The sequence below is a fragment of the Streptomyces sp. NPDC006140 genome, assembly GCF_040628815.1.
GTDB lineage: Bacteria > Actinomycetota > Actinomycetes > Streptomycetales > Streptomycetaceae > Streptomyces.
This window is the reverse complement of record NZ_JBEXTS010000013.1, coordinates 1-57,671: the sequence shown is the minus strand read 5'-3', so window position 1 is coordinate 57,671 and position 57,671 is coordinate 1. Positions and strand designations below refer to the sequence as shown.

Here is a 57,671-nt window from a genome sequence, read left to right as displayed (position 1 = left end):
GCACCCTTGCGCGCCTGGAAACGGCGGCTGGTTTCCGGTCCCCCCGAAGTACGGATGCGGTCGGCTCCGCATTCATCGGTCCCGCATGCACCCGTACTACACCGAAGACGACGACGCCCTCAGACGTCACGTGGTTCCCGGTGATGTGCATGGCGCACAGACTACGCACCGCCAAAACCACCTGAGCCCCAAAGTTCACCTCAAATCAGGCAACTCGCGTCTGATGAATCGGTGATGTGACCCCGTTCACCGCACCCCCTCTTGTCGCATGCGGAAGGCCGTTCTATCGTCGTGATGTATCGAGTCGATACATCAGCTCGACACATCGGCCCGAGACATCGAGCGGATACATGCGCACCGCGGCAGAGAGGAGGCGACGATGAGCCGGCGTTCCGGGATCCTCGAGTTCGCCGTACTCGGCCTGCTCCGCGAATCTCCGATGCACGGCTATGAGCTGCGCAAACGACTCAACACATCGCTGGGCGTCTTCCGTGCGTTCAGCTACGGGACGCTCTACCCCTGCCTCAAGACGCTGGTCGCCAACGGCTGGTTGATCGAGGAACAGGGGAGCGACGCCGAGGCCGTCCCCCTCACCGGCCGCCGCGCCAAGATCGTCTACCGGTTGACGGCGGAAGGTAAGGAGCACTTCGAGCAGCTGCTCTCGCAGACCGGGCCCGACGCGTACGAGGACGAGCACTTCGCCGCCCGTTTCGCTTTCTTCGGGCAAACCTCACGCGACGTACGCATGCGGGTGCTGGAGGGCCGCCGCAGCCGGCTGGAGGAGCGCCTGGAGAAGATGCGCGCCTCCCTGGCCCGGACCCGGGAGCGCCTCGACGACTACACGCTTGAGCTCCAGCGCCACGGGATGGAGTCCGTGGAGCGCGAGGTGCGCTGGCTGAACGAGCTCATCGAGAGCGAGCGGGCGGGGCGGGACCTCAAGGGTCCCGCTTCGGGGGAGCCCGACTCGCGTGACACCACATCTGGAGCGTCGGGCGGCCTGCCCCGGCCGGGGGACGACCCCCGTCCGGATACGCCCGACGACACCGCCACGTGAGAGCCCGCCCAGGGCCTCACTCGTACACACAGGGAGCAACCGGAATGGGTTCGGTTCGCGTAGCCATCGTCGGCGTGGGCAACTGCGCCGCATCGCTGGTGCAGGGAGTCGAGTACTACAAGGACGCCGACCCGGCGTCCAAGGTGCCGGGCCTGATGCACGTCCAGTTCGGCGACTACCACGTCCGCGACGTCGAGTTCGTCGCCGCGTTCGACGTGGACGCCAAGAAGGTCGGTCTCGACCTCGCGGACGCCATCGGCGCCTCCGAGAACAACACCATCAAGATCTGCGACGTACCCCGCACCGGCGTGACGGTCCAGCGCGGCCACACCCTCGACGGCCTCGGCAAGTACTACCGCGAGACCATCGAGGAGTCCGCCGAGGAGCCCGTCGACGTCGTCCAGGTCCTCAAGGACCAGCAGGTCGACGTCCTCGTCTGCTACCTGCCCGTCGGTTCCGAGGACGCGGCGAAGTTCTACGCCCAGTGCGCCATCGACGCCAAGGTCGCCTTCGTCAACGCCCTTCCGGTCTTCATCGCCGGCACCAAGGAGTGGGCGGACAAGTTCACCGAGGCGGGCGTCCCGATCGTCGGCGACGACATCAAGTCGCAGGTCGGCGCCACCATCACGCACCGCGTCATGGCGAAGCTGTTCGAGGACCGGGGCGTCGTCCTGGACCGCACGATGCAGTTGAACGTCGGCGGCAACATGGACTTCAAGAACATGCTCGAGCGCGACCGCCTCGAGTCGAAGAAGATCTCCAAGACGCAGGCCGTCACCTCCCAGATCCGCGACCGCGAACTGGGCGAGGGCAACGTCCACATCGGCCCGTCCGACTACGTCGCCTGGCTGGACGACCGCAAGTGGGCCTACGTCCGCCTGGAGGGCCGCGCCTTCGGTGACGTCCCGCTGAACCTGGAGTACAAGCTCGAGGTCTGGGACTCCCCGAACTCCGCCGGCGTCATCATCGACGCCCTGCGCGCCGCGAAGATCGCCAAGGACCGCGGCATCGGCGGCCCCGTGCTCTCCGCGTCGAGCTACTTCATGAAGTCCCCGCCCGTGCAGTACTTCGACGACGAGGCCCGCGAGAACGTCGAGAAGTTCATCAAGGGTGAGGTCGAGCGCTGACGCGCCGCAACTGATCGCTCCTGCCAGGGCTGTGAGGGTCCCCGGGTCGTGAGACCCGGGGACCCTCCCCGTATGTGAGGCTGTGCCCCATGGCCGTCGTCCGTGACCTGCGCGTCCTCTTGCGCTTCCAGGGCTTCCGGCGCCTGCTCGCCGTGCGCCTGCTCTCCCAGGGTGCCGACGGCGTCTACCAGGTCGCGCTCGCCGCGTACGTCGTCTTCTCCCCGGAGAAACAGACCTCGGCGGCCGCGGTCGCCTCGGCGATGGCGGTGCTGCTGCTCCCGTACTCGCTCGTCGGTCCCTTCGCCGGTGTCCTGCTGGACCGCTGGCGACGCCGGCAGGTCCTGCTGTACGGCAGCCTGTTGCGCGCCGTGCTCGCCTCGGCGACGGCCGTGCTGATGCTCAGTCCGGTGCCCGACTGGCTCTTCTACGTCTCCGCCCTGTGCGTCACCGCCGTCAACCGCTTCGTCCTCTCGGGCCTGTCCGCCGCCCTGCCGCGTGTGGTCGACGCCGAGCGCCTGGTCCTCGCCAACTCCCTCTCCCCGACCGCCGGAACGCTGGCGGCGACCGCGGGCGGCGGCCTCGCCTTCGTCGTCCGCCTGGCGGTGGCGGACTCCGACGCCGCCGTGGTGCTCCTGGCGGCCGGGCTGTACCTGGGCGCGGCCCTGGCCTCGCTCAGCATGGCGCGGGAACTCCTCGGCCCCGACCGGAGCGTGGCCCGCGTGCGCATCGGGACGGCGATCACGGGCACCGTCCGCGACTTGGTGGCGGGGGTCCGTCACCTGGCCGCGCCGCCGCGCCGGGAGGCCGCCTGGGCGCTCGCGGCGATGTCGCTGATGCGGTTCTGCTACGGCGCCCTGCTGGTCATGCTCCTGATGCTCTGCCGGTACGCGCTCACCTCGTCCACGGACGAGGGACTCGCGCTGCTCGGCCTGGCGTTGGGCGTCTCGGGCGCGGGCTTCTTCGCCGCCGCCGTGGTGACGCCCTGGACCGCGGGGCGGCTGGGCCCCGGACGCTGGATCGTGGTGTGCGCGGGCGCCGCCGCACTGCTGGAGCCGGCTCTCGGCCTGCCGTTCGCCACCGCCCCGCTGCTGGCCGCGGCCTTCGTCCTGGGCCTGACGACCCAGGGGGCGAAGATCGCCACGGACACCATCGTCCAGTCGTCCGTCGACGACGGCTTCCGTGGCCGGATCTTCTCGGTTTACGACGTCCTCTTCAACGTCTTCTTCGTCGGAGCAGCCGCCGTTGCCGCGCTGATGCTGCCGCCGGACGGCCGTTCCGTGCCCCTGGTGATCACGATCGCCGTTATCTACGCGACAGTAGCAGTGAGTATGGGCCGATTTGGCCGCCAGTAAGTGTCACATCAATGACACAGAGCCACATCTGACTACTGCGTTGTCAGTGGGGACCGCTACCTTACGTGGGTCTTATCTCGCGACATGTTCGCGCCACTCTTCCATGTTCTAGGGGGACCCCCAAGTGACTACTCCGCCGCCCCAGGGCAACCCGTTCGCACAGGGCCAGCCCGCGGGTCAGCCCCAGGCCCCGTACCCGCCGCAGGGCGGCTACCCCCAGCAGCCCGGCCAGCCCGGCTTCCCGCCCCAGGGCGCGGCTCCCTACGCCCCGGTCCCGCCGCAGCCGTCCGGCCGCAAGCTCAGCTTCAAGACCATCAAGAACATCGTGATCGTCATCGCCGTGGCGAGCGTGGCCATCGGCGGTTACATAGCCAGCCGCGACGACGCCAACACGGCAGCGGTCGGTGACTGCATGCACCGCGGCAGCACCAACGACGACAACCCGGACCTCGAGGTCGTCGACTGCGGTGACGCGAAGGCCCAGTACGAGGTGCTCGCCAAGGTCGAGGGCAAGTTCCTCACCGACGCCATGGCGTCCAGCAAGTGCGAGACCGAGGCGAAGGACTTCCAGTACGTGTACACCCAGAGCGGTGACGGCAAGGACTTCCTGCTCTGCCTGAAGGACCACAAGAAGTAGGGCAGACGCAGACAGGGGCGGTGTTTCACGTGAAACACCGCCCCTGTGCTGTCTCCACGGGGGTCATGTTTCACGTGAAACATGACCCCCGTTTCACAGCCTCAGCCCTCCTGGCCGGCCCACCACTCCTTGAGAGCCGCCACCGCTGCGTCATGCTCCATCGGCCCGTGCTCCAGCCGCAGCTCCAGCATGTGCTTGTAGGCGCGGCCGATGACCGGGCCGGGACCGACGCCCAGGATCTCCATGATCTGGTTGCCGTCGAGGTCCGGGCGGATGGAATCCAGCTCCTCCTGCTCCTGGAGTTTGGCGATCCGCTCCTCCAGGCCGTCGTACGCCCGCGACAGGGCCGCCGCCTTGCGCTTGTTGCGCGTGGTGCAGTCCGAGCGGGTCAGCTTGTGCAGGCGGTCGAGAAGCGGGCCGGCGTCACGGACGTAACGGCGGACCGCCGAGTCCGTCCACTCGCCGGTGCCGTAGCCGTGGAAGCGAAGGTGGAGTTCAACCAGCCGTGAGACGTCCTTCACCAGCTCGTTGGAGTACTTCAACGCCGTCATGCGCTTCTTGGTCATCTTCGCCCCGACCACCTCGTGGTGGTGGAACGAGACGCGGCCGTCCTTCTCGAAGCGTCGCGTACGCGGCTTGCCGATGTCGTGCAGCAGGGCGGCCAGCCGCAGCGTCAGGTCGGGGCCGTCGTCCTCTAGCTCCATCGCCTGCTCCAGGACGATCAGCGTGTGGTCGTAGACGTCCTTGTGCCGGTGGTGCTCGTCACGCTCCAGGCGCAGGGCCGGCAGCTCGGGCAGCACGTGGTCGGCGAGGCCGGTCTCCACGAGCAGCGACAGACCCTTGCGCGGGTGGCGGGACAAGATCAGCTTGTTCAGCTCGTCCCGCACCCGCTCGGCCGAGACGATCTCGATCCGCCCGGCCATCTCCTTCATCGCCGTGACGACCTCGGGGGCGACCTCGAAGTCGAGCTGAGCCGCGAAACGCGCGGCCCGCATCATCCGGAGCGGGTCGTCCGAGAAGGACTCTTCCGGCGTGCCCGGCGTGCGCAGCACACGCGAGGCGAGGTCCTCGAGCCCGCCGTGCGGGTCGACGAACTTCTTCTCCGGCAGCGCGACGGCCATCGCGTTCACCGTGAAGTCACGGCGGACGAGGTCCTCCTCGATGGAGTCGCCGTAGGACACCTCGGGCTTGCGCGAGGTGCGGTCGTACGCCTCCGACCGGTAGGTGGTCACCTCGATCTGGTAGCCGCCCTTGTGGGCGCCGACCGTGCCGAAGGCGATCCCGACCTCCCAGACGGCGTCCGCCCACGGGCGGACGATCTTGAGCACGTCCTGGGGGCGGGCGTCGGTCGTGAAGTCCAGGTCATTGCCGAGCCGGCCCAGCAGCGCGTCCCGGACCGAGCCGCCGACCAGGGCAAGTGAGAACCCGGCCTCCTGGAAGCGGCGGGCGAGGTCGTCGGCGACAGGAGCGACCCGCAGCAGTTCACTCACCGCGCGGTGCTGCACCTGGCTCAGGGCACTGGACTTTTCTTCGTTGGCGTTCGGCACAACAGAAGAGGGTACGTGGCCCGGGCGACCGCGAGCTCCCCCATTACCGGTGCGGACACGTCCCTCAATACGTGCACAAGGCCTGCCCATGAGAGGGAAAGAAGCACTCACCGCCATAGGCCGCATACCGGACAGCTCGCCATCGGCTCGCGATCTTGTCGAGCGGACCGCGGCACTTCCCCTCAGCGCGCATCGTTACCATGCGTGGACGCACATTCCGACGACCACTGACGACGACGAGGGACGGGCGAGCGCGTGGCCGAGGCGGCAGACTTCCAGGGGACCAGTGCCTCACCTGCCCGCCGGTGGCTGCGGCGCACCGGAGCACTGCTCGCCGGTGCGCCCCTGCTGGCCGGACTCCTCCAGTTGCCCGCCGCCACCCCCGCGGCCGCGGCCGGCCCGGAGTCCCCGCAGGCTGCCTCCGGCGCGGGCTCGGTGTCCGTCGCGGTCGACTCGCTCAGTCCCAGCGCCCCCACCGAGGGGGACACGGTGACCGTGTCGGGCACGGTGACCAACAACGGCAGGCAGGCCGTCACCGACGCCCACGTCGACCTGCGGGTGGGGCCCTCGCTCGACACCCGCTCGGCCATCGACACCCTCGCCAAGAAGAGCGACGACGTCCAGGGCCCCGCCGGCGAGGAGATCGGCGGCAAGTACGCCGAGAAGTTCCCCAAGCTCACCCCCGGCGTGGCGGAGCCCTTCACCATCTCCGTGCCGGTCGACGAGCTGGACCTCGGCCAGGACGGCGTCTACCAGCTGGCCGTCGCGCTCTCCGGGGAGACCGCGGCACAGCCCTGGGACCAGGTTCTCGGCATTCAGCGCACGTTCCTGCCGTGGCAGCCGGAGGAGGCCGGCACGAAGACGAAGACCACGTTCCTGTGGCCGCTCGTCTCCAGCGCCCACATGGCCGCCGAGACGGGGTCGAACGAGCAGCAGACGCCGGTCTTCCGCGACGACGAACTCGCCGAGGAGATCGCGCCGGGCGGCCGCCTCGAACAGATGGTGTCGCTGGGCAAGGGCCTCGACGTCACGTGGGTGGTCGATCCGGACCTGCTGGCCTCCGTCGACGCGATGACGAAGAGCTACCAGATCCGCGGCGCGGACGGCACCACCACCCCCGGCAGGAGCCAGGAGATCGCCAAGAGCTGGCTCGCCGAGCTCCAGCAGGCGGTCGCGGGCAAGGACGTCGTCGCCCTGCCGTTCGGCGACCCGGACCTGGCCTCCCTCGCCCACGACGGCACGAAGGTCACCGGCTCCCTGAGCCACCTCAAGGAGGCCACCGACGTCGTCGACGACACGGTCGACACGATCCTCCACGTGAAACCGTCCACGGACTTCGCATGGCCCGTCGACGGCGCCGTCGACCCGTCGATCGTGAAGGTGGCCACCTCCGCGGGCGCCGACAAGGTGATCGCCCGCAGCGACAGCCTCCAGGACAACCTGTCGTACACGCCCTCCGCGGCCCGGCCCATCGGCGGCGGCACCACGGCGGTCGTCGCGGACTCCAGGATGTCCACGGCGTTCCAGGGCAACCTGACGAAGGCCTCCGCCTCCACGCTCGCCGTGCAGCGTTTCCTCGCCCAGAGCCTCACGCTCGGCCTGCAGACCGGCAAGCAGCGCAGCGTCGTCGTCGCCCCGCAGCGCATGCCGTCCGTCAGCCAGGCCCAGGCCATGGCCGAGGCCCTGGCGGCCCTCGAAGGCGGAAACTGGTCGGAGTCGCAGGACCTCTCCGCCGCCGCCAAGGCCAAGCCGGACCCCTCCGCCAACACGAAGGTGCCGCCGGCCTCCGCGTATCCCCGTTCGTTGCGCGCCCAGGAGCTCGGGCAGGTCGCGTTCCAGCAGATCGCGACCACGCAGGGCAAGCTCGACAAGTTCAAGGTGATCCTGACCCGCCAGTCCCGGGTCGTGACCCCCTTCGGGCGGGCCATGAACCGCGAGATGTCCACGTCGTGGCGCGGCAAGGACGCCGCGGCGCTGGCGTACCGCGACGGCATCGAGTCGTACCTCGACGGGCTCATCGACAGCGTCAAGCTGATCGAGAAGTCGGAGACCAAGCTCTCCGGCCGCAGCGCCACGATCCCGGTGACCGTCCAGAACAACCTCGTCCAGGGCGTCGAGCACCTGGAGCTGCGGCTCACGTCGCAGAACCCGACCCGCCTCAAGATCGGCGGTGACGCCTACGAGGAACAGCGCGTCACCGTCAACGGCGGCCACAGTCAGTCGGTGAAGTTCACCACGTCCGCCAACGCCAACGGCCGGGCGAAGGTCACCGCGCAGTTGTACACGGAGGACGGGCGGCCGTACGGTGACGCCGTCACCTTCGATGTGAAGGTCACCGAGGTCACGCCCACCGTCATGCTGGTCATCGGCGGCGGCGTCCTGCTCCTGGTCCTCGCGGGCTTCCGGATGTACACCCAGCGCAAGCGCGCGGCCGCACGCGAGGCCGCCGAGGACGACACCGCCGGGACGGACGACGGCGCCGGCAGCCCGCAGGACCCCGTCGGCGCCAGGCAGAACCCGGAGGCCCCCGGCGACCGTCTCGAGGAGGAGTCCGAGACCGGCTCCCGGGCAGACGCCCCCGAGCAGCCGAGTGACCCGGCCCCGGACACCGCAGCGGAAAACGCCGACCCGTCCGGCACGGGTGAGAGAGTGGACCGTTGATATGTCGTGGCCGGTGGGCCCGGGACGATGAGGTGGGGTAACCATGAACGCGCCGTACGACGGTGACCACGGCCGTGCCGTGGGCGACTCGGGCTACCCCGAGTCGGGCGGGCCCGAGGGCGCGCCGCCCCAGCACGGCCAGGTGCCGCCGCAGCCGCCCGCGGACATGTACCTCCAGGACGCCTACGCCCAGGACCCCTACCGGGCGCAGGACCTCGCCGCCCAGGACCCGGTCGCCGAGGCGCTCTACGACCGCGCGGCGCACCCGCCGCCCCCTCCGGGCACGTACCCGCCGCATCAGTTGTACGCCCAGCCACCGCAGTCGCCGTACGCCCCCGACCCGCGGGTGTGGGCCCAGACCCCCGCGCCGGAGCCGGAGGGCCCGACCCGGCACCTGCCGTACGGCGACGACCCCCGCACCACCCAGTTCGTGGGTGTGGACGACCTCGTCTCCCAGGCGGGCGAGCCGCGCCAGGAACCGGACGCTTTCGCGCACCTCTTCAGGGACCAGCAGCAGGGCAGCGGTCACCCCTCGTACGAGTCGCCGGCGGTCCCCGGACCCTCCCCGGCCCCGATGGCACAGGGCCAGTACGCGACGCCCGACCAGGCCGCGGCGACGCCGCCCCCCGTGGACGAGACGTCCGCCCAGGAGCCGGCCGCCTCACCCGCTCCCAAGAAGGCCGGCCGCGCCGCGGGCCTGCTGAAGTCCAGCGCGGTGATGGCGGCGGGCACGCTGGTCTCCCGGCTCACCGGCTTCATCCGCTCCGCGCTGATCGTGTCGGCCATCGGCGTCGGTTTCCTCGGTGACACCTTCCAGGTCGCCTACCAGCTGCCGACGATGATCTACATCCTCACGGTCGGCGGCGGACTCAACTCCGTCTTCGTGCCCCAGTTGGTGCGCGCCATGAAGGACGACGAGGACGGCGGCGAGGCGTACGCCAACCGGCTGCTGACGCTTGTCATGGTGACGCTCGGCGCACTCACCGCGCTGGGGATCTTCGGCGCACCGCTCCTGATCCGCGTCATGTCCCCTTCGATCGCCAGCGACCCCGCGGCGAACCAGGTGGCCATCACCTTCACCCAGTACTTCCTGCCCACGATCTTCTTCATGGGCGTCCACGTGGTGATGGGCCAGATCCTCAACGCCCGCGGGAAGTTCGGCGCGATGATGTGGACCCCGGTGCTGAACAACATCGTCATCATCGCGACGCTCGGCATGTTCATCTACGTCTACGGAACCGCCGCCGACTCCGGGATGAAGGTCACCACCATCCCGCCGGAGGGCCAGCGTCTCCTCGGCGTCGGTGTGCTTCTCGGCCTCGTGGTCCAGGCGCTGGCGATGATCCCCTACCTGCGCGAGACCGGCTTCCGGCTGCGGCTGCGCTTCGACTGGAAGGGCCAGGGGCTCGGCAAGGCCGTCACGCTCGCCAAGTGGACGGTCCTGTTCGTCCTCGCCAACCAAGCGGGCGCCATGGTCGTCATCTGGTTGTCCACCGCGGCGGGCAAGGCCTCGCCCGTCGACGGCACCGGCATCTCCGCCTACTCCAACGCACAGCTGATCTGGGGCCTGCCGCAGGCCATCATCACGGTCTCCCTCATGGCGGCCCTGCTCCCGCGTCTGGCGCGCTCGGCGGCCGAGGGCGACGGCGGCGCCGTCCGCGACGACATCTCCCAGGGCCTGCGCACCACCGCGGTCGCGATCGTGCCGATCGCGTTCGGTTTCCTCTCGCTCGGCATCCCCATGTGCACGCTGATGTTCGGCTCCTCCGGCATCAGCGAGGCCACCAACATGGGCTACATGCTGATGGCGTTCGGTCTCGGCCTGATCCCGTACTCCGTGCAGTACGTGGTGCTGCGCGCCTTCTACGCCTACGAGGACACCCGAACGCCCTTCTACAACACGGTCATCGTCGCCGCGGTCAACGCCGGCGCCTCGGCGGTCTGCTACTTCGTCATCCCGTCCCGCTGGGCCGTGGTCGGTATGGCGGCCTCGTACGGACTGGCCTACGCGATCGGCGTCGGTGTCGCCTGGCGGCGGCTGCGCAAGCGGCTGGGCGGGGACCTCGACGGCGCCCGGGTCCTGCGGACTTACGCCCGGCTGTGCATCGCGTCGGTCCCGGCCGCCCTGCTCAGCGGCGCGGCCGTCTACGGCATCGGACATACGCTCGGCCAGGGCGTCGCGGGCTCGCTCGCCGGGGTCTTCGCCGGCGGTGCCGTTCTCCTCGGGATCTTCTTCGTCGCCGCCCGCCGCATGCGCATCGAGGAACTCAACTCGCTGGTCGGCATGGTCCGCGGTCGCCTGGGACGCTGAGACGGGGGGTAGGCGCACAACCATCGTCAGCCACCGCGTGTCGTGCATAGCGGCGGACTGTGGGCACAATTGGTTTCGGCGTCGGACGGCGCGCATCGGATACCGGCCGGCGCGCAATGGATGGGGAGGCAGGAACGACGGTGGCGGAACGGAGTACGGCTGCCGTCGACGTGGCAGACAACAGCGACGAGACGTCGCTGACCGCACAGGCGGACCAGTCCACGGCCGACGGTGTGGCCAAGAACCGGGAGCGGGACACGGACAGCGACGAGGTACAGGAGAGCACCCGGACCGACGGTTCCGGAAAGACCTCGCCGCCCGAACTGCACAGTGGTCACAAACTCGCCAGACGCTACCGCCTCGAGGAGTGCGTCACCCGTCTGGACGGTTTCAGCAGCTGGCGGGCCGTGGACGAGAAGCTCCGCCGCGCCGTCGGCGTGCACATCCTGCCCGCGGACCATGCGCGGGCCCGCTCCGTGCTGGCCGCCGCCCGCTCCTCCGCTCTCCTGGGCGACCCCCGCTTCGTCCAGGTCCTGGACGCCGTGGAGGAGAACGACCTCGTCTACGTCGTCCACGAGTGGCTTCCCGACGCGACGGAACTGACCACGCTCCTCGCCTCCGGGCCCCTGGAGCCGTACGACGCCTACCAGATGGTCAGCCAGATCTCCGCCGCCATGGCCGCCGCCCACCGTGAGGGCCTCGCCCATCTGCGGCTGAACCCCAACGCCGTCCTGCGCACCTCGACCGGCCAGTGGCGCATCCGCGGCCTCGCCGTGAACGCCGCCCTGCGCGGCATCTCGTCCGACACCCCGCAGCGCACCGACACGGAGGCCATCGGCGCCCTGCTGTACGCAGCGCTCACCCAGCGCTGGCCGTACGAGAGCGACGCCTACGGGCTGTCGGGCCTGCCGAAGGACATCGGCCTCATCGCGCCCGACCAGGTGCGCGCCGGTGTGCACCGCGGTCTGTCCGAGCTCTCCATGCGCGCGCTCGTCAACGACGGAGCCACCGCCTCCCGCCACGAGTCGCCGTGCACCACTCCGGAGGAGCTGGTGAAGGCGATCGGCGAGATGCCCCGCATCCGCCCGCCGGAGCCGGCGTTCACCGCCCCGCCCGAGTACCAGCGCACGACGTACCAGCAGGGCACGTACGGCCGCCAGTCGGCGCGCCCCGGCGCCACCCAGCCGGTCCCGGCCCCGCCGCCCCCGCTGCAGAGCCGTACCGGCAAGGCCCTGAAGTGGGCCGTGTCCGCTCTGCTGATCGCCGCGCTGGGCCTCGGCAGCTGGCAGCTGGCCGACGCGCTCATGGACCAGGGCGGGAAGACGGACGACCCCGACAAGACGCAGAACACCGAGGACAACGACAAGAACAACAAGTCCGAGGCCCCGAAGCCCCTCGCCATCAAGGACGCCGAGGAGTACGTCGCCAAGGGCGACGCCCAGCACCCCGCCGACGTGGCCAAGACCTACGACGGCAACACGTCCACGGGCTGGCGCACCAGCAGCTACCTGGACGGCCCCAAGATGGTGATAAAGCCGGGCGTCGGCATCGTCTACGACCTCGGCTCCGAGAAGGAAGTGTCGGCCGCGAACCTCTCCCTGCGGTACGGCGGCAACCACACCACGGTCGAGCTGTACGCGACCGACTCCCTCGGTTCGTCCACCCCCCTGAGCTCCATGAAGAAGCTCGGCACGGCGACGACGAGCAGCACCTCCGCGAAGGTGACCGTCGGCAAACCGGTGAAGAGCCGGTACGTCCTGGTCTGGCTGACGGCGCTGCCGTACTCCGGTGACGACCCCGCCAACTACAGCAGGCCGGGCTACAAGCAGGCCATCACCGAAGTGAAGTTCACGGGCTGAGCTCCGACAGGGAAGGGGGTTCGATGGCGGACCGCGCCGAGCACAGCGGTGCAAGTGATCAGGACCTCCTCGCCCGGCATGTCGAGGGCGACCCCGACGCCTTCGGTGAGATCGTGCGGCGGCACCGCGACCGGCTCTGGGCCGTCGCCCTGCGGACGCTCGGGGACCGCGAGGAGGCCGCTGACGCGGTGCAGGACGCCCTCGTCTCCGCCTACCGGGCCGCCCACACCTTCCGGGGCCAGTCGGCCGTCACAACCTGGCTGCACCGGATCACGGTGAACGCCTGCCTGGACCGCGCCCGCAAGGTGGCCTCCCGCAAGACGTCTCCGGTCGACGACACCGAGCGCCTGGAGCAGCTGCTGGAACCGCACGAATCGGCCTCGGCCCCCGCCGAGCGCAACGATCTCCACCGGCAGCTCATCGAAGCCCTGGGCACCCTGCCGGCGGACCAGCGCGCGGCGCTCGTCCTGGTGGACATGCAGGGCTATCCGGTCGCGGAGGCGGCCCGCATCCTCGATGTGCCGACCGGCACGGTGAAGAGCCGGTGCGCACGCGGCAGAGCCAGACTCCTGCCGCTGCTCACTCATCTCCGGCCGGATGGCACCGGCGGGGAGAAGAAGCCGGGCGGGGAACGGAACCGGACGCAGGGGCCGACCGTCCCACCCGCAGCGGGACCACAGCGAGCGGAACCACCCGAGACAGGACCGAGCGACCCAGCTGCAGTGAAGGGCGGAGGTGGACGAGCGTGACGTCGACAACAGACATGGCCGGGCACCCGGACGTCGCGGAGATCTCCGACCTCTCCGAGGGCCTCCTCCCACCGTCCCGGACCAGCGACGTACGCCGACACCTGGACGAATGCGAGCTCTGCGCGGACGTCTACGCCTCCCTGGAGGAGATCCGCGGGCTGCTCGGCACGCTGCCGGGCCCGCCGCGCATGCCCGCCGATGTCGCGGGCCGTATCGATGCCGCTCTCGCCGCCGAGGCCCTGCTGAACGCCACGGAGCCGGATTCCGCGGAGAGCGGTGTCCCGGTGAGCGCTTCACGTCAGGCGTCCGAGGACGACAGCGGTGCCCATGTTTCACGTGAAACATCGACGCCCGCCGATCGCCCCGCTGACCGGCCCGCCGGTCGTCCGCGCTCTTCCACCACCGGCCCGGGCCGCAAGGACCGTACGCGGAACGGTCGCCGCAGGATCGCCGTACTGGGGACCGTGTTCACAGTCGCCGCCCTGGGACTGGGCTCCGTCCTGCTGTCGTCGCTCGGCGACAACAAGCCGCCCCACGACAGGGCGGGCGGCCCGCAGACCACCCCTGCGGACACCTTCTCCGAGGGGAAGCTGCAGAAGCAGGTCACCGATCTTCTGGCCGAGAGCAAGACCGAGGGCGGCGGGTCCCGTACCCCCCTGGGCGCCGCGACGGCTCCCGGCACCAACCGCCCCAAGGCTGCCACGGAGGTCGTGGTGCCCGGCTGCGTCCGCGACGGCATCCAGCGGGACGACGCCGCCCTCGCCGTCGAGAACGGCAGGTATCAGGGGAAGAAGGCCATGCTCGTGCTGCTCCGCGATGCCGATGACGCCAACCGGGTCACGGCCTACATCGTCGACGCGACCTGTGTGGATCCCCAGGCGTCCACCACCCGCGGCAAGGTCCTCCTGGAGCGCTCCTACCCGTCCACCTGAGTGAGGGCTTCCTTTCCGGCGTCCTCTCCGCTTCGTCTTCTCCCTGTGTGGCCTCCGGCACGGATCCGCATCTCCGTGTGCCCGGACACAGTGGGAATGCGCGCCCCTTAGGATCCGTTGGGTGGGGTGAGAGTTCCGAGAGAAGCTCCCACCGGTCGAACGACGCAGAGCAGAGACGAGGAAACAAGCCGTGAGCGACGTCCGTAACGTGATCATCATCGGCTCCGGGCCCGCCGGCTACACGGCGGCGCTCTACACCGCGCGCGCGTCGCTGAAGCCATTGGTGTTCGAGGGCGCCGTCACCGCCGGTGGCGCGCTCATGAACACCACCGAGGTGGAGAACTTCCCCGGCTTCCAGGACGGCATCATGGGCCCCGAGCTCATGGACAACATGCGCGCCCAGTCGGAGCGCTTCGGAGCCGAGCTCGTCCCGGACGACGTGGTGGCCGTCGACCTGACCGGTGAGATCAAGACCGTCACGGACACGGCCGGCACCGTCCACCGGGCCAAGGCCGTCATCGTCGCCACCGGCTCGCAGCACCGCAAGCTCGGTCTGCCGAACGAGGACGCGCTGTCCGGCCGGGGCGTGTCCTGGTGCGCCACGTGTGACGGGTTCTTCTTCAAGGACCAGGACATCGCCGTCATCGGTGGCGGCGACACCGCGATGGAGGAGGCCACCTTCCTTTCGCGGTTCGCGAAGTCCGTGACCGTCGTCCACCGCCGCGACACCCTGCGCGCCTCGAAGGCCATGCAGGAGCGTGCCTTCGCCGACCCGAAGATCTCGTTCGTGTGGGACAGCGAGGTCGCCGAGATCCAGGGCGACCCGAAGCTCTCGGGCCTGAAGCTGCGCAACATCAAGACCGGCGAGCTTTCGGACCTGGCGGTGACCGGTCTGTTCATCGCCATCGGCCACGACCCCCGCACCGAGCTCTTCAAGGGTCAGCTCGACCTGGACGAAGAGGGCTACCTGAAGGTGGACGCGCCCTCGACGCGTACCAACCTGACCGGTGTCTTCGGTGCCGGCGACGTGGTGGACCACACCTACCGTCAGGCGATCACCGCGGCCGGGACCGGCTGCTCCGCCGCTCTCGACGCCGAGCGCTACCTCGCCGCCCTCGCGGACGAGGAGCAGCCCGAGCCCGAGAAGACCGCTGTCTGACCTCTCCCTACCCGCCCCACGCACCAACCAGTTAAGGAGCCCGCCGTGGCCGGCACCCTGAAGAATGTGACCGACGACTCCTTCGAGCAGGACGTCCTCAAGAGCGACAAGCCCGTCCTCGTGGACTTCTGGGCCGCCTGGTGCGGTCCCTGCCGCCAGATCGCGCCGTCCCTCGAGGCGATCGCCTCCGAGTACGGCGACAAGATCGAGGTCGTCAAGCTGAACATCGACGAGAACCCGGGTACGGCCGCCAAGTACGGCGTCATGTCCATCCCGACCCTGAACGTCTACCAGGGCGGCGAGGTCGCCAAGACCATCGTGGGCGCGAAGCCGAAGGCCGCGATCGTTCGCGACCTCGAGGAGTTCATCGCCGAGTAAGGCGGCTGAGCCGTCGCACCGGCGGTGCATGTTTCACGTGAAACACGAATGGGCCAACCCCGGAAGGGTTGGCCCATTCGTTTGACTGCGTCCTGCTACAGCGGTCGGAGCGCCGGCTCCTTCTGCACGGCTCCCAGGAGCCGGTCCAGCGCCATCTCGACGTCCTCCTTCCAGGAAAGCGTCGATCTCAGTTCCAGTCTCAGCCGGGGATGGGTCGGGTGCTGTCGGACCGTCTTGAAGCCCACCGCCAGGAGATGGTCGGCGGGCAGCACACAGGCCGGTTCCTTCCAGCGCGCGTCTCCGAACGCCTCGATCGCTTTGAAGCCCCGCCGCAGCAGATCCTTCGCGACCGTCTGGACCATCACGCGGCCCAGCCCCTGCCCCTGGTAGCCCGGCACGATGAACGCGGTCATCAGCTGGACCGCGTCAGGGGAGACGGGACTCGTGGGAAACGCCGTGGAGCGGGGCACATAGGCGGGAGGGGCGTACAGCACGAAGCCCACCGGCACCTCGTCGACATAGACCACCCGACCGCAGGACCCCCAGTCCAACAGGACCGCCGAGATCCAGGCCTCCTTCTCCAGCGCCGGCGTGCCCGCCTTTACCGCGGCCTCACCGCTGACGGGGTCGAGCTCCCAGAAGACACACGTACGACAGCGCTTGGGAAGGTCCTGAAGGTTGTCCAGCGTGAGCGGTACGAGCCGACGCCCCATGAAGGCTGTTCCTCGCTTCCTTCGCCCGCCGCATCGCGGGCGGCTGTCAGAGCGCTCCGTTCCCTGAGGAGACTGCCGATGAATCCACCGACGGCTCCCAGCCCCAGACCGGCACTCACCAGTCCGGTGCGGCTCATCGTTCGCATGGCCCCTGCCTCCGTCTCAGAGGTGCTCCGGGTGGTCGCGCCCTACCCGAACGCATCGTATCCACGATGCGATTCCATCGATACCGCCAGAAAGGAAAGAGCGGGCCACGTTCCGGTACACACCGGACACGGCCCGCCCTGTCGGATGCACAGTCGAGGCTCCAGCCGGAGGCTCAGGACTCGCTCTCCTCCGAGTCGCCCTCCAGGAGGCTCTTCTGCAGGACCGGGCCCTCGCCCGGCGCGAGGGATCCGAGGATCCGCTCAAGGTCCTCCATGGAGGCGAACTCGACGGTGATCTTTCCCTTCTTCTGCCCCAGGTCGACCTTCACCCGCGTCTCGAACCGGTCCGAGAGCCGGGTGGCGAGTTCGGACAGCGCCGGAGAGACCCGGGCACCGGCCCGAGGGCCCTTGGGCCGCTGAGCCTTCTGCGGCCGCGACCCCATCAGGGTCACGATCTCCTCCACCGCCCGCACCGAGAGCCCCTCGGCCACAATGCGGTGGGCCAGCCTGTCCTGCTCCTCCGAGTCCTCCACGGACAGCAGCGCCCGCGCATGACCGGCGGAGAGCACTCCGGCGGCGACCCGGCGCTGCACGGCCGGCGAGAGCTTCAGCAGACGCAGTGTGTTGGAGACCTGCGGGCGGGAACGGCCGATGCGGTCCGCCAGCTGGTCGTGCGTGCAGTTGAAGTCCCTGAGCAACTGGTCGTAGGCGGCTGCCTCTTCCAGGGGGTTCAGCTGCGCGCGGTGCAGGTTCTCCAGGAGAGCGTCCAGGAGGAGCTTCTCGTCCTCCGTGGCCCGCACGATCGCCGGGATCGCCTCCAGCCCCGCCTCACGGCAGGCACGCCAGCGGCGCTCGCCCATGATGAGTTCGTAGCGGCCGGAACCCACCTGCCGTACGACGACCGGCTGGAGGAGCCCCACTTCCTTGATGGAGGTGATGAGTTCGGCGAGCGCGTCCTCGTCGAAGACCTCACGCGGCTGCCGCGGGTTCGGCTTGATGGAGTCGAGGGGGATCTCGGCGAAGTGCGCACCGATGGGCGCCGCAGGCGCGGCGGGAGCACTGGGCTGCGCCGGCTCCTCTGTTTCACGTGAAACAGCTGGCAGAGTCGTCACCTTCGCTGCGGCGACCCCACGGTCGTTCGGCAGCACGGGCACAGCCGCGGGGGATGTAGCAGCGTTCCCCGCCGCCGCCTGGGCCACCGACTTCTCCGTCGGTGCAGCAGGGATCAGTGCGCCGAGACCACGGCCCAGCCCCCTCCGTCGCTCGCTCACTGGATGCCCTCCACCATGCTCGGGTCGTTCTGCTGTACGCCGATGTGGGCGTGCGTCGCGTCGTAGCTGACGCCCACGCCCTTCAGCGCGATCTCTCGTGCCGCCTCAAGATAGGAGAGGGCACCACTCGAACCAGGATCGTAAGTCAGTACCGTCTGCCCATAGCTCGGCGCCTCCGAGATACGGACGGATCGGGGGATGCTCGTGCGCAGCACCTCGTCGCCGAAGTGGGTGCGGACCTCTTCCGCGACCTGGGACGCGAGCCGCGTCCGGCCGTCGTACATGGTGAGCAGGATGGTCGACACGTGCAGCCCGGGGTTGAGGTGCCCGCGCACCAAGTCGACGTTGCGCAGCAGCTGTCCCAGCCCCTCCAGCGCGTAGTACTCGCACTGGATCGGGATCAGGACCTCCTGGCCCGCCACCAGCGCGTTGACCGTCAGGAGACCGAGTGAGGGCGGGCAGTCGATGAGGATGTAGTCCAGCGGCTGCTCGTACGCCTGGATGGCGCGCTGCAGCCTGCTCTCCCGTGCCACCAGGGACACCAGCTCGATCTCCGCACCGGCGAGATCGATCGTGGCGGGGGCGCAGAAGAGGCCCTCGACATCGGGGACCGGCTGGACGACCTCGGAGAGCGGCTTGCTCTCCACCAATACGTCGTAGATGGACGGGACTTCGGCGTGATGGTCGATGCCCAGCGCGGTGGACGCATTGCCCTGCGGATCGAGGTCGACCACCAGAACCCGGCTGCCGTGCAGCGCCAGTGACGCGGCGAGGTTGACGGTCGTCGTCGTCTTCCCCACGCCACCCTTCTGATTGGCGACCACCATGATTCGGGTCTGCTCGGGCCGTGGCAGGCCCTCGCCGGCGCGGCCTAGAGCCTCTACCGCCAGTTGGGCAGCACGACCGATGGGAGTGTCGTCCATCGGAGGCGGTGTTTCACGTGAAACATCCGCCCCCATCGACTCGGTACGGGGACCGGGGACCGGATCGGTCATCGGTCCCGCGATGTTGGCGTCGGACCGCAAGGATTCACTCTCCTCGACTTCAGGCTCGCGATGAACAGAGCCTCCCATGTCTTCGGGGTCGTGAACCAGTGAGGCCTGGCGTTCTGTGGAGAAATCCACCTCTGTGGACAACTCAGGTCCCTCATCGAGTGAACCGAGAGGCTTACGGTCGCGGGGTTCGGCCGCAGCGCGGCCACGACTGATGATGCCGTGCAGCAGTGAGCGACGTTTCACGTGAAACACGATGCACAGCAGCCGTGGCCGGATTGCCGCGACACTCCGGCATGCATAGGTTTGGCAGCTTGTGTGGAGTAAGTCTCGTCCGCAGGACGGATCAGCGTCGCCGACGTGTGCGACTCGTACGAGCCGCCTTGGCCCGCTTCGCAGCGAAGCGCACACCGCCCGGGCTCTCCCCGACCTCCACCCGCACGACCGTGGACATCGGGTCCACCACGCCCTCGCCCACATGCAGGATGGAGGTCTCCACGGCCCCCAGCTTGCTGAGAGCCGCCGACGCGCTCTTCAGCTCCTCCTCGGCCGCGTCACCCTTGAGCGCGAGCATCTCTCCGTACGGCCGCAGCAGCGGGATGCCCCAGGTCGCGAGACGGTCGAGCGGCGCGACGGCTCGCGCGGTCACGACGTGGACGGGCTGGATCTTCCCCATGACCTCCTCGGCCCGGCCGCGGACCACGGTCACATGGTCGAGGCCGAGCAGCTCCACGACCTCGGTGAGGAAGTTGGTGCGCCGCAGCAGCGGCTCCAGCAGCGTGATCTTCAGGTCCTCCCGGACCAGCGCCAGCGGAATGCCGGGCAGGCCGGCACCCGAGCCGACATCACACACCGTCACGCCCTGCGGCACGACCTCCGAGAGCACCGCGCAGTTCAGCAGGTGCCGCTCCCACAGGCGGGGCACCTCACGCGGGCCGATGAGACCGCGCTGCACGCCCGCCTCTGCGAGCAGCTCGGCGTACCGCACCGCATCCGCGAAGCGCTCACCGAACACCTCGCGCGCCTGCTCGGGCGCGGGGGGAAGCTCCGCTGCCTCCGTCACGGGGGACCGTCCTTCCGTACCGCGTCGGCGCACCCGGCGCCGACACCAGAACCACCAGAACTATCAGGCTGACAAAGTTCGGCCCCGTCTGCGCAACAGACGGGGCCGGGGAACGTACGGGCCGGTCAGGCGGGAAGCACGACGACGAAACGCTGCGGTTCCTCGCCCTCGGACTCGCTGCGCAGGCCCGCGGCCTTGACCGCGTCGTGCACGACCTTGCGCTCGAACGGGGTCATGGGCTTCAGCTTCACGGCCTCACCGCTGCTCTTGGCCTCGGCGGCGGCCTTGGCGCCCAGCTCGGACAGCTCGGAACGCTTCCGGGCGCGGTATCCCGCGATGTCGAGCATCAGACGGCTGCGGTCACCGGTCTCGCGGTGCACGGCCAGACGGGTGAGCTCCTGGAGCGCCTCCAGCACCTCGCCGTCACGGCCGACCAGCTTCTGCAGGTCACGGCTGCCCGTGTCGCTGATGATCGAGACAGAGGCACGGTCGGCCTCGACGTCCATGTCGATGTCGCCGTCGAGGTCGGCGATGTCGAGCAGACCCTCCAGGTAGTCCGCCGCGATCTCGCCCTCCTGCTCCAGGCGGGTCAGGGTGTCTGCACCCTCGGCAGCGGCGGAGGTGGTGCCTTCCGTCACGGGATGGACTCCTTCTTACTTCTTGGACGGGGACTTGGGCCGCTGCGGACCCTTGCGCTGTCCGGACTGGGCCTTGCTGCGGGTACCGCTGCCGGGCTTCGCGCCGCCCTTCTTGGCGGCGGCTGCGGGCTTGGCGTCCTCGGGTTCGTCGGACTTGGTCAGCGATGTCTTCGGCTCGTGCTCACCGGCCGCCTTGGGGGTGGCGGACTGGCGCTGGGCCTTGGACTGCCGCTTGGGCTGCTGACGCTTCGGCGTGCCGGTGGCGGTCGGCGTACCGTCCTCGGCCTGGGCGGCGGCCGCGGTCTCGCTCTTGATCACCGTGCCGTCGGCCTGGGCGGCGAGTCCGGCCTTGCTCAGGCCGTTGATGAACTTCCGCTCGAACTCGTTGCGGTCGCGGCCCTTGGCGACGATCGCCTTCACGATGGCCCGGTCGCGGCGCCGGCTGACCTTGTTGTGCTGCGTGACGTGCTTGTGCAGGCGCTCCAGGTACGAGGCCTGGGCCTTGGAACCCGGGGTGGGGTTGTTGTGGATCACGTACATCTGCTGGCCCATGGTCCACACGTTGGTGGTCAGCCAGTAGACGAGGACACCCACGGGGAAGTTGATGCCGAAGACGGCGAACATGATCGGGAAGACGTACATCAGCATCTTCTGCTGCTGCATGAACGGCGTCTTCACCGTGGTGTCGACGTTCTTCGTCATCAGCTGGCGCTGGGTGAAGAACTGCGACGCCGACATCAGGACGATCATGACGGCGGTGACCACGCGCACGTCGGTGAGGGAGGCACCGAGCGCCTCCACCTTCGACGAGCTGTCGGTGAACTTCACCGCCAGGGGCGCGCCGACGATGTGCGCCTTCTGGGCACTCTGCAGAAGGCTGGTGTTGATCACGCCGATGGTGTCGTTCGACGCGATGCTGTTGAGCACGTGGTACAGGGCGAAGAAGAACGGGGACTGCGCCAGGATGGGAAGGCACGAGGACAGCGGGTTGGTGCCCGTGTCCTTGTACAGCTTCATCATCTCTTCGGACTGACGCTGCTTGTCGTTCTTGTAGCGCTCCTGGATCTTCTTCATCTCGGGCTGGAGCGTCTGCATCGCCCGGGTCGCCTTGATCTGCTTCACGAAGAGCGGGATCAGGCAGATACGGATCAGGATCACCAGGGACACGATCGACAGGCCCCAGGCCCACCCGGTGTCGGGGCCGAAGAGGGCGCCGTACACCGTGTGGAACTGGACGATGACCCAGGAGACGGGTGTGGTGATGAAGCTGAAGAGGCTGGCAATCGTGTCCACTAATCATGCTCCTTGGGCATGGGACGGTGTCTCTGCGGCCGGGCTCGAAGGACTCGACGGACTTGTGGGAGAAGTCTGTCCCTCGATGGCCGGGTCGGCGGCGGAGGGCCCGCCCTTGCGTGCACGCCACGCGGTACGCAGCATTTCGTGCCACCGCGGGCGCTTACGCGGCGGGACATGGTCCACACCGCCCAGCGACCACGGATTGCACCGCAGGATGCGCCAGGCCGTGAGTGCCGTTCCCTTGATGGCACCGTGCCGGTCGATGGCCGTGTAGCCGTAGTGGGAGCACGACGGGTAGTACTTGCAGACCGGCCCGAGCAGCGGACTGATCGTCCACTGGTAGAGCTTGATCAGAGCCAGCAGCGGGTACTTCATCGCGCGCCCCCTCCCAGCAGCCGCTGAAGAGCGGCGTCCAGGTCTCGGGCCAGCTGTGCATGGTCGGCGTCGCCCGATCCGGGCAGCGCTCGTACGACTACCAGGCTACCGGGGGGCAGCTGGGCGACTCGCTCGCGCATCAGGTGGCGAAGCCTGCGCTTGACCTTGTTGCGGACCACGGCGCCACCCACGGCCTTGCTCACGACGAAACCCGCACGCGACGGGGGAGCGCTCTCCCCAGGCGCGTGCGGGTCCGTGGCACCGCTACGAAGGTGGACGACGAGGGTAGGGCGGCCGGCCCTACGACCCCGTCGCACCGCGGTCGCGAAGTCCTCGCGCCGCCTCAGCCGGTTCTCGGTGGGCAGCACGACGTCATGACCTGATCGGGATCAGGCGGACAGGCGGGCGCGACCCTTGCTACGGCGGGACGCGAGAATCGCGCGGCCGGCACGGGTGCGCATACGCAGCCGGAAGCCGTGGGTCTTCGCGCGACGACGGTTGTTCGGCTGGAAGGTGCGCTTGCTCACTCGGGGGCTCCAGAAGAAATCGGTAGTTGCGGGGTGCCGTCCTGGCTGTCACCGTGCGCCCACGAGTAGCTCGCAGTTACGCCCGAGTGCACCGCTTACCGATCACCCCAGTGACCTGTGCCCATCGGAGGCAGGCGGCAGCAGCCATCGACAACTCGACCTGGTTACGGTACGCGCGGCTACGCCATCCGGTCAAACCAGGAGTCGCCGGGAGACACTTGTCCACAGCCTGGGGACAACAACTTGAACCGCACCCGCCGCCCTGACTACCGTGACTGGACTCCGATTCGTTCCCTTATCCCTGCCCGACCCGATTTACATCCCGACCCGTCCCCGGATCACACCTTCGAGGGACCCGTGAGAGAGCGTGCCCTGTGGCTGACGTACCTGCCGATCTTGCCGCAGTGTGGCCACGCGTATTGGAGCAACTCCTCGGGGAGGGCCGCGGCCAAGGCGTCGAGGCGAAGGACGAGCACTGGATCCGGCGCTGCCAGCCGCTCGCGCTGGTCGCGGACACCGCGCTGCTCGCCGTACCGAACGAATTCGCGAAGGGCGTGCTCGAGGGCCGTCTGGCGCCGGTCGTCAGCGAGACGCTGAGCCGCGAGTGCGGCCGCCCGATCCGGATCGCGATCACCGTCGACGACTCCGCGGGCGAGCCCCCGACCACGCCGGCGCCCCCCGCCCGCCCCCAGCCGCGCTACGAGGAGCACGAGCTCCCGTCCGCGCGCCAGGAACGCGACCCGTACGACGCCCGCCAGGACCGCGACGGCTATGAGGCCCGCCAGGACCGCGAGGGCTACGACGGCCGCCCGGACCGCGACGGCTACGACGCGCGCCAGGAACGTGACGTGTACGACAACCGCCCGGACCGCGACGGCTATGACAGCCGCCAGGACCGTGACGGATACGAGGCGTACGGACGGCACCGCGCGGAGCCGCTGCCGGGGACATCCGGCGATCAGCTTCCACCTACGCGCGCAGACCAGCTTCCGACGGCCCGCCCGGCCTACCCCTCCGAGTACCAGCGCCCCGAGCCCGGCTCCTGGCCCCGGCCGACGCAGGACGACTACGGCTGGCAGCAGCAGCGCCTCGGCTTCCCCGACCGTGACCCGTACGCGTCACCGTCACAGGACTCCTACGGCGGGCAGGACTCCTACGGCTCCCCCAAGGAGCCCTACGGATCGCAGGACTACCGTCCGCAGCCCATGGAGCGCCCCTCCTACGAGCCGCCGCGCTCCGACTACGAGCCGTCACGCCCCGACTACGACCAGCGTGACCCGGTCCGCCGGGAGCTGCCGGAGCCGCCGCCCGGCTCGGGCCACGTGCACCGGGGCGGCCCGGTCGGCCCGAACCTGCCCACCACCGGCGCGCCCGGCCCGCTGGCCGCGCAGCCCGCGCCGGCGACCGGCCCGGGTGAGCCCACCGCGCGTCTGAACCCGAAGTACCTCTTCGACACGTTTGTCATCGGCGCCTCCAACCGCTTCGCGCACGCGGCCGCGGTCGCCGTCGCCGAGGCGCCGGCGAAGGCGTACAACCCGCTGTTCATCTACGGGGAGTCCGGGCTCGGCAAGACGCACCTGCTGCACGCCATCGGGCACTACGCGCGCAGCCTCTACCCGGGCACGCGGGTGCGGTACGTGAGCTCGGAGGAGTTCACCAACGAGTTCATCAACTCCATCCGCGACGGCAAGGGCGACAGCTTCCGCAAGCGGTACCGCGAGATGGACATCCTGCTCGTCGACGACATCCAGTTCCTGGCGGACAAGGAGTCGACGCAGGAGGAGTTCTTCCACACGTTCAACACCCTGCACAACGCCAACAAGCAGATCGTGCTGTCCAGCGACCGGCCGCCCAAGCAGCTGGTGACGCTGGAGGACCGGCTGCGGAACCGTTTCGAGTGGGGTCTGATCACCGACGTCCAGCCGCCGGAGCTGGAGACGCGCATCGCGATCCTGCGGAAGAAGGCGGTCCAGGAGCAGCTGAACGCCCCGCCGGAGGTGCTGGAGTTCATCGCGTCCCGGATCTCGCGGAACATCCGTGAGCTGGAGGGCGCGCTGATCCGGGTCACGGCGTTCGCCTCGCTCAACCGGCAGCCGGTGGACCTGGGGCTGACGGAGATCGTCCTCAAGGACCTCATCCCCGGCGGCGAGGACTCCACGCCGGAGATCACCTCGACGGCCATCATGAGCGCGACCGCCGACTACTTCGGCCTCACGATCGAGGACCTGTGCGGCAGCTCACGAGGCCGCCAGCTCGTCACGGCCCGCCAGATCGCCATGTACCTGTGCCGTGAGCTGACGGACCTGTCGCTGCCGAAGATCGGCGCGCTGTTCGGGGGCCGCGACCACACGACGGTCATGCACGCGGACCGCAAGATCCGCAATCTCATGGCCGAGCGCCGCTCCATCTACAACCAGGTCACGGAGCTGACCAACCGCATCAAGAACGGCTGACGGCGACGGCAGTACGCCGCGCTTCACGGCGACGGCAGTACGCCACTACGCCGCTGAGGGCGCCCCCTGTGACTTCGGGGGGCGCCTTCTTCATGTGCCGTCCTGTTCGAATACCCGCCGCGTTACGGCCTCCCTCCACAGATTCGCGGACTTTCTGCCGTCCACATCCTGGGGACCGGGGAGTTGTCCAGATCGTGTCCACAGGGAGTGCTGTCGAAAGACCATCAGACCAGCTCACGTGGTTGTGGATCGGTGGACGAACGATCTCCACAGACTGTGGACGAAGCGGGGATCCACAGGCTGTGCACCGAGTTGTCCACGGGCAACCCACAGGCTGGGGGCGGTTGTCCCCAGAGATCGGCGGCTTCTCCACATCCCTGTCCACTGTTCGGCAACGCGACGCGCCTCCTCACCGGGTCGAGTGAAAGGCGTCACACAAAGCTGCCGGGTTGGGCTGTGGGAAAGGTGGGTAAAGCTGGGGACAGCACTGGGGAGAACTCGCCTCACCCTGTGCATGGGGTGTGCAGAACTTTCTGTTCTCCACAGCGACACCAGGTTGTCCACCGCTCGCGCCCACAGGCCCGGTGGACAAAATTTCCGCTCTGAGCTGGGCAAACGTGGTTATCCACCGTATCCACAGGCCCTACTACTACGTCCGACTAGAGAGAGAGCGGAATTCGTTTCGAAGCGGGTCCTGTGCACAACTCGCTCTCCGGTGCCCGACCGCCCCTCGTCACGACTTGACCCCGAGAGGCACCTACTGTCAGTGCCGTGCGTCAGACTGGTCCCCGGTGTCCTCCCCGTCCCAGGGGCCGGCGACACCGAGGCAGACGACGAAGGCGAAGCAGGGCGAGAACGCCGGCAACAGCAGGAGGCGGCTTACGGTGAAGATCCGGGTGGAACGCGACGTACTCGCGGAGGCAGTGGCCTGGGCGGCGCGCAGCCTCCCGGCCCGTCCGCCGGCGCCGGTCCTCGCCGGCCTGCTGCTGAAGGCGGAGGACGGCCAGCTGAGCCTGTCCAGCTTCGACTACGAGGTCTCCGCACGCGTGTCGGTGGAGACGGAGGTCGAGGAGGAGGGCACGGTCCTGGTCTCCGGCCGCCTGCTCGCGGACATCTGCCGCGCGCTCCCGAACCGCCCGGTGGAGATCTCCACAGACGGTGTACGGGCGACGGTGGTCTGCGGATCCTCGCGGTTCACACTCCACACCCTGCCTGTGGAGGAGTACCCGGCCCTGCCGCAGATGCCGAACGCGACGGGCACGGTCCCGGGCGAGGTCTTCGCCTCCGCGGCCGCCCAGGTGGCCATCGCGGCGGGCCGTGACGACACGCTGCCGGTCCTCACGGGCGTCCGCATCGAGATCGAGGGCGACACGGTCACGCTGGCGTCCACCGACCGCTACCGCTTCGCGGTCCGCGAGTTCCTGTGGAAGCCGGAGAACCCGGAGGCCTCCGCGGTCGCCCTGGTGCCCGCCAAGACGCTCCTGGACACCGCCAAGGCCCTGACCAGCGGCGACCAGGTGACCCTGGCGCTGTCCGGCTCGGGCTCGGGCGAGGGCCTGATCGGCTTCGAGGGCGCCGGCCGCCGTACGACGACCCGCCTGCTGGAGGGCGACCTCCCGAAGTACCGCACGCTGTTCCCGACGGAGTTCAACAGCGTCGCCGTCATCGAGACGGCCCCCTTCGTGGAGGCCGTCAAGCGCGTGGCCCTGGTCGCCGAGCGCAACACCCCGGTGCGGCTGAGCTTCGAGCAGGGCGTGCTCATCCTGGAGGCCGGCTCCAGCGACGACGCACAGGCTGTGGAAAGGGTCGACGCCCAGCTGGAGGGCGACGACATCTCCATCGCCTTCAACCCGACGTTCCTGCTGGACGGCCTGAGCGCCATCGACTCCCCGGTGGCCCAGCTCTCCTTCACGACGTCCACGAAGCCGGCGCTGCTCAGCGGCAAGCCCGCGGTGGACGCCGAGGCGGACGAGGCCTACAAGTACCTGATCATGCCGGTGCGGCTGAGCGGCTGAGGCTCTCCTCGGGAGCCCTTGTCCACAGGCTGAGGACAAACCCGCAGGTGAGGGCGTGCGACTGAGCGCGTATGCCCACAGATGTGCGCGAGCGTCCGGGTCTAGGCTCGGATGTGGGTACGAAAGTGCCTGGCGGTACGAACGTGCCGCCACGCCACGTCGCAGAACCTAAGGAACACAACTGATGGAGCTCGGTCTCGTCGGCCTCGGCAAGATGGGCGGCAACATGCGCGAGCGGATCCGCCGCGCGGGCCACACCGTCTTCGGATACGACCGCAACCCGGACCTCGCCGATGTCCACAGCCTGCAGGAGCTTGTGGGCAAGCTCAGCGGGCCGCGCGTGGTCTGGGTGATGGTCCCGGCGGGCGAGCCCACGCAGTCCACGATCGACGAGCTCGCCGAGCTGCTGGAGCCGGGCGACGTCGTCGTGGACGGCGGCAACTCCCGCTGGACGGACGACGAGAAGCACGCCGAGGAGCTGGCGGCCAAGGGCATCGGCTTCGTCGACTGCGGTGTCTCCGGCGGCGTCTGGGGCCTGGAGAACGGCTACGCGCTGATGTACGGCGGCGACGCGGAGAACGTCGCCAAGGTGCAGCCGGTCTTCGACGCCCTCAAGCCCGAGGGCGACTTCGGCTCGGTGCACGCCGGCAAGGTCGGCGCCGGCCACTTCGCGAAGATGGTCCACAACGGCATCGAGTACGCGATGATGCAGGCTTACGCCGAGGGCTGGGAACTGCTGGAGAAGGTCGACTCCGTGACCGACGTCCGGGAGGTCTTCCGCTCCTGGCAGGAGGGCACGGTCATCCGCTCCTGGCTGCTCGACCTCGCGGTCAACGCGCTCGACGAGGACGAGCACCTGGACCGGCTCCGGGGTTATGCACAGGACTCCGGCGAGGGACGCTGGACTGTGGAAGCCGCCATCGACAACGCGGTGCCGCTGCCGGCGATCACCGCGTCGCTGTTCGCGCGGTTCGCCTCCCGCCAGGAGGACTCGCCCCAGATGAAGATGATCGCGGCGCTGCGGAACCAGTTCGGCGGCCACGCGGTCGAGAAGAAGTAAGCACCACCGAGGTCCTGGGAGGTCGGCGAAACGACCATGCACGTCACGCATCTGTCGCTGGCCGACTTCCGCTCCTATCCCCGGGTCGAGGTCCCGCTCGACCCGGGGGTGACGGCCTTCGTCGGGCCGAACGGGCAGGGCAAGACCAACCTCGTCGAGGCCGTCGGCTATCTCGCCACCCTCGGCAGCCACCGGGTCTCCTCCGACGCCCCCCTGGTCCGCATGGGCGCCGAGCGCGCGATCATCCGGGCCCAGGTGAGGCAGGGCGAGCGGCAGCAACTGGTCGAGCTCGAGCTCAACCCGGGCCGCGCCAACCGCGCGCGTATCAACAGGTCCTCGCAGGTCAGGCCGCGTGACGTGCTGGGGATCGTACGGACGGTCCTGTTCGCGCCGGAGGATCTCGCCCTGGTCAAGGGCGACCCCGGGGAGCGGCGCCGCTTCCTCGACGAGCTGATCACCGCCCGCTCCCCGCGCATGGCCGGGGTCCGTTCCGACTACGACCGGGTCCTCAAGCAGCGCAACACCCTGCTGAAGTCGGCCGCGCTGGCCCGTCGCCATGGCGGCCGCAGCATGGACATGTCCACGCTCGACGTATGGGACCAGCACCTCGCGCGTGCCGGCGCCGAGCTGCTCGCCCAGCGGCTGGATCTGATCGCCACGATCCAGCCACTGGCCGACAAGGCGTACGAGCAGCTCGCCCCCGGCGGCGGCCCGGTCGCGCTGGAGTACAAGCCGTCCGCGCCGGGCGAGGCGCACACCCGCGAGGACCTTTTCGAGCAGCTCACGGCAGCCCTCGCCGAGGCCCGCAAGCAGGAGATCGAGCGGGGCGTCACGCTGGTCGGCCCGCACCGGGACGACCTCCAGCTCAAGCTCGGCCAGCTGCCCGCCAAGGGCTACGCCTCCCACGGCGAGTCCTGGTCGTACGCGCTGGCGCTGCGCCTGGCCTCGTACGACCTGCTCAGGGCCGAGGGCAACGAACCCGTGCTGGTGCTCGACGACGTCTTCGCCGAGCTGGACACCCGGCGCCGTGAGCGCCTCGCCGAACTGGTCGCGCCCGGCGAGCAGGTCCTGGTGACCGCCGCGGTCGACGACGACGTACCGCATGTGCTGTCCGGGACGCGGTTCGCAGTGTCCGAGGGGACGGTGGAGCGCGTATGAGCGGGCAGGAGCCGAAGAAGACCCCCGAGCCGTCCGGGGTCGATCTCGCGCGCGTGGCGCTCCGCGCGGCCAAGGAAGCCGCCCGCGCGCGGGGAGACGCGGCGCAGCAGAAGAAGCAGGCGCGCCGCGGTGGCGGACTGCGCTCCGGCGCGCACGCCGACGGCCGCGACCCCATGGCGCTCGGCGCCGCGATCAACCGGCTGATCACCGAGCGCGGCTGGGAGGCCCCGGCCGCGGTGGGCGGGGTGATGGGCCGCTGGCCGCAGATCGTCGGCGAGAAGCTCGCGGACCACTGCCTGCCGCAGAGGTACGACGAGGACGAGCGCATCCTGATCGTGCAGTGCGAGTCGCCGGTCTGGGCGACCGAGGTGCGCCGACTCGCCCCCACCCTGGTCGCGCGTCTCAACGAGGACCTGGGCCACGGCACCGTGCGGCAGATCAAGGTCATGGGACCCGGTGGTCCCGCCCGCCGCTACGGCCCCCTGCGTGCCCCTGGCAGCAGTGGTCCTGGCGACACCTACAGGTGACTTACGTCACGTCTCGACGGCCCGGTTCGGCGGGCGCGGCCCTCCCGTCGCGGCACCGCACACGGTTGCGAATCGCGACCTGACTCCGAAGTAGCCAAGGGTTGACGGCCGGAAGCTCTGAGTGGCTCCGTGAGCCTCTTGGAGCCCCCATCCGCATATCGGGAGTCGGACAAGACCCGTCGAGGGCGGCACATGCGGACTCAGGTACCGGCAAACCCCCATCAGTGTCAGTGCTACCGGTAGACTGGAAGCAATCCCGCCCCAATCGTGGGGACCGTCCGGGAAAAGCTGAGCAACGCTGATCAAGGCTTACCAACGCAACATGCCGCAGCCGCTCCGGCAACCCGCCGACGAGCCTGGCTCGTGCTGTGCCAGAAAGGGCGCTTCGTGGCCGATTCCGGCAACCCCAACGAGAACATCCCGTCCACCGACGCAGGCGTGACCAGCGAGGCGATCACCTCCAACGGCGAGGTCACCGCCTCGTACGACGCCAGTGCCATCACCGTCCTCGAGGGTCTGGACGCGGTCCGCAAGCGACCCGGCATGTACATCGGCTCGACCGGTGAGCGAGGACTGCACCACCTCGTGTACGAGGTCGTCGACAACTCCGTCGACGAGGCGCTGGCCGGCCACGCGGACACGATCGACGTGACGATCCTCGCCGACGGCGGTGTGCGGGTCGTCGACAACGGCCGTGGCATCCCGGTGGGCATCGTCCCGTCCGAGGGCAAGCCGGCCGTCGAGGTCGTGCTGACCGTGCTGCACGCGGGCGGCAAGTTCGGCGGCGGCGGCTACGCGGTCTCCGGTGGTCTGCACGGCGTCGGCGTCTCCGTCGTGAACGCCCTGTCCAGCAAGGTCTCCGTCGAGGTGAAGACCGACGGTCACCGCTGGACGCAGGAGTACAAGATGGGCGTCCCCACGGCGCCGCTCGCCCAGCACGAGGCCACCGAGGAGACCGGCACGTCGGTCACCTTCTGGGCCGACGGCGACATCTTCGAGACCACCGAGTACTCCTTCGAGACGCTCTCGCGGCGCTTCCAGGAGATGGCGTTCCTCAACAAGGGCCTCACGATCAGGCTCACCGACGAGCGCGAGTCCGCGAAGGCCACCTCCGGGGCGGACGAGGCGGGCGCGGACGAGACCGCCGACGTCAAGACGGTCACGTACCACTACGAGGGCGGCATCGTCGACTTCGTGAAGTACCTCAACTCCCGCAAGGGCGAGGCGGTGCACCCCACCGTCATCGACCTGGAGGCCGAGGACAAGGACAGGCAGCTGTCCCTCGAGGTCGCCATGCAGTGGAACGGCGGCTACACCGAGGGCGTGTACTCGTTCGCCAACATCATCCACACCCACGAGGGCGGTACGCACGAAGAGGGCTTCCGCGCCGCGCTGACCTCGCTGATCAACAAGTACGCGCGCGACAAGAAGCTGCTCCGCGAGAAGGACGACAACCTCACGGGTGACGACATCCGCGAGGGTCTGACCGCGATCATCTCGGTGAAGCTGAGCGAGCCCCAGTTCGAGGGCCAGACGAAGACCAAGCTCGGCAACACCGAGGCCAAGACCTTCGTGCAGAAGGTCGTCTACGAGCACCTCGCCGACTGGCTCGACCGCAACCCGAACGAGGCCGCGGACATCATCCGCAAGGGCATCGCGGCGGCCACCGCGCGCGTGGCGGCCCGCAAGGCCCGTGACCTCACCCGCCGCAAGGGCCTGCTGGAGACGGCGTCCCTGCCGGGCAAGCTCTCGGACTGCCAGTCGAACGACCCGACCAAGTGCGAGATCTTCATCGTCGAGGGTGACTCCGCCGGCGGCTCGGCCAAGTCCGGCCGCAACCCGCAGTACCAGGCGATCCTCCCGATCCGCGGCAAGATCCTCAACGTCGAGAAGGCGCGCATCGACCGCATCCTGCAGAACCAGGAGATCCAGGCGATGATCTCCGCGTTCGGCACGGGCGTGCACGAGGACTTCGACATCGAGAAGCTCCGCTACCACAAGATCATCCTGATGGCGGACGCCGACGTCGACGGCCAGCACATCAACACCCTGCTGCTGACGTTCCTGTTCCGCTTCATGCGGCCCCTGGTCGAGGCCGGGCACGTGTACCTCTCCCGTCCCCCGCTCTACAAGATCAAGTGGGGCAAGGACGACTTCGAGTACGCGTACTCCGACCGCGAGCGCGACGCCCTGATCGAGATGGGCCGCAACGCCGGCAAGCGCATCCGCGAGGACTCGGTCCAGCGCTTCAAGGGTCTCGGTGAGATGAACGCCGAGGAGCTGCGCATCACGACCATGGACCAGGAGCACCGCGTCCTCGGCCAGGTCACGCTCGACGACGCCGCCCAGGCCGACGACCTGTTCTCGGTCCTCATGGGCGAGGACGTCGAGGCCCGCCGCGCGTTCATCCAGCGCAACGCCAAGGACGTCCGCTTCCTCGACATCTGAGTCGGTCTCAGCTGACCGCACCAGGAAGGACCTTCACCAGCAATGACCGACGAGAACACTCCCGTGACGACGCCCGAGGGTGACGCCCTGGCCATGCGCGTCGAGCCCGTCGGGCTCGAGACGGAGATGCAGCGCTCGTATCTCGACTACGCGATGTCCGTCATCGTCTCGCGTGCGCTGCCGGACGTCCGTGACGGCCTCAAGCCCGTCCACCGCCGTGTGCTGTACGCCATGTACGACGGCGGCTACCGCCCCGAGCGCGGCTTCTACAAGTGCGCCCGCGTCGTCGGCGACGTCATGGGCAACTACCACCCGCACGGCGACTCCTCCATCTACGACGCGCTCGTGCGCCTCGCCCAGCCGTGGTCGATGCGCATGCCGCTCGTCGACTCCAACGGCAACTTCGGCTCCCCGGGCAACGACCCGGCCGCGGCCATGCGGTACACCGAGTGCAAGATGGCGCCGCTGTCGATGGAGATGGTCCGTGACATCGACGAGGAGACCGTCGACTTCACGGACAACTACGACGGCCGCTCCCAGGAGCCGACCGTCCTGCCGGCCCGCTTCCCGAACCTGCTGATCAACGGCTCGGCCGGTATCGCGGTCGGCATGGCGACCAACATCCCGCCGCACAACCTGCGCGAGGTCGCCGCCGGCGCCCAGTGGTACCTGGAGAACCCCGAGGCCTCGCACGAGGAGCTGCTGGACGCGCTCATCGAGCGCATCAAGGGCCCGGACTTCCCGACCGGCGCGCTGGTCGTCGGCCGCCGGGGCATCGAGGAGGCGTACCGCACCGGCCGCGGCTCCATCACGATGCGCGCGGTCGTCGAGGTCGAGGAGATCCAGAACCGCCAGTGCCTGGTGGTCACGGAACTGCCGTACCAGACCAACCCCGACAACCTCGCGCAGAAGATCGCCGACCTGGTGAAGGACGGCAAGATCGGCGGGATCGCCGACGTCCGCGACGAGACGTCCTCGCGCACGGGCCAGCGCCTGGTCATCGTCCTCAAGCGGGACGCGGTCGCCAAGGTCGTCCTCAACAACCTGTACAAGCACACCGACCTGCAGTCCAACTTCGGCGCCAACATGCTGGCGCTGGTGGACGGCGTGCCGCGCACGCTCTCGCTCGACGCGTTCATCCGCCACTGGGTGACGCACCAGATCGAGGTCATCGTCCGCCGTACGCGCTTCCGGCTGCGCAAGGCCGAGGAGCGGGCGCACATCCTGCGCGGTCTGCTGAAGGCCCTGGACGCCATCGACGAGGTCATCGCGCTGATCCGGCGCAGCGACACGGTCGAGATCGCCCGCGGCGGCCTGATGAGCCTGCTGGAGATCGACGAGATCCAGGCCAACGCCATCCTCGAGATGCAGCTGCGCCGACTGGCCGCCCTGGAGCGCCAGAAGATCGTCCAGGAGCACGACGAACTCCAGGCGAAGATCAACGAGTACAACGAGATCCTGGCCTCCCCGGTCCGCCAGCGGGGCATCGTCAGCGCCGAACTGGCCGCGATCGTCGAGAAGTACGGCGACGACCGCAAGACGAAGCTGATCCCGTACGAGGGCGACATGTCCATCGAGGACCTGATCGCCGAGGAGGACATCGTCGTCACGGTCACCCGGGGCGGCTACATCAAGCGCACCAAGACCGACGACTACCGCGCCCAGAAGCGCGGCGGCAAGGGCGTGCGCGGCGCGAAGCTCAAGGAAGACGACATCGTCGACCACTTCTTCGTGTCCACCACGCACCACTGGCTGCTGTTCTTCACCAACAAGGGCCGCGTCTACCGCGTCAAGGGCTACGAACTGCCCGACGCCGGCCGGGACGCGCGCGGTCAGCACGTGGCGAACCTGCTCGCCTTCCAGCCGGACGAGGCGATCGCCGAGATCCTGGCGATCCGCGACTACGAGGCCGTTCCGTACCTCGTGCTCGCCACCAAGGCCGGACTTGTGAAGAAGACGCCTCTGAAGGATTACGATTCGCCCCGCTCCGGCGGTGTGATCGCGATCAACCTCCGCTCGATGGAGGACGGTTCGGACGACGAACTGATCGGAGCCGAACTCGTCTCGTCCGACGACGATCTGCTCCTGATCAGCAAGAAGGCACAGTCGATCAGGTTCACCGCCTCGGACGAAACCCTGCGTCCCATGGGCCGTGCCACCTCCGGTGTCAAGGGCATGAGCTTCCGCGAGGGCGACGAGCTGCTCTCGATGAATGTTGTTCGACCCGGTACGTTCGTGTTCACTGCCACAGACGGCGGGTACGCGAAGCGGACCGCCGTCGACGAGTACCGCGTCCAGGGTCGCGGCGGCCTCGGCATCAAGGCCGCCAAGATCGTCGAGGATCGCGGCTCCCTCGTCGGCGCGCTGGTGGTCGAGGAGACCGACGAGATCCTCGCCATCACGCTGTCGGGCGGTGTGATTCGTACGCGAGTCAACGAGATCAGGGAAACCGGCCGTGACACCATGGGCGTCCAACTGATCAATCTGGGCAAGCGCGATGCCGTCGTGGGCATCGCTCGCAACGCCGAGGCGGGGCGCGAGGCGGAGGAGGTCGACGGCGACGTGGTCGTCGACGAGACCGCCGACGGTGCCGCCGTCACCGGCACGGACGAGGGTGAGGCGCCCTCGGCCGAGTAGGCACGAGGAGTGAGTCAGCGTGAGCGGAGCCACGGGCGCCGGACCGAGCGGTACCTCGACGGGTACGGACACGGACGACGGCGGCCGTGGCTCCGCCGCGCGTGCGGCGGACCCGCACACGACCAACCTGAAGGCGATCAAGTCCCCGACCAAGGACGCGCCCTCGCCTGAGTCGCAGGAATCCCAGGGGGGAACCGTGACGGACACTCGAGGTCCGCAGACACAGCAGCAGAAGCAGACACAGCAGCAGAAGAAGAAGGGCGCGGCCGCGCCCGCGACCGCTTCCGGCGCCCAGCCGCAGCCCCAGCCTGTCGCGGAGGAGCAGGGCGCCGCCGCGGCCTCCCCGCTCCCCGGGGAACGGCAGACGCAGCAGCCGGCCGGGCCGTACCACCCGCCGCAGGCCTACCCGGCGCAGCAGGAGGCGGCTCCCGGTGGCGCCGCGGCTGCCGTACGGCGTCCGCGCACGGGGGCGCGGACCACGCCCCGGGTCCGCAAGGCCCGCCTGCGGGTCGCGAAGGCCGACCCGTGGTCGGTGATGAAGGTCAGCTTCCTGCTCTCCATCGCCCTGGGCATCTGCACGATCGTCGCGGCGGCCGTGCTGTGGATGGTCATGGACGCCATGGGCGTCTTCTCCACGGTCGGCGGCACGATCTCCGAGGCGACCGGCTCGAACGAGTCCAACGGCTTCGACCTGCAGGCATTCCTGTCGCTGCCCAACGTCCTGATGTTCACATCGATCATCGCGGTCATCGACGTCGTCCTGGCGACGGCCCTCGCGACGCTCGGCGCGTTCATCTACAACCTCTCCGCGGGCTTCGTGGGCGGTGTGGAGCTGACGCTCGCCGAGGACGAGTGACGCGCCTCTGACGTGCTGCGGGTGTCCCCGTGACGATGGTGCGGGTGCCCTGGTGACGGTGCTCCGACAACCGATTTTGGGACTGCCCATGTCGTGCGCTAATCTTCAGGAGTCAGCGCGCGGGACACACCCCGCAGAGCGCGGCGGGGCTATAGCTCAGTTGGTTAGAGCGCATCCCTGATAAGGATGAGGCCACAGGTTCAAATCCTGTTAGCCCCACCAGCGAGAAGACCCCCAGTCGATACCGGCTGGGGGTCTTTGACATCCATGTGAGCTGAGTGCGTCGGTGACGTGCCGCGGCGGTTTTCAAGGCCGTGTACGGATCGACGTGCCCAAAGCGTCGAGTGCACCCACGGCCGCGTGGATATGGGCCGGACCGCGACGCAGCCGTTCTCCCGCGCACCACCAGAACAGTCGCTCCTGTGCATCCTCCCTTGGATGCATGCCCAGGCCATGCTCGGGGCACAGCGGCCACGCCTGCCACAAGAGCTCCACGACAGTCTCCTGCGCGGCATCGGCAACGCTCGCCAGCGCAGAGGCAAGGCCGTCCTGCGAGTTCGGGTCCAGGTGATTGCCGTGCCACTCGCCGTTGGCCATGGCGACGTAGACGTACTCCAGCTCATCCGCATCGTCGGACGGAAGAGCCAGCAGTTGCAGAGGTTCCAGCTGGGGAAGCGTCACCGCCAGGTCCCGGTTCAGAAGGGCGAGAGCCTGGTCCCACACTGGATACTCGCCCGGCGAGACACGGCGAGGCTCAGGGGGGTCGAGAAGAGCGCACATGAGCACCATCCTCCGCCACGCCGGCAAAATCCAAGGGGGCGCCCCCCCCGGGTGCTCGCGGTGATCGCCGTGGTCGTCGCCGTGCTTTCGTGGTGGTCGGGGCATGCGAAGACCCCGGCCGGGAGTGGCCGGGGTCTTCAGGGTCTCTGGTGGGTCGTGGGGGTACGCAAGATCGCCAGGACGTACCAGGGACCGGGCGTTCAGCGCTTGAGGGGTGTGAGGCGGGAGGCGGCGGGGTCGTCCTCGTCGTCCGTGTCGTCGTCCGCGCAGTCGGTCGTGGTCGTCGCCGTCGAGTCCGTGAGGGAGCGGTGGCGGCAGCGCGGGGACTTGCCGTGGGCCTCGGCGCGGATGCGCTGTTTCATCGTGGGGGGCAGGGCCCTCGCCTGGGACCAGGGGGCCGCCGCGGGTGCCGTCCGCTGATGCGGGATGCGGTCGCTGTTGCGCTTCTGCTCGGCCTGCGGTACTGCCGCGGCGGCGGTCGTGGTGATGAATCCGAGCGCCGTGCACAGGGCGAGGAAGGCGGTGACGATGGCGGTCCACAGCTTCATGACCTTGTTCCGGGCCATGGCCCCTCACTTTCGGGTTGGGCGATTTGCGTACTTTCCTCATGATGTGTATGGGGGGCGAGAAGTGGTGGACCGACGCCCGTGGCGCGGCGATGTTCAGATGAACACCACTCGTATGGGCGCAAGCACGGTGAAAAGGTGAGGAGAGCGGAGGAGGTGGGTCAAAGTAACCGTCCGTCGGCGTGTGATCACCCTCCGGTCGGAGCGACGAACTCCGCTTCTATCCGGGTCTCCCGGACGGGAGTTGAGGGCCGACTCAGGTCACCGATCGGTATCGGTCGGTGTGTATAGTCGGGCGCCAGAGGTCCCCTACGTCAAGGAAAGACGAGGTCGCGCGGTGAAGAAGCTTCTCCTGGTCGCACTGGCCGCCATCGGCGGGCTCCTCGTGTACCGCCAGATCCAGGCGGATCGCGCCGAGCAGGATCTGTGGACGGAGGCGACTGACTCCGTGCCCACGGGTTCCTGAGTCACGACACCCCATACCGAGCACACCCCGGCCGCCTCGCGGTCGGGGTTTTGTGTGTCAAGGGCCAGCCGTGATCCGCATCGGCGGGGCAGGATGGGCCGCGGTGCACGGTTTCGCGGTGCACGGTTCCGCGGTCGACGGTGAGGGGTGGCGCGTGAGGGGACGGTGTCGGTGTCGTACGGCGTGGGGGCGTGCGGGCGCGTGGCGCGGTCGTCCGCCGGTGGCCGTACGCCTGGGCGTCGTGGCGGTGGTGCTGGGGACGACGGCCGCCGTGTCGCCGGGCCAGGCCGCCCTGGCCGCCGGTGGGGCTTCCGGTACGGCGCTGACGCCGAGCCCGTACGCCTTCGCCGACGGCGCCCGGAGCATCGAGGGCGCCAGGAGCACCGCGGACGCCGTCCTCCTGAAGCCGGGCACGGCCTACAAGAGCTCCCTCCCGAGCAGCGGCAAGGTCAACTACCGCCTCGAACTCGACGCCGCCTCGAACGCGTACGTCTCCGTCACCGCCGTCCCCTCCCCCGGCAGCACCGTCTCCGTCATCGACGGGGTCAAGGTGTCCGTGCACGACGCCGAGGGCAACTCCTGCTCCGACGACAGCGAGACTTTCGGCGCCGCCCGCAGCCCCCACCCGATCGCGGCATGGGGCAGGCGTGAGATCGCGCCGAACAAGTCCCTGTGCCAGAAGAGCGGTGCCTACTATGTCTCCGTCGAGCGCGCCGACCCGGAGGGCAAGGGCTCCTCACCCGACACCTGGGACCTGGAACTCCTCGCCACGACGGAACCGCGGACGGCGCGCACCGGGGCGACCACCGCGCCCGAGGTGTGGAACTCCGCCACGCCCCAGCCGCTCCAGGGAGACTTCGAGCGCCGCCCGGGCGGCGCCGGGTTCTCCGAGGCCCGGCCCTTGGACCAGGGCGTCTGGCGGGACGACATCCGGCCCGGTCAGACGCTCTTCTACGAGGTGCCGGTCGACTGGGGACAGCAGCTCGCCGTCACCGCCGACCTCGGCAGCTCGGACTCCGGCGGCACGGGCTACACCTCCGACGCGCTGGACCTGGCCCTCTACAACCCCGCGCGCGGTCCCGTAGCCGACGTGGGCGTCGGCTACGACGGCGATCAGAAGTCCGGCAGCCTGCCGCCCCTGCCGCCGGTCGACCACGCCAACCGCTACGCCGTCACCCAGCAGGTCAGCGCCATGCGCTTCGCCGGCTCCTACTACCTGGTCGCCCACCTCTCGGAGAGCGTCGCCGAGAGCTTCGGCGACGGGCCGTTCAAGATGACCCTGCGAGTCCGGGTGGCCGGGACGGCCCAGGCCGCGCCCGGCTACGCGGGGGAGTCCGAGCCGAAGGGCCTCTTCGAGGTCTCGGACGAGGACCGGGAAGCGGCGGCGGAAGGCGTGACCGCGGGCGACGACACCGCGATGCGGGCGGTCGCCGTGGGCGGGATCGGCACCGGGAGCGCGCTGCTCGTGGGGCTCGGGGTGTGGACCGTGGTGACTCGGCGGCGAGGCGCCGCGTAGGGCGAGCGCCCGGTTCGACGACCGCGTCCGCTCAGATGCGGCTCAGCGCCCAGAAACCCACCGCGTAACAGGCCAGGGCGAGCAGCAGCAGCGGCACAGCCACCTTGGCCGGCGGGCCGGGGCGGCGGCGCTGCCGTGCCGCGCGGTGCCGGGAGGCCGTCCGGCCCGGCGGTGGAGTCTGCGGGGACTGCGGGGAGTGGGGGGTCTGTAGGGGCTCTGGGGACCGTGCGGTGTACGTGGCTGTGGTGGCATCGGCGTGTTCCTGTGCCAACAGGTAGCCCTGCGGGATGGGGTAGGGCGGCGGGAGCGGCTGGGACGGGGACTGCGGGTACGTGGGGTCGTAGGAGGAGACGGGGGCTTGCTGCTGGGGCTGAAGTTGCGCGGGGTGCGGCTGACCGGTGGCGGGGGAGGGAGAGGGGGATGGCGTGACCGTGGCCTGCGGAGGCGGCAGGTGGAAGCTGCCCGTGTCCGACATGGAGGACGGGTGGGAGGGGGTGAACGGGGCGGGCGGGGCCGCCGGGGTTGCCGACGCCGCCGGCGGGTCGGTGTCCTGGCGGGGAGCGGGCTGCACGGCCCCTACGGCCGGAGTGTCGGCCCCTGTGGCCGCCGGGGTGTCGGCCCTTATGCCCGGGGCGTCCGCCCCCGCGCCCAGGGTGCCCGCCCCTGCCCCCGGCGTGCCCGCCCCCGCGCCCGGCGTGCCGGCCCCAGCCCCCGGGGCGTCGCTCGTGCCCGTGATGTCGGCGCGCTGCCACGAGTCCTGTCCTGCCGGAATCCGGGCGCCCTGCCGGGGCCCCTGCTCGCTCCCGGCCCCCGCCCCCGCCCCGGCCCCAGGGCCGGACCGCGACGCGTCCGATGCCGCGCCGGGCCGCTCCGCGCCCGACGCCGAGCCCGACGGCTCTTCTCCCGGCCCCAGCCCCCGCGCTCTCACCAGCGGCCCCTCCGGCGCGAACCCGGAGGGCAGCGGGCCCAGTTGGTCGAAGATTTCGATCAGTTCGTCGTCCGGGCCAGGCTCCGGGAGGAGCTCCGCCGCTGCGGCGAGGGCCTTGCGCGCCCCCGTGGCCGTACGGAACCGCGCCTGCGGGTCCGGCTGGAGCAGCGTGGCGATCACCTGCCACAGCGGCTCCGGGATGCCCTTGGGCGCGCCGGGCGTCCCGTGCTCGGCGAAGTGCTGGATGAGCGCCTTGCTGTCCGGCTTGGCACCCTCCAGCAGGTACAGCGCGACCAGCCCCACGGCGAACAGGTCGGCGGGGAAGTCCGGCTCGGCACCCATCATCTGTTCGGGCGCCAGGTAACCGGGCGTCCCCACCACGAGGTTGGTCTCCGTCAGCCGGGGCTCGCCCAGCCGCATCGCGATGCCGAAGTCGGACAGCCGCAGCCGGGGCCGGCCCGTGCCTGTGGCCTCCAGCAGCACGTTGGCGGGTTTGACGTCACGGTGTATGACACCCTCCGCGTGCACCGCCGCCAGCCCGGACAGCAGCTGGTCGAGCAGGGTGCAGACGAAGGCCGGCGGGAGGGGGCCGTAGTCCCCGACGAGATGGACGAGGGAACCGCCGGCGACCAGGTCCATGGTGAACAGGACCTTGTCGTCGTCGGCGGCCCAGCTGGTGGGGGCGAGGACATGGGGGTGGTCGATGCGCAGGGCCTGTTCGCGGACGAAGCGCAGCAGCGAGTGAGCGTCGCTCTGCAGCAGGACCTTGGCGGCCACGTAGCGGCGGCGGCGGTGGTCCCAGGCGCGCCAGACGGCGCCGACCCCTCCGCGTCCGATCGGGTCGACCAGTTCGTACCGGCCGGCGAAGACCTCACCCATGGCTGTACGTCGCTCCTCCCCCTGTGGCTTCCCCCCTTGCTTCCCCCTCGGCGGGCGGTACGACTCCCCGCCGGGCGGAACGGCTCCCCCGATGAGCGATACACATCCCCCTGGCGTCGACCGGTCCCCCGTACGGGACACGCCCCCTCGTGCCCGTCCGTACCGTGACGCGACCCCCGTTCACTTCACCCGGTGCCCGCTGCCGAACCCCCTTCGGCGCCGGGCGGCGGGATCAGCTCTGGTGGGACTGGTAGTGCGCGACCGCGTCCGAGGTGCGGCCCGCCCCGTACACCCGGAGGAACTCTGCCAGTTCCGGGTGGCTCGGCGCGAGGGTGTCCGCGGCCTCGATGATGTCGCCCGCCGCCGCGACCGAGCGCAGCAGCGACTGGATCTCGCGGACGACGCGTTTGACCGTGGGCGCCCCCGAACTGCTGGTCGTCTGCGTGGTGTTGCTCAGCACCGAGCCCCCCTGTGACTTCTTGATCTCCTCCATGCGCTCGGTGGCCTCGGCGGCGCTCACGCTGCCGTCCGCGACCTGTCCCGCCAGGTCCTGCAGCAACTGCACCCGCTGCACCACGGCCGGGTTGCCGATCTTCGCTCGCTGACCGCTCATCAGCTGCGACAGCATCGGCGCGGACAGTCCCAGAACCCCCGCGAGACGAGCCTGGTTGAGACCAAGATCGTCGATGAGCTTACGGAAGAGCGCCCCCAACGGCTCCCCGTACCAGTTCCGCTGCAGTTCCCGCGCTCTCGCGGTCGCTTCCTGCTGTGCGGCGTCCATTGCGTCTCCCCATCGCTTCCCCATGTACGGCGGTTCGCGGTAGCGAACCACGCCGAGCATCTTACGGAGAGTGGTCGGTGACAGGGAGCCCTAATGCTTTTGCGGAATCACGGGGGTGACCCGGTACTCTGGTCTCCGACGCTCGCCGGTACGCGGTTTCTTCCGGTCGGACGTCTTCTTCCGGGGCCTTAGCTCAGTTGGTAGAGCGCTGTCTTTGCATGGCAGATGTCAGGGGTTCGACTCCCCTAGGCTCCACTCCTGGAAATGCCCTCCGAGCTGCGGAAACGCGGTTCGGAGGGCATTTTTGCGCGGGCCGGCGGCGGTCAGGCGCGCGGGCTGGTCAGCGCCGTGTTCTGGTGGTCCGCGGTGGTGCTGGGAGCCGGGGCGGTCGTGGTGGGGGCGCGCCGGGCGCGGGTCGCGGCAGACGTGCTCGCCGGTGCCGCCGACCGGTGTTTCACGTGAAACAGCACGGCGGGGCGGGAGCCCCCGAGGCCGGGCCTCAGGGCTTCCGCCCCGCCGTGCTCTGCGATCCGGCGACCGTCAGGAACGGTCGTCGCGCTGGGCGGCCTCTTCCTCGGCCTCCTTGGCCTGGACCTCCGGGTCCAGCGCCGACTGGCCGCTGCCGTCCACGGCGGACAGCCGACCGGACTCGGGGACCTCCGTCGCGGCGGGCGGCTCGACCAGCCAGTCCGGGTTGGCCTGCTTGTCCCACCACTTCCAGGCGGCGAAGGCGCCGCCCGCGACGGCACCCAGGATCACCAGCGTCTTCATGGCCTTGCCGACCCTGGCCCGCCGTTCATGCCTGCGGACCAGCCGCTGGATCTCCTTGGACGAGACCTGGCCGCGCAGTGCGGCCATCGCGGCCGCACTCCGAGCCGCGGCCTCTGTCGTGACGGGGACGGCCGCGGCCATCGCCTGCTCGATCCTCGGCCGGGAGTACTCCGCCGCCTGACGGGCGGCCTTGCGGGTACGGACGGCGGCCTCCTGGGCGGCCTGGTCGACCTTCGGCGGCACATGCGTGCGGGCCTGCTCCAGATACGGCTGCACGTGAGTGCCGTACTGGACGCGTGCCTGCCCGGCGGCCTGCGTCACCTTGGGCGCTAGCCGTACGCGTGCCTCGTGTGCGTAGTGCGCGGCCCTGTCCTTGGCCGTGTCGGCGTAGGGCGCCACCACTTCCGCGGCGTGCAGCACGCTGTCCTTCGCCGAACCGGTCGCGGCGCGCACGCTGTCGATGCGGGTCACGGGTTCCTCCTCCTCGGTGGCGTACGGTATTTCGACTTTCCACCCTTTTACGGATCATGCCTGCCCGGGCGCTTCGCGCCATGCCAGACGGGCATACGGGTGCCGATGGAGTTGATCGAGTACAAGAACGGATGAACAGGGGTCAACATGAGCTTGTCGTCGACAATGCCACGGATCGCCACCGCGCGCCCCCGCCCGGCGACTACTCGACTGGTTTTCCGCAGCCGTTCGGCCCGGTTTACCTCCGGTGAACGGAGGTCGGGCGACGCCGGGCCCCGTCCATGCGAGGATCAGGGAGTCACAGAAAGACAACGGAAGGCAGATCGTGGCTGAGCAGCTCTACGCCACCCTGAAGACCAACCACGGCGACATCGAAGTCCGGCTTCTGCCGAACCACGCCCCCAAGACGGTCAAGAACTTCGTCGAGCTCGCCCAGGGCGAGCGGGAGTGGACGCACCCGGAGACGGGCCAGAAGTCCACGGACAGGCTCTACGACGGCACGGTCTTCCACCGGGTGATCAGCGGTTTCATGATCCAGGGCGGTGACCCGCTGGGCAACGGCACCGGCGGCCCCGGCTACCAGTTCGAGGACGAGTTCCACCCGGACCTGCGCTTCGACAAGCCCTACCTGCTGGCGATGGCCAACGCCGGCCCGGGCACCAACGGCTCGCAGTTCTTCATCACCGTCGCCCCGACGGCGTGGCTGAACCGCAAGCACACCATCTTCGGCGAGGTCACCGACGCCGCCAGCCAGAAGGTCGTCGACACCATCGCCTCGACCCAGACGAACCCGCGCACCGACCGCCCGGTCAACGACGTGGTCATCGAGTCGGTCGTCGTCGAGACCCGCTGAGCGAAAGCTCCCACAGGGAACCAATCGCCCCGCTCATCCGTAAGGATGAGCGGGGCGGGGCTTTGCCCACCACGGCTTTCATCACGACCTAGGGGATCTCATGGACGACCAGGCTGCGGGCAGCCCGCAGGACGCCCACAGCGTCCCCACGTGCTATCGCCACGCGGACCGTGAGACCGGCATCCGCTGCACCCGCTGCGAGCGGCCGATCTGCCCCGAGTGCATGGTCAACGCCTCCGTCGGCTTCCAGTGCCCCGAGTGCGTCCGCTCCGGATCCGGCACCGGCCACGCGCCCACGGCCGCCATGCCCCGCACGATCGCCGGCGGCACCATCACGGCCGACCCCCGCCTGCTGACCAAGATCCTCATCGGCATCAACCTGGCGGTGTTCATCGCCGTCCAGGTCAACGAGTCGCTCCTGAACGACCTCGTCCTGCTCGGCGCCTGGCCGCCCGCGCCCTACCTGCCCACCCAGGGCGTGGCGGGAGGCGAGTGGTACCGCATGGTGACCTCGATGTTCACGCACCAGGAGATCTGGCACATCGCGTTCAACATGCTCAGCCTCTGGTGGCTCGGCGGCCCGCTCGAAGCGGCCCTCGGCCGCGTCCGCTACCTCGCGCTGTACCTCATCTCGGGCCTCGCCGGCAGCGCCCTGGCCTATCTGCTGACCTCGCCGGACACCGCCACCCTCGGCGCCTCCGGCGCGATCTTCGGCCTCTTCGGCGCGACGGCCGTCCTGATGCGGCGGCTCAACTACGACATGCGGCCGATCATCGCGCTGCTGGTGATCAACCTGATCTTCACCTTCAGCCCGGGCTTCAACATCTCCTGGCAGGCCCACATCGGCGGCCTCGTCGCCGGCGTCGCCGTCGGCTACGCCATGGTCCACGCCCCGCGCGAGCGCCGCTCCCTGGTCCAGTACGGAACCTGCGCGCTGGTCCTGGCCGTGGTCGTGCTGTTGACCCTGTTGAGGACGGCCCAGCTCACCTGAGCGCGACCGTTGTCCACAGCGGGTGGCGGATCTTGTGCATAGGGTGCGGGAACACATGTGCCCCCTGTCACCGACCTGCGTTTCCGCAGGTCAGGCAGGGGGCGAACAAGTTTTCGAGTTCCGGTACTTCCGTCATACCGGCGTCAACGCCCAGCGAGTTATCCACAGATCGTCGTTTCTTTTCCACCTGTGGACAATGGCTGTGGATAACTCAGCGAACAACCCTGGGCAGAGCTGCGTTCACCTTCCGGTGACCGCTACTTCCACTGCGTCGAGACGCCGAATCCGGCCGCGATGAAGCCGAAGCCCACCACGATGTTCCAGTTGCCGAGCGCGTCGATGGGCAGCGAACCGTCGGTGACGTAGAAGACGACGATCCAGGCCAGCCCGATGAGGAACATGGCCAGCATGACGGGCGCGACCCAGGCACGGCTGTCCAGCTTGAGCGCGGTCGTCTGCTTCGACGGCGGCGGCGTGTAGTCGGCCTTCTTGCGGATACGTGACTTCGGCACGAGGGTCTCTCCTGTCGATGCGCTGCGTGGCCGCGCAGGTAACTGGGTCGGTCTCGGGGCAGCGTAAGGGGACTCCGATTGCTCCCCCGGGCGTCCGTTAGCGTAGTGCTTCCGCCGCGCCGAAGGAGATAAGGGTACGTTGAGCAATTCTGCCGACTCCCCCGGGACGGGATCCACCCCTGGGCGCGCGCGCCGTTTCCGGCCCGTGCGGATCCTCACCGCGGCCGTCTTCGCTCTCGCCGGGCTGATCTTCTTCACCAGCTTCAACACGGCCAAGGGAACCGACATCCGCACGGACGCCTCGCTGCTGAAGCTGTCCGACCTGATCCAGGAGCGCAGCCGGGAGAACGGCCGCCTGGACGAGACGAACGGCGCACTGCGCAAGGACATAGAGGCGCTGGCGGAGCGGGACGACGGGTCGACCAAGGCCGAGGACGCCAAGCTCGCGGCGCTGGAGAAGCGCGCGGGCACCCAGAAGCTCAAGGGCGAGTCGCTCACGGTCACGCTCAACGACGCCCCGCCGGACGCCACCGCCAAGCTCCCCGGCTACCCCGAGCCGCAGCCCGACTACCTGGTCATCCACCAGCAGGACCTCCAGGCCGTGGTGAACGCGCTGTGGCAGGGCGGCGCCAAGGGCATCAAGGTCATGGACCAGCGGCTGATCTCCACGAGCGCGGTGCGCTGCGTGGGCAACACCCTGATCCTCCAGGGCCGCGTCTACTCACCGCCGTACAAGATCACGGCGGTCGGCGACCCCGGGAAGCTGAAGAAGGCGCTCGCGGCGTCCCCGGCGATCCAGAACTACATGGTCTACGTCAACGTCTACGGGCTCGGCTGGAAAGTCGAGGAGAACGGCCCGGTGACTCTGCCCGGCTACTCGGGCACAGTGGATCTGCACTACGCGAAGCCCGTGGAGTAGGAGCCCAGGCCGGGGGAGCCGCCGGTGCGCGTGATCGTCAGGACCGTCAGCGAACTGTGCGTCACCGTCGGCAGCGTGATCGTGCTGTTCGTCGTCTACCTGCTGTTCTGGACCGGTGTGCGGGCCGACAGCGTCATGGACGACCAGATCGACCTGCTCCGCGAGGAGTGGTCGAAGCCCCGTCCGCCGGCCGGGACGGCCACCGGGAGCCCCGCGAAGCCGGCGCCGTACGCCGAGGGCAGGCCTTTCGCGATCATGTACATCCCGCGTCTTGGTTTCACGTGGAACAAGCCGGTGCTCGAGGGCACCGCCACCGGCACCCTGAAGAAGGGCCTCGGGCACTACGCGGAGACCGCCCAGCTGGGGCAGAAGGGGAACTTCGCGGTCGCCGGCCACCGCCGCACCCACGGTGATCCCTTCAAGGATTTCCCCAGGCTGCGGCGCGGTGACGCCGTGGTGCTGACCGACGGCACGACGTGGTTCACGTATCGGATCGACAAAGGCCCGTACAAAACAGTGCCCTCGGACATCGAGGTGATCGACCCTGTCCCACGTACATCCGGGTACACGCGTTCGGGCCGCTATCTGACGCTGACCACGTGCGACCCGGAATGGGGCCACAGTCATCGGCTGATCGTCTGGGCGCACCTGGACTCCACCCAGCCCGTGGAGGCAGGGAAACCTGAGGCGTTGCGCCGTTAGTCTGGTGGCTGTACGGCGTAGGTCTGGTGCCGTGGTACGACGGAAGGGACGGCATGTACGGCTGGATCTGGCGGCATCTGCCGGGGAACACATGGGTGAAGGCGTTGATCTCACTCGCCCTGGTCGTGGCCGTGGTCTACGTGCTTTTCCAGTACGTCTTCCCGTGGGCGGAACCGCTGCTGCCCTTCAACGATGTGACGGTGGACAACCAGTGAGCGCGCGCATTCTCGTCGTGGACAACTACGACAGCTTCGTCTTCAACCTGGTCCAGTACCTGTACCAGCTGGGCGCCGAGTGCGAGGTCCTGCGCAACGACGAGGTCTCGACGGCGCACGCCCAGGACGGCTTCGACGGCGTCCTGCTCTCCCCGGGCCCGGGCACGCCGGAGGAGGCGGGCGTCTGCGTGGACATGGTCCGGCACTGCGCCGCCACGGGCGTCCCGGTCTTCGGCGTCTGCCTGGGCATGCAGTCGATGCAGGTGGCGTACGGCGGTGTCGTGGACCGGGCGCCCGAACTGCTGCACGGCAAGACCTCGCCGGTCGAGCACGGCGGCCGGGGTGTCTTCGCCGGCCTGCCCTCGCCCTTCACGGCGACGCGCTACCACTCCCTGGCCGCCGAGCCGGCCACGGTCCCGGCCGAACTGGAGGTCACGGCCCGGACCCACGACGGCATCGTGATGGGCCTCAGGCACCGCGAACTTCCGGTGGAGGGCGTGCAGTTCCACCCCGAGTCGGTGCTGACCGAGCACGGGCACCGGATGCTGGCCAACTGGCTGGTGGAGTGCGGCGACGAGGGCGCGGTGGCGAGGTCGGCCGGGCTCGCCCCGGTGGTGGGCAGGGCCACGGCGTGACGGCGCTGCGCCCCGAGCGCGAGTCCGACACCTCGTACGGGCAGCAGTCGTACGGGGTGCCGGGTGCGTTCGAGGACTGGTCGGGCGGAGGGGCGTACGGTGCGTCCCCGCAGCCGGGAGCGCAGCAGCAGTCGTACCCGCCGGAGCCGGAGCCGCAGTCGTACGAGCCGGCGCCGGAAGCCCGCTCGCCCCGGCCGCAGTCGTACGAGCCGACGCCTGAGCCGTACGCGGCGGCGTCGTACGAGCCCGTCCCGGAGGAGCCGTACGGGCCTGCGGTCGACGAGGAGACGGTGGCGCTGCGGATACCGGATCCGCCGCCCGCGGCCGGTGAGTCCATACCGGGCTCTGCGGCCGCCGACGGTCCGCGGCACGACGGAGGGGCCCACGGCGGCCGGGCGGCCCGCAGGAAGGCCGCCAAACGCCGTCACGGGCGCCGTGGCGGCGCCCCGGACACCCGCCCGGCGGAAGAAGGGTCCCGGGCGCCCCTGTCGCGGGTCGAGGCGCGGCGGCAGGCGCGGGCGCGCAAGCCGGGCCCCGCGGTCGTCGCCAGCCGGGCCATAGGCGAGGTGTTCATCACGACCGGCGTGCTGATGCTGCTGTTCGTCACCTACCAGCTGTGGTGGACGAACGTGCGGGCGCACGCGCAGGCCGGCCAGGAGGCCAGCAGCCTCCAGGACGACTGGGCGAACGGCAAGCGCAACCCGGGGACGTTCGAACCGGGGCAGGGCTTCGCCATCCTGCACATCCCGAAGCTGGACGTGGTGGTGCCGATCGCGGAGGGCACCAGCAACAAGGGCGTCCTGGACCGGGGCATGGTCGGCCACTACGCCGAGGGCGCGCTGAAGACCGCCATGCCCAGTGACAAGACCGGGAACTTCGGGCTCGCGGGCCACCGCAACACCCACGGAGAACCGTTCCGGTACATCAACAAGCTCACGCCGGGCGACCCGATCGTCGTGGAGACCCAGGACGAGTACTACGTCTACAAGATGGCGTCGATCCTGCCGGTGACGTCGCCGAGCAACACGAGCGTCCTGAACCCGATCCCCGCGGGGTCGGGATTCACCGAGCCCGGCCGCTACATCACGCTGACCACGTGCACGCCGGAGTTCACCAGCAAGTACCGGATGATCGTCTGGGGCAAGATGGTCGAGGAACGGCCGCGCAGCAAGGGCAAGCCGGATGCGCTCGTCAGTTAAGGGCAGATGACCAGTGGCAGCGACCACCGACACGGACCACGAAGAGCACACCGGCGCGGCGTCGCGGCGGCCTGCGGCGCGCCGCAGGCCCGGCCCGATCGCGCGGGCGGTCAGCGTCTTCGGGGAACTCCTCATCACCGCGGGCCTGGTCCTCGGCCTGTTCGTCGTCTACTCGCTGTGGTGGACGAACGTCATCGCCGACCGTACGGCCGGCAAGCAGGCCGACCGGGTCCGTGACGACTGGGCGCACGGCCGGGGCGGCCCCGGGGCGCTGGACACGAAGAACGGCATCGGCTTCCTGCACGTGCCCGCGATGAAGAACGGCGAGGTCCTGGTCGAGAAGGGCACGTCGAACAAGATCCTCAACGATGGTGTGGCCGGTTACTACACCGAGCCCGTCAAGTCGGCCCTGCCGATGTCGGGCAAGCCCGGCAACTTCTCCCTCGCCGCCCACCGCGACGGCCACGGGGCCAAGTTCCACAACATCGACAAGATCAAGAAGGGTGATCCGATCGTCTTCGAGACGAAGGACAAGTGGTACGTCTACAAGGCCTTCGCCATCCTTCCCGAGACCTCGAAGTTCAACGTCAAGGTCCTCTCGCAGATCCCGAAGGAGTCGGGCAGGAAGAAGCCGGGCCACTACATCACGCTGACGACCTGCACACCGGTGTACACGAGCACCTACCGGTACATCGTGTGGGGCGAGCTGGAGCGGGTCGAGAAGGTGGACGCGGACCGGACACCGCCGAAGGAACTGCGCTGACGGGACCTGACGGAGACCTGACGGAGAACGGGAGAGCCCCGGCACCCTCACGGGTGCCGGGGCTCTGTGCGAGCGGGGTGCCGCGTCAGTCGTCGCCGTTGAGGCCGCCGAAGATGCCGCCGTTTCCGCCGCCGCCGCCGTTGTTGTTGCCGCCGTTGTTGCCGAAGCTGACGGTCTGGAGCGTCACCGTCGTGCCGGCCGGGTCGTCGACCTCCTGGTTGCCCTGGGGGTCCTGGCCGGCGACGAGGGCGTTGTCGCTCTGGTCGCTGCCGTTCGCGAACTGGATGTTCGTGAAGCCGGCCGCCGCCAGGGCCTGCTTGGCCTCACCGACGGTCCGGCCGACGACCTGGGGCACGCGCGTCTTCTGCTGTTCCTTCTTCTTGCCGATCTGGATGTTCACCGACGAGTTCTTCTCGACCGGGGTGCCGGGCTGCGGCGTGGTCTGGATGACCTTGCCGACCTGGCTGTCGTCGTCGGTCTCGACCTCGGTGCAGTTGCCGACCAGGTCGCTGGCCTGCATCTGCTGCTTGGCCGCGTCACAGCTCTGGCCGAGGACGTCCGGGACGGTGGACTTCGCGGCTTCCTTGGCGACGGTCAGGGTGATCGTGGAGCCCTTCTCCTGTTCCGTGTCGCCGTCGGGGTTCTGCTTGATGACCACGCCGGGCGTGCGGTCGGACTCCTCCGTCTTCTGCTCGACGTTGAAGCCCTTGTCCTCGAGCTGGGCCGCGGCCTTCTCGTAGGTCAGGCCCGTCACGTCCGGCACCGTCACCTTGGGCGCGCCCGTCGACACCACCACGGCGATGGTGTCGCCCTTCTGGACGTCCGTACCGGGTTCCGGGTCCTGGGAGCAGACGTTGCCCTTGGCCTGGTTGTCGCAGGGCTTCTTCGAGAACGTCAGTTTCAGGTCGGAGTTGGTCGCGAGTTTCCGGGCGTTCTGTTCGGTCTCCCCGACGAGGTTGGGCGCCGGGAACGTGTTGTCGCCCCCGTCGCCGCTGAACGCCCACCGTCCGATGAGGATCGCGCCGACCAGCACGAGGATGCCCGCCACCACGAGCAGGATCGTCGAGGTGCTGGACTTGCGCTGCTGTCCGCGGCGCCGGTCGGGGCGGTCGTCGTAGCCGTAGCCGCCCTCGTCCGGGTTCATGGGGGGCAGCATCGACGTGGCGCCCGCGCCGGAGTCCGCGCGCAGGGCCGTCGTCGGCTGGTCGTCCGGGTAGCCGCCGTAGCCCACGGAGCCCATCGCGGCCGTGGCCGCGACCGGCTGGCCGTCGAGGCAGGCCTCGATGTCGGCGCGCATCTCGTCGGCCGACTGGTAGCGGTAGTCGGGGTCCTTGACGAGCGCCTTCAGCACGATCGCGTCCATCTCGGGCGTGATCTCGGGGTCGAAGACGCTCGGCGCCTGCGGTTCCTCCCGGACGTGCTGGTAGGCCACGGCCACCGGGGAGTCGCCGACGAAGGGCGGGCGGACGGTCAGCAGCTCGTACAGCAGACAGCCGGTGGAGTACAGGTCGGAGCGGGCGTCGACCTGCTCGCCCTTGGCCTGCTCCGGGGAGAGGTACTGGGCGGTGCCGATGACGGCGGCCGTCTGGGTCATCGTCATGCCGGAGTCGCCCATGGCGCGGGCGATGCCGAAGTCCATCACCTTGACCTGGCCGTTGCGCGTCAGCATGACGTTCGCGGGCTTGATGTCGCGGTGGACGATGCCGTTGCGGTGGGCGTACTCCAGGCCCTGGAGGATGCCGATGGTCATCTCCATGGCCCGCTCCGGCAGCAGCTTGCGGCCGGAGTGCAGGAGCTCACGGAGTGTGGAGCCGTCGACGTACTCCATCACGATGTACGGGATCGACACGTTGTCGATGTAGTCCTCGCCCGTGTCGTAGACCGCGACGATCGCGGGATGGTTGAGCGAGGCGGCCGACTGGGCCTCCCGGCGGAACCGGGCCTGGAAGGAAGGGTCGCGCGCGAGGTCCGCGCGGAGCGTCTTCACCGCCACGGTGCGGCCGAGGCGGGTGTCATGCGCGAGGTAGACCTCTGCCATGCCACCACGCCCGAGCACCTGGCCCAGTTCGTACCGGCCGCCGAGGCGACGCGGCTCTTCCATAGCTACCTACCAGCCCTCTCCGTCGGTCCCGACCGGAAGCTTGTACGGTCGGAGGCTGCCGTCCGGGCCTACCGTACCCGGCTTGTTTTGTGTGACCTGGCCAAGCCCGTCAGCCGATACAGGACCGGTATCGCAACGTGCACCGATGTGAAGCAGACGTGAGCGGGGTCACTTCTTGCTCTCGATGACCGCCTCCATCACGTTCCTCGCGATCGGTGCCGCGAGGCCGCCGCCGGAGATGTCGTCACGGACGGCGTTGTCGTCCTCGACCACGACCGCCACGGCGACCGGCGCGGTGCCGTCCGCGCCCTTGGCGTAGGAGATGAACCACGCGTAGGGGTTCTCGCTGTTGTCCACGCCGTGCTGGGCGGTACCGGTCTTGCCGCCGACCTTGACGCCGGGGATCTTGGCGTTGGAGCCCGTGCCCTTGTCGACGACCGTCTCCATCATCGACTGGAGGAGCTGGGCGTTCTTCGCCGACAGCGGCTGGCTCATCTCCTCGGGCTCGGTCTTCTCGATGGTGTCGACGTTCGGAGCCTGCAGCTCGTCGACCATGTACGGCTTCATGAGGGTGCCGTTGTTGGCGACGGCCGAGGCCACCATGGCCATCTGCAGCGGGGTCGCGGCGGTGTTGAACTGGCCGATGGAGGACAGCGCGGTCTGCGACGGGTTCATGTCGTCGGAGAACACCGACGCGCTGGAGCGGACCGGCGTGAACTGCTCCTCCGTGAAGCCGAACTTCTTGGCCATGTCCAGCATCTTGTCGTTGCCGAGGTCGGAGCCGATCTTGCCGAAGACGGTGTTGCAGGAGTACTGCAGCGCCACGCGCAGCGTCGCGTTCTTGCAGGGGATGTTGCCCTCGTTGGGCAGCTTGGTGGTGGTGCCCTCCATGACCCAGGGGTCGGGCGAGTCGGTCTTCGCGTCCGGGTCCGGGTACAGGCCGTCCTCCAGGGCGGCTGCCGCGGTGACGACCTTGAAGGTCGAGCCGGGCGGGTACGTCTCCCGCAGCGCCCGGTTGAGCATCGGGTCGTCGGGGTTGTTCTTCTTGTCCAGCTTCTTCCAGGCCTTGGCGTCCTCTTCGCTGTTGCCCGCGATCGACGAGGGGTCGTACGACGGGTAGGAGGCCAGCGCCAGGATCTTGCCGGTGGACGGCTCCAGCGCCACCACCGCGCCCTTGCCGCCCTGCTTCTTCAGGCCGTTGTAGGCGGCCTTCTGCGCGTCGGCGTTGAGCGTCGTGACGACGTTGCCGCCCTCCTTCTTCTTGCCCGTCAGCATGTCGAGCGTGTTGCGGAAGAAGAGCCGGTCGTCGTTGCCGGTGAGGATGCCGTCCTCGATGGACTCCAGCTGGTTGGCGCCGAAGGCCTGCGAGACGAAGCCGGTGACGGGCGCCCACATGGGGCCGTCCTTGTAGGTGCGCTTGAACTTGAAGTCGCCCGAGGTGGTCGTGGCGTGCCCGGTGATGGGGTCGCCGCCGACGATGATGTCGCCGCGCGGTGAGGCGTAGCGCTCGATCGAGACGCGTCGGTTCTTGGTGTCGGTCCTCAGCTCGTCGGCCTTGACGTACTGGATCCAGTTGTCGCGGATCAGCAGTGCCAGGACGAGCAGGCCGCAGAAGATCGCGATCCGGCGCAGGGGCTTGTTCATGACGGGCGGACCACCTGGGTCATCTCGGCGTCGGGGTTGGCGGCGGGAGCGGGGGCCGGGCGTCGGGCGGTGTCGCTGATGCGGAGCAGGATGCCGATCAGCGCCCAGTTGGCGATCACGGAGGAACCGCCGTAGGCGACGAACGGCAGCGTCATACCGGTCAGCGGGATGAGGCCCATGACACCGCCGGCCACGACGAAGACCTGGAGGCCGAAGGCGCCGGACAGGCCGATGGCCAGCAGCTTGCCGAACGGGTCGCGGGCCGCGAGGGCGGTGCGCACGCCCCGTTCGATGATCAGGCCGTAGAGGAGCAGGATCGCCATGACGCCGGCCAGGCCGAGCTCCTCGCCGAAGGTGGCGAGGATGAAGTCGGAGTTGGCGGCGAAGCCGATGAGGTCGGAGTGGCCCTGCCCGAGGCCGGTGCCGAGGGTGCCGCCGGAGCCGAAGGCCCACAGCGCCTGCATGGCCTGCTCGGAGTGGACGACACCGTCCTGGACGCCCGCGCGGGAGAGTTCGAACTCGCGCATCGGGTTGAGCCAGGCCTGCACACGCGTCTGGATGTGCGGCTCGAAGCTCGCCACGCCGACGGCGCCGACCGCGGACATCAGCAGACCGAAGACGATCCAGCTGGTCCGCTCGGTGGCGACGTACAGCATGATGACGAACATTCCGAAGAACAGCAGCGACGTACCGAGGTCGGTCTCGAAGACCAGGATGAGGATCGACATCACCCAGACGACGAGGATCGGACCGAGGTCGCGGCCGCGCGGCAGGTACAGGCCCATGAAGCGGCGGCTGGCCAGGGCCAGGGCGTCCCGCTTGACCATGAGGTAGCCGGCGAAGAACACCGCGAGGGCGATCTTCGCGAACTCGCCGGGCTGGAGCGTGCCGAGGCCCGGGATCTTGATCCAGATCTTGGCGCCGTACGTCGGGGCGCTGAGGCCGGGGATCAGCGGCATCACGAGCAGCAGCAGGGCCGCGGCCATGGAGATGTAGGTGTACCGCTGGAGGACCCGGTGGTCCTTCAGGAAGATCAGCACGACCACGAGCAGGGCGACGCCCATCGCCGAGTACAGCAGCTGGCGCGGTGCCGCCTCGACGAAGGTCTTGCTCGCCTGCAGCTTCTCCGACTGGTCCAGCCGCCAGATGACCACCAGGCCGAGCCCGTTGAGCAGGGTGGCCAGCGGCAGCATCAGGGGGTCGGCGTACGGGGCGAACTTCCGGACGACGAGATGGCCGACGCCCGCGAGGAGACCCAGCCCGAGCCCGTAGCTCAGCAGGCCCGGAGGCACCGAGTCGTTGATGGCCAGCCCGACGTTGGCATAGGCGAACACCGGGATGACGACGGCGAACAACAGCAGCGCCAGCTCGGTGTTGCGTCGGCTCGGGGCGCCGATCGCGCCGATCGTGGACGTGTGGTGCGTCGGCGAGTTCGTAGTACTGCTCATCGTGTGACAGGGCCTCTCACGGCTTGCCTACTGCTTACCGCACAGCGAGACGACCTTCTGCTCTTCCTCCGAGAGGCTGGGGCCGGGGCTGGGAGTGGGTGCGGTCGTGGTCGGGGGCGTGGACTTCTCAGGCGCCGACGGCGAGCCCGACGGGTTAGACGGGTTCGGCGTCGGTGTGGCCTTTGACGTGAAGGAGGCGGGAGTGGTTCCCGTGGTGCCGCCGGCCTCGCCTTCGCCGGTCCTGGAGTTGTTCCGGCTCTCGGCCTCGCGCCGCTGCGCTTCCTTCCTGCACGCGGAGGCCTGTACCGACAGTTCCTGGATCTTCGCCTGGGCGTTCTTCAGCCCGCCCTCGGCGATGGTCGCCTTGACCGCCTTCTGCTGGTACGGCGGCAGGTACTTGAGTTCGATCTCGGGGTGGTCCTTCTCGACCTTCGAGAGGGAGACCCAGGCCAGGTCCTGGCTGATGCCCCGGTACAGCGCGACGTGCTCGCCCTGGGTGCCGACGTAGTACTGCGTCTGCGTCCAGCGCCAGCCGCCGTAGAGTCCGCCGCCGATGACGGCGAGCACCAGGGCGCTGTAGAGGGATCTCTTCAGCCAGCGGCCCTTCCGGCGCGGCTTGACGAAGTCGTCGTCGCCGTAGCCGAAGCCGGTCGCCGGGATGTAGCCGGTGGTGTCGCCGGAGCCGGGCGGGCCGAACTCGCCGCCGCCCTGGCCGTGCCCCTGGCGGCCGAGCCCGGAGGCGCGGCCGGCGGGGGTCTGCATGATGCCGTTGTCGTGCAGCTGGTGCTGGTTCTCGGCGACCGCGCCGACCACGACCGGGGTGTCGGACAGCTGCCCCGCGAGGGTGTCGCCGGTGTCCAGGTCGAGGACGTCGGCGACGATGACGGTGATGTTGTCGGGGCCGCCGCCGCGCAGCGCCAGCTCGATGAGGTTCTGGACGGTCTCCTGGGGGCCCTGGTAGCTGGCGAGGGTGTCCTCCAGCGTCTGGTGGGACACCACACCGGACAGGCCGTCGGAGCAGATCAGGTAGCGGTCGCCGGCGCGGACCTCGCGGATGGAGAGGTCCGGCTCGACGTGGTCGCCGGAGCCGAGCGCGCGCATGAGGAGCGAGCGCTGCGGGTGGGTGGTGGCCTCTTCCTCGGTGATGCGGCCCTCGTCGACCAGGCGCTGCACCCACGTGTGGTCCTGGGTGATCTGGGTCAGCACGCCGTCGCGGAGCAGGTACGCGCGGGAGTCGCCGACGTGCACCAGGCCGAGGCGCTGCCCGGTCCACAGCAGGGCGGTGAGGGTGGTCCCCATGCCCTCCAGCTGGGGGTCCTCCTCGACCATCGAGCGCAGCTGGTCGTTGGCGCGCTGCACCGCCGTGCCGAGCGAGGTGAGGAGGTCGGAGCCGGGGACGTCGTCGTCGAGGGCGACGATGGTGGAGATGGCCTCGGAGGAGGCGACCTCACCGGCGGCGGCGCCGCCCATGCCGTCGGCGATGGCGAGCAGGCGTGGGCCGGCGTACCCGGAGTCCTCGTTGCCCTCCCGGATCATGCCCTTGTGCGATCCGGCCGCGAAGCGCAGTGACAGACTCATGCGCACCTCGCCTGTCGGCTCCGGGTACAGCCGGTCGTGTCGAGCCACACTGCCCACCCTCCGGTCGGGAGCGCGCCGGGGCCCGGGGTGGGGCCCGCCACTGCGTGCTCGCTCCGCTCGCTCATTGTCGTACTACTTCCGCAGCTCGATGACGGTCTTGCCGATGCGGATCGGCGCGCCCAGCGCAATCGGTGTGGGAGTCGTCAGCCGGGTCCGGTCCAGGTACGTGCCGTTGGTGGAGCCGAGGTCCTCGACGATCCACTGGCCGTCGCGGTCCGGATAGATCCTGGCATGGCGGCTGGAGGCGTAGTCGTCGTCCAGCACGATCGTCGAGTCGTGCGCCCGGCCCAGGGTGATGGTCTGGCCCTGCAGGGCGACCGTCGTGCCGGTGAGGGTGCCCTCGGTCACGACCAGCTTGGTGGGGGCGTTACGGCCGCGCCGGCCGCCGGAGGCCTGCTGGCGCTGCTGCGGCGGCGCCTGGCGGGCGGCCTGCTGCTGCCGGCCGGCCTCGCGGCGCGATCCGCGCTGGGTGACGCGCGTCCCGAACAGGTCGCTCCGGATGACCTGCACGGCCACGATCACGAACAGCCACAGAACGGCCAGGAACCCCAGCCGCATGACCGTGAGGGTCAGCTCTGACATTGCCCCCGCTTCACCCTTCGGCTTGCCTATAGATAACGGTGGTACTGCCCACGACGATCCGCGAGCCGTCGCGGAGCGTAGCGCGGGTGGTGTGCTGCCCGTCCACCACGATGCCGTTGGTGGATCCGAGATCCTGGATCGTCGAGGGCGTTCCGGTCCGGATCTCGCAGTGCCGGCGGGAGACGCCGGGGTCGTCGATCCGCACGTCGGCGTCGGTGCTGCGGCCCAGCACGAGCGTCGGGCGGGAGATCTGGTGGCGGGTGCCGTTGATCTCGATCCAGTGGCGGGTGCGTCCGCCGGCGGCCGGCGCGGCCGGGGGCCGCTGGGCGCCCGCGGCCGGCGGGTACCCGTACCCGCCGGGGCGGCCGCC

At 69.3% G+C, this 57,671-nt stretch carries 52 protein-coding genes and 2 tRNA genes; 32 read left to right on the top strand and 22 right to left on the bottom strand.

Features of this window, described 5'->3' with window-relative positions; genetic code table 11:
• Nucleotides 1-379: 379 nt before the first annotated feature.
• From ABZ386_RS29785 to ABZ386_RS29770, 4 genes are all read left to right on the top strand, one after another.
• Complete coding sequence (locus ABZ386_RS29785) at nt 380-1,054, top strand: PadR family transcriptional regulator (protein ID WP_351340522.1); 675 nt, start codon at nt 380-382, stop codon at nt 1,052-1,054.
• A 44-nt stretch (nt 1,055-1,098) separates the two neighbouring features.
• Nucleotides 1,099-2,181: an inositol-3-phosphate synthase gene (locus ABZ386_RS29780; RefSeq protein WP_351340520.1), complete on the top strand. Its 1,083-nt coding sequence runs from the start codon at nt 1,099-1,101 to the stop codon at nt 2,179-2,181.
• An 89-nt stretch (nt 2,182-2,270) separates the two neighbouring features.
• The gene (locus ABZ386_RS29775) at nt 2,271-3,533 is read left to right on the top strand and encodes an MFS transporter (RefSeq protein WP_351340518.1); all 1,263 of its coding nucleotides are present in this window, start codon (nt 2,271-2,273) and stop codon (nt 3,531-3,533) included.
• Between the two features lie 124 nt (nt 3,534-3,657).
• Nucleotides 3,658-4,170 carry a hypothetical protein gene (locus ABZ386_RS29770; protein ID WP_351340515.1) on the top strand — a complete coding sequence of 171 codons (513 nt, stop codon included), beginning with the start codon at nt 3,658-3,660 and terminating at the stop codon, nt 4,168-4,170.
• A 101-nt stretch (nt 4,171-4,271) separates the two neighbouring features.
• Here ABZ386_RS29770 and ABZ386_RS29765 read toward each other — a convergent pair whose 3' ends face one another.
• A complete protein-coding gene (locus ABZ386_RS29765; RefSeq protein ID WP_114254115.1) occupies nt 4,272-5,717 on the bottom strand; it encodes a CCA tRNA nucleotidyltransferase in 1,446 nt (481 codons plus the stop codon).
• A gap of 255 nt (nt 5,718-5,972) precedes the next feature.
• On the opposite strand from ABZ386_RS29765, the gene ABZ386_RS29760 reads away from it, so the two are divergent.
• The 7 genes from ABZ386_RS29760 to trxA all read left to right on the top strand — a co-directional run bounded on the left by ABZ386_RS29760 (nt 5,973) and on the right by trxA (nt 15,766).
• Complete coding sequence (locus ABZ386_RS29760; protein ID WP_356616045.1) at nt 5,973-8,378, top strand: DUF6049 family protein; 2,406 nt, start codon at nt 5,973-5,975, stop codon at nt 8,376-8,378.
• Nucleotides 8,379-8,421: 43 nt separating this feature from the next.
• The gene (gene murJ / locus ABZ386_RS29755) at nt 8,422-10,689 is read left to right on the top strand and encodes a murein biosynthesis integral membrane protein MurJ (RefSeq protein WP_358966650.1); all 2,268 of its coding nucleotides are present in this window, start codon (nt 8,422-8,424) and stop codon (nt 10,687-10,689) included.
• Between the two features lie 140 nt (nt 10,690-10,829).
• A complete protein-coding gene (locus ABZ386_RS29750; protein WP_356506183.1) occupies nt 10,830-12,548 on the top strand; it encodes a protein kinase family protein in 1,719 nt (572 codons plus the stop codon).
• 23 nt (nt 12,549-12,571) lie between these two features.
• Nucleotides 12,572-13,297: an RNA polymerase sigma factor SigM gene (sigM, locus tag ABZ386_RS29745; protein ID WP_356671226.1), complete on the top strand. Its 726-nt coding sequence runs from the start codon at nt 12,572-12,574 to the stop codon at nt 13,295-13,297.
• A complete protein-coding gene (locus ABZ386_RS29740; RefSeq protein WP_358966646.1) occupies nt 13,294-14,229 on the top strand; it encodes a hypothetical protein in 936 nt (311 codons plus the stop codon). The genes sigM and ABZ386_RS29740 overlap by 4 nt, the downstream gene beginning before the upstream one ends.
• A gap of 190 nt (nt 14,230-14,419) precedes the next feature.
• The gene (gene trxB, locus ABZ386_RS29735; protein ID WP_114254121.1) at nt 14,420-15,388 is read left to right on the top strand and encodes a thioredoxin-disulfide reductase; all 969 of its coding nucleotides are present in this window, start codon (nt 14,420-14,422) and stop codon (nt 15,386-15,388) included.
• Nucleotides 15,389-15,433: 45 nt separating this feature from the next.
• The gene (gene trxA / locus ABZ386_RS29730) at nt 15,434-15,766 is read left to right on the top strand and encodes a thioredoxin (RefSeq protein WP_010032728.1); all 333 of its coding nucleotides are present in this window, start codon (nt 15,434-15,436) and stop codon (nt 15,764-15,766) included.
• A gap of 95 nt (nt 15,767-15,861) precedes the next feature.
• Here the strand turns inward: trxA and ABZ386_RS29725 are convergent, their stop codons facing one another.
• The 9 genes from ABZ386_RS29725 to rpmH all read right to left on the bottom strand — a co-directional run bounded on the left by ABZ386_RS29725 (nt 15,862) and on the right by rpmH (nt 22,787).
• The gene (locus tag ABZ386_RS29725; protein ID WP_351340495.1) at nt 15,862-16,479 is read right to left on the bottom strand and encodes a GNAT family N-acetyltransferase; all 618 of its coding nucleotides are present in this window, start codon (nt 16,477-16,479) and stop codon (nt 15,862-15,864) included.
• 319 nt (nt 16,480-16,798) lie between these two features.
• A complete protein-coding gene (locus tag ABZ386_RS29720) occupies nt 16,799-17,896 on the bottom strand; it encodes a ParB/RepB/Spo0J family partition protein (RefSeq protein WP_351340492.1) in 1,098 nt (365 codons plus the stop codon).
• Entirely contained in the window at nt 17,893-18,969 is a 1,077-nt protein-coding gene (locus ABZ386_RS29715; RefSeq protein WP_114257502.1) for a ParA family protein, read from the bottom strand. The genes ABZ386_RS29720 and ABZ386_RS29715 overlap by 4 nt, the downstream gene beginning before the upstream one ends.
• Nucleotides 18,970-19,234: 265 nt before the next feature.
• A complete protein-coding gene (gene rsmG, locus ABZ386_RS29710) occupies nt 19,235-19,951 on the bottom strand; it encodes a 16S rRNA (guanine(527)-N(7))-methyltransferase RsmG (protein ID WP_351340489.1) in 717 nt (238 codons plus the stop codon).
• Between the two features lie 125 nt (nt 19,952-20,076).
• A complete protein-coding gene (locus ABZ386_RS29705) occupies nt 20,077-20,589 on the bottom strand; it encodes a R3H domain-containing nucleic acid-binding protein (RefSeq protein WP_010032717.1) in 513 nt (170 codons plus the stop codon).
• A gap of 15 nt (nt 20,590-20,604) precedes the next feature.
• On the bottom strand, nt 20,605-21,882 hold the full coding sequence (gene yidC / locus ABZ386_RS29700; RefSeq protein WP_351340485.1) for a membrane protein insertase YidC: 1,278 nt from the start codon (nt 21,880-21,882) through the stop codon (nt 20,605-20,607).
• A gap of 3 nt (nt 21,883-21,885) precedes the next feature.
• Nucleotides 21,886-22,260: a membrane protein insertion efficiency factor YidD gene (gene yidD, locus ABZ386_RS29695; RefSeq protein WP_351340482.1), complete on the bottom strand. Its 375-nt coding sequence runs from the start codon at nt 22,258-22,260 to the stop codon at nt 21,886-21,888.
• The gene (gene rnpA, locus ABZ386_RS29690) at nt 22,257-22,628 is read right to left on the bottom strand and encodes a ribonuclease P protein component (protein ID WP_351340479.1); all 372 of its coding nucleotides are present in this window, start codon (nt 22,626-22,628) and stop codon (nt 22,257-22,259) included. Before rnpA ends, yidD begins: the two co-directional genes overlap by 4 nt.
• Nucleotides 22,629-22,649: 21 nt before the next feature.
• Nucleotides 22,650-22,787 (bottom strand): 50S ribosomal protein L34, encoded by a 138-nt coding sequence (gene rpmH, locus ABZ386_RS29685; RefSeq protein ID WP_003956500.1) that lies wholly within the window; start codon nt 22,785-22,787, stop codon nt 22,650-22,652.
• A 374-nt stretch (nt 22,788-23,161) separates the two neighbouring features.
• Here rpmH and dnaA point away from each other — a divergent pair, with 374 nt between their 5' ends.
• From dnaA to ABZ386_RS29640, 9 genes are all read left to right on the top strand, one after another.
• A complete protein-coding gene (gene dnaA, locus ABZ386_RS29680; protein WP_358966643.1) occupies nt 23,162-25,240 on the top strand; it encodes a chromosomal replication initiator protein DnaA in 2,079 nt (692 codons plus the stop codon).
• Nucleotides 25,241-26,124: 884 nt separating this feature from the next.
• Nucleotides 26,125-27,255 carry a DNA polymerase III subunit beta gene (gene dnaN, locus ABZ386_RS29675; RefSeq protein WP_351340475.1) on the top strand — a complete coding sequence of 377 codons (1,131 nt, stop codon included), beginning with the start codon at nt 26,125-26,127 and terminating at the stop codon, nt 27,253-27,255.
• 184 nt (nt 27,256-27,439) lie between these two features.
• Nucleotides 27,440-28,315 (top strand): phosphogluconate dehydrogenase (NAD(+)-dependent, decarboxylating), encoded by an 876-nt coding sequence (gene gnd, locus ABZ386_RS29670; RefSeq protein ID WP_114254131.1) that lies wholly within the window; start codon nt 27,440-27,442, stop codon nt 28,313-28,315.
• 36 nt (nt 28,316-28,351) lie between these two features.
• Nucleotides 28,352-29,473 (top strand): DNA replication/repair protein RecF, encoded by a 1,122-nt coding sequence (gene recF / locus ABZ386_RS29665; RefSeq protein ID WP_355722726.1) that lies wholly within the window; start codon nt 28,352-28,354, stop codon nt 29,471-29,473.
• The gene (locus ABZ386_RS29660) at nt 29,470-30,000 is read left to right on the top strand and encodes a DciA family protein (RefSeq protein ID WP_114254133.1); all 531 of its coding nucleotides are present in this window, start codon (nt 29,470-29,472) and stop codon (nt 29,998-30,000) included. Before recF ends, ABZ386_RS29660 begins: the two co-directional genes overlap by 4 nt.
• A gap of 387 nt (nt 30,001-30,387) precedes the next feature.
• Nucleotides 30,388-32,448 (top strand): DNA topoisomerase (ATP-hydrolyzing) subunit B, encoded by a 2,061-nt coding sequence (gene gyrB, locus ABZ386_RS29655; RefSeq protein WP_114257503.1) that lies wholly within the window; start codon nt 30,388-30,390, stop codon nt 32,446-32,448.
• Nucleotides 32,449-32,490: 42 nt separating this feature from the next.
• Entirely contained in the window at nt 32,491-35,085 is a 2,595-nt protein-coding gene (gene gyrA / locus ABZ386_RS29650; RefSeq protein ID WP_351340467.1) for a DNA gyrase subunit A, read from the top strand.
• Nucleotides 35,086-35,104: 19 nt separating this feature from the next.
• Nucleotides 35,105-35,941 carry a DUF3566 domain-containing protein gene (locus ABZ386_RS29645; RefSeq protein WP_356506189.1) on the top strand — a complete coding sequence of 279 codons (837 nt, stop codon included), beginning with the start codon at nt 35,105-35,107 and terminating at the stop codon, nt 35,939-35,941.
• Between the two features lie 145 nt (nt 35,942-36,086).
• Nucleotides 36,087-36,163 (top strand) — tRNA-Ile (locus ABZ386_RS29640).
• An 84-nt stretch (nt 36,164-36,247) separates the two neighbouring features.
• On the opposite strand, the gene ABZ386_RS29635 is transcribed toward ABZ386_RS29640, so the two are convergent.
• Both ABZ386_RS29635 and ABZ386_RS29630 read right to left on the bottom strand, forming a co-directional pair.
• Complete coding sequence (locus ABZ386_RS29635) at nt 36,248-36,622, bottom strand: hypothetical protein (RefSeq protein WP_351340430.1); 375 nt, start codon at nt 36,620-36,622, stop codon at nt 36,248-36,250.
• 299 nt (nt 36,623-36,921) lie between these two features.
• The gene (locus ABZ386_RS29630) at nt 36,922-37,287 is read right to left on the bottom strand and encodes a DUF6344 domain-containing protein (RefSeq protein WP_114254136.1); all 366 of its coding nucleotides are present in this window, start codon (nt 37,285-37,287) and stop codon (nt 36,922-36,924) included.
• A gap of 337 nt (nt 37,288-37,624) precedes the next feature.
• Here ABZ386_RS29630 and ABZ386_RS29625 point away from each other — a divergent pair, with 337 nt between their 5' ends.
• Nucleotides 37,625-37,753: a DLW-39 family protein gene (locus ABZ386_RS29625; RefSeq protein WP_003999697.1), complete on the top strand. Its 129-nt coding sequence runs from the start codon at nt 37,625-37,627 to the stop codon at nt 37,751-37,753.
• A gap of 220 nt (nt 37,754-37,973) precedes the next feature.
• Entirely contained in the window at nt 37,974-39,269 is a 1,296-nt protein-coding gene (locus ABZ386_RS29620) for a hypothetical protein (protein ID WP_358966640.1), read from the top strand.
• 31 nt (nt 39,270-39,300) lie between these two features.
• Here the strand turns inward: ABZ386_RS29620 and ABZ386_RS29615 are convergent, their stop codons facing one another.
• Both ABZ386_RS29615 and ABZ386_RS29610 read right to left on the bottom strand, forming a co-directional pair.
• Nucleotides 39,301-41,076, bottom strand: coding sequence for a serine/threonine-protein kinase (locus tag ABZ386_RS29615; RefSeq protein ID WP_358966637.1), 1,776 nt, complete (start codon nt 41,074-41,076; stop codon nt 39,301-39,303).
• A gap of 232 nt (nt 41,077-41,308) precedes the next feature.
• Nucleotides 41,309-41,857: a DNA-binding protein gene (locus ABZ386_RS29610; protein ID WP_114254139.1), complete on the bottom strand. Its 549-nt coding sequence runs from the start codon at nt 41,855-41,857 to the stop codon at nt 41,309-41,311.
• A gap of 182 nt (nt 41,858-42,039) precedes the next feature.
• On the opposite strand from ABZ386_RS29610, the gene ABZ386_RS29605 reads away from it, so the two are divergent.
• Both ABZ386_RS29605 and ABZ386_RS29600 read left to right on the top strand, forming a co-directional pair.
• A tRNA-Ala gene (locus tag ABZ386_RS29605) sits at nt 42,040-42,112 on the top strand.
• A gap of 9 nt (nt 42,113-42,121) precedes the next feature.
• Entirely contained in the window at nt 42,122-42,319 is a 198-nt protein-coding gene (locus ABZ386_RS29600) for a hypothetical protein (RefSeq protein WP_355717533.1), read from the top strand.
• A 78-nt stretch (nt 42,320-42,397) separates the two neighbouring features.
• On the opposite strand, the gene ABZ386_RS29595 is transcribed toward ABZ386_RS29600, so the two are convergent.
• Entirely contained in the window at nt 42,398-43,099 is a 702-nt protein-coding gene (locus ABZ386_RS29595; protein WP_351340415.1) for a DUF5324 family protein, read from the bottom strand.
• Nucleotides 43,100-43,424: 325 nt separating this feature from the next.
• Here ABZ386_RS29595 and ABZ386_RS29590 point away from each other — a divergent pair, with 325 nt between their 5' ends.
• A complete protein-coding gene (locus tag ABZ386_RS29590) occupies nt 43,425-43,952 on the top strand; it encodes a peptidylprolyl isomerase (RefSeq protein ID WP_351340412.1) in 528 nt (175 codons plus the stop codon).
• Between the two features lie 100 nt (nt 43,953-44,052).
• Nucleotides 44,053-44,943, top strand: a complete 891-nt coding sequence (locus tag ABZ386_RS29585) for a rhomboid family intramembrane serine protease (protein ID WP_355717537.1) — start codon at nt 44,053-44,055, stop codon at nt 44,941-44,943.
• Between the two features lie 257 nt (nt 44,944-45,200).
• Here ABZ386_RS29585 and crgA read toward each other — a convergent pair whose 3' ends face one another.
• Complete coding sequence (gene crgA, locus ABZ386_RS29580; protein WP_114254143.1) at nt 45,201-45,455, bottom strand: cell division protein CrgA; 255 nt, start codon at nt 45,453-45,455, stop codon at nt 45,201-45,203.
• Nucleotides 45,456-45,594: 139 nt separating this feature from the next.
• Here crgA and ABZ386_RS29575 point away from each other — a divergent pair, with 139 nt between their 5' ends.
• From ABZ386_RS29575 to ABZ386_RS29550, 6 genes are read left to right on the top strand one after another with little or no spacing between them, the layout of a single operon-like run.
• On the top strand, nt 45,595-46,374 hold the full coding sequence (locus ABZ386_RS29575) for a DUF881 domain-containing protein (RefSeq protein ID WP_351340406.1): 780 nt from the start codon (nt 45,595-45,597) through the stop codon (nt 46,372-46,374).
• A gap of 24 nt (nt 46,375-46,398) precedes the next feature.
• A complete protein-coding gene (locus ABZ386_RS29570; protein WP_355717542.1) occupies nt 46,399-47,076 on the top strand; it encodes a class E sortase in 678 nt (225 codons plus the stop codon).
• A gap of 53 nt (nt 47,077-47,129) precedes the next feature.
• Nucleotides 47,130-47,291, top strand: coding sequence for a hypothetical protein (locus tag ABZ386_RS29565; protein ID WP_010032594.1), 162 nt, complete (start codon nt 47,130-47,132; stop codon nt 47,289-47,291).
• Nucleotides 47,288-47,926, top strand: coding sequence for an aminodeoxychorismate/anthranilate synthase component II (locus ABZ386_RS29560; protein ID WP_351340399.1), 639 nt, complete (start codon nt 47,288-47,290; stop codon nt 47,924-47,926). Before ABZ386_RS29565 ends, ABZ386_RS29560 begins: the two co-directional genes overlap by 4 nt.
• Nucleotides 47,923-49,125 (top strand): class E sortase, encoded by a 1,203-nt coding sequence (locus ABZ386_RS29555; RefSeq protein WP_355717547.1) that lies wholly within the window; start codon nt 47,923-47,925, stop codon nt 49,123-49,125. The genes ABZ386_RS29560 and ABZ386_RS29555 overlap by 4 nt, the downstream gene beginning before the upstream one ends.
• A gap of 13 nt (nt 49,126-49,138) precedes the next feature.
• On the top strand, nt 49,139-49,888 hold the full coding sequence (locus ABZ386_RS29550; protein ID WP_351340394.1) for a class E sortase: 750 nt from the start codon (nt 49,139-49,141) through the stop codon (nt 49,886-49,888).
• Nucleotides 49,889-49,973: 85 nt separating this feature from the next.
• Here the strand turns inward: ABZ386_RS29550 and pknB are convergent, their stop codons facing one another.
• From pknB to ABZ386_RS29520, 6 genes are all read right to left on the bottom strand, one after another.
• On the bottom strand, nt 49,974-51,989 hold the full coding sequence (gene pknB, locus ABZ386_RS29545; RefSeq protein WP_356506209.1) for a Stk1 family PASTA domain-containing Ser/Thr kinase: 2,016 nt from the start codon (nt 51,987-51,989) through the stop codon (nt 49,974-49,976).
• Nucleotides 51,990-52,157: 168 nt separating this feature from the next.
• Nucleotides 52,158-53,633, bottom strand: coding sequence for a penicillin-binding protein 2 (locus ABZ386_RS29540; protein WP_351340389.1), 1,476 nt, complete (start codon nt 53,631-53,633; stop codon nt 52,158-52,160).
• A complete protein-coding gene (locus tag ABZ386_RS29535; protein WP_351340387.1) occupies nt 53,630-55,081 on the bottom strand; it encodes an FtsW/RodA/SpoVE family cell cycle protein in 1,452 nt (483 codons plus the stop codon). The genes ABZ386_RS29540 and ABZ386_RS29535 overlap by 4 nt, the downstream gene beginning before the upstream one ends.
• Before the next feature lie 27 nt (nt 55,082-55,108).
• The gene (locus tag ABZ386_RS29530) at nt 55,109-56,659 is read right to left on the bottom strand and encodes a Stp1/IreP family PP2C-type Ser/Thr phosphatase (protein WP_351340385.1); all 1,551 of its coding nucleotides are present in this window, start codon (nt 56,657-56,659) and stop codon (nt 55,109-55,111) included.
• Between the two features lie 132 nt (nt 56,660-56,791).
• Nucleotides 56,792-57,301, bottom strand: coding sequence for an FHA domain-containing protein (locus ABZ386_RS29525; protein ID WP_114254153.1), 510 nt, complete (start codon nt 57,299-57,301; stop codon nt 56,792-56,794).
• A 10-nt stretch (nt 57,302-57,311) separates the two neighbouring features.
• Nucleotides 57,312-57,671, bottom strand: a 360-nt coding sequence (locus ABZ386_RS29520; protein WP_358966632.1) for an FHA domain-containing protein, incomplete at its 5' end; no start/stop codon positions are given.

Coding starts and splice junctions, on each gene's coding strand:
- ABZ386_RS29785 (WP_351340522.1), top strand. CDS start 380: ATGAGCCGGCGTTCCGGGATCCTCGAGTTCGCCGTACTCGGCCTGCTC.
- ABZ386_RS29780 (WP_351340520.1), top strand. CDS start 1,099: ATGGGTTCGGTTCGCGTAGCCATCGTCGGCGTGGGCAACTGCGCCGCA.
- ABZ386_RS29775 (WP_351340518.1), top strand. CDS start 2,271: ATGGCCGTCGTCCGTGACCTGCGCGTCCTCTTGCGCTTCCAGGGCTTC.
- murJ (WP_358966650.1), top strand. CDS start 8,422: ATGAACGCGCCGTACGACGGTGACCACGGCCGTGCCGTGGGCGACTCG.
- sigM (WP_356671226.1), top strand. CDS start 12,572: ATGGCGGACCGCGCCGAGCACAGCGGTGCAAGTGATCAGGACCTCCTC.
- ABZ386_RS29725 (WP_351340495.1), bottom strand. CDS start 16,479: ATGGGGCGTCGGCTCGTACCGCTCACGCTGGACAACCTTCAGGACCTT.
- ABZ386_RS29715 (WP_114257502.1), bottom strand. CDS start 18,969: ATGGGAGGCTCTGTTCATCGCGAGCCTGAAGTCGAGGAGAGTGAATCC.
- yidD (WP_351340482.1), bottom strand. CDS start 22,260: ATGAAGTACCCGCTGCTGGCTCTGATCAAGCTCTACCAGTGGACGATC.
- gnd (WP_114254131.1), top strand. CDS start 27,440: ATGGAGCTCGGTCTCGTCGGCCTCGGCAAGATGGGCGGCAACATGCGC.
- recF (WP_355722726.1), top strand. CDS start 28,352: ATGCACGTCACGCATCTGTCGCTGGCCGACTTCCGCTCCTATCCCCGG.
- ABZ386_RS29660 (WP_114254133.1), top strand. CDS start 29,470: ATGAGCGGGCAGGAGCCGAAGAAGACCCCCGAGCCGTCCGGGGTCGAT.
- gyrA (WP_351340467.1), top strand. CDS start 32,491: ATGACCGACGAGAACACTCCCGTGACGACGCCCGAGGGTGACGCCCTG.
- ABZ386_RS29630 (WP_114254136.1), bottom strand. CDS start 37,287: ATGGCCCGGAACAAGGTCATGAAGCTGTGGACCGCCATCGTCACCGCC.
- ABZ386_RS29615 (WP_358966637.1), bottom strand. CDS start 41,076: ATGGGTGAGGTCTTCGCCGGCCGGTACGAACTGGTCGACCCGATCGGA.
- ABZ386_RS29610 (WP_114254139.1), bottom strand. CDS start 41,857: ATGGACGCCGCACAGCAGGAAGCGACCGCGAGAGCGCGGGAACTGCAG.
- ABZ386_RS29600 (WP_355717533.1), top strand. CDS start 42,122: ATGCCCTCCGAGCTGCGGAAACGCGGTTCGGAGGGCATTTTTGCGCGG.
- ABZ386_RS29585 (WP_355717537.1), top strand. CDS start 44,053: ATGGACGACCAGGCTGCGGGCAGCCCGCAGGACGCCCACAGCGTCCCC.
- ABZ386_RS29565 (WP_010032594.1), top strand. CDS start 47,130: ATGTACGGCTGGATCTGGCGGCATCTGCCGGGGAACACATGGGTGAAG.
- pknB (WP_356506209.1), bottom strand. CDS start 51,989: ATGGAAGAGCCGCGTCGCCTCGGCGGCCGGTACGAACTGGGCCAGGTG.
- ABZ386_RS29540 (WP_351340389.1), bottom strand. CDS start 53,633: ATGAACAAGCCCCTGCGCCGGATCGCGATCTTCTGCGGCCTGCTCGTC.
- ABZ386_RS29535 (WP_351340387.1), bottom strand. CDS start 55,081: ATGAGCAGTACTACGAACTCGCCGACGCACCACACGTCCACGATCGGC.
- ABZ386_RS29530 (WP_351340385.1), bottom strand. CDS start 56,659: ATGAGTCTGTCACTGCGCTTCGCGGCCGGATCGCACAAGGGCATGATC.
- ABZ386_RS29525 (WP_114254153.1), bottom strand. CDS start 57,301: ATGTCAGAGCTGACCCTCACGGTCATGCGGCTGGGGTTCCTGGCCGTT.